Origin of the sequence: Halomonas sp. GFAJ-1 (assembly GCF_000236625.2) — a bacterium.
GTDB lineage: Bacteria > Pseudomonadota > Gammaproteobacteria > Pseudomonadales > Halomonadaceae > Vreelandella.
Genome location: NZ_AHBC01000039.1, coordinates 1 through 57,404, shown reverse-complemented (window position 1 = coordinate 57,404; position 57,404 = coordinate 1). Strand labels below are relative to the sequence as shown.

Here is a 57,404-nt window from a genome sequence, read left to right as displayed (position 1 = left end):
CAGCCGTGGGCAGCCACCATCGCCACCACAGCGCCAAGTTTTAGAATTAACCAGCCGCCTAACAACCCATGCAACAGAAATAGCAGCGTGCCCGAAGCAATCGCTGCAAGCGCTGCTGGCGTCGCTACCGAATTGTAGAAAAACCGCGGCATCGGCGGAGCGCCTTGAGCAAAGCCAGCATCTTTACGAAGCTGAAGTGCCTGGCTAAGCAGCGCCGGCAAATACAGAAGTGAGCCGCACCAGATAACCAGCGCGGCAATGTGGAGCAGTTTTAGCCAGGGCATTGCGGCTTCCTTGCGTTGCATTGGGCAGGGATATTTTTACACCATTAACCTTAGTCAACCCAAGCCACTCTGGCTAGCCGTTTAACGCACCGTAATTTCGTAACCTGTGAATTTCCGTAGATTAATAACGCCTGTATCAAACATCAAATACTGCCCTTTCACCCCCTGTAGCACACCTTCAACCAGAGGCTTCTTATCAAAATTATGCGAGACTACCTTGCGAGGGAAAGTGTCGACGGGGTAATGAAAGTGCAGCGGCTTTTCATCCAACGTGCGAATGGCTCCGGCTCCGTGAATCTCACGCAGCTGGGCTAACCCATCAGCCAGCTGCTGAAAAAGCTGGTCGCGCTCTGCGGCTAAATCTAGCGTTTCCACCTCACCCTTGAGCATCGCGCGCCAATTAGTGCGATCAGCCACCCGCTCTTTAAACAGCATTTCGACAAGGCCAGACTGTTGACGCGTATCCACTTCCAGTATGGGTAGCGCTTGAATGGCTCCCTGATCTAACCAACGGGTGGGCATTTGAGTTTTGCGGGTAATACCCACCTTCAGCCCTGATGAGTTTGCCAAATAGACAATATGCGGCTGGAAGCAGTGCTTTTCACCCCACTCAGGCTCACGGCAAGTGCCTAGGTGATAGTGGCAGGTTTCCGGCTTCATAATGCACGTATCGCACTGCGCCAAGCGTTTAAAGCAGGGGTAACAGTGGCCTTGGGCAAAGCTTTTTTTAGTCGCCCGTCCACAGTGAGTGCAAGCAATCGCGCCGCTCCAGGTAAGGCTGAGCCGCTCCCCAATCAACGTATTGAGCAAAAGACGCTGCTCGCCTGCCCGCAAGTGGTAAACCACTGAATCGTCTGGGCTAGCAGGCAGTGCCGCTGCCATTTTAGTTAAGCAACCCTGGGCAGTGGGTGGTTGAGCATTCAGTGACTGGGAAGAGAACAGACTGTCAGTCACGCGTGGCATCCCGGGCTAGTCCTGCCATTTCAGGGGTAACGCCAGCGCCCGTCGCACCCGCCCCGCAGGTGCGGTGCTCAAGGTAGCCAACACGGTTCTCTTCAGGCACATTATTTTCAACCTCAAAACGCATTACTGCTTCCAGGCAAAGCTCTGTCTGTTCTGGCGTTAGGCGACGGCCATCAGGCCATTTACGCAGCGAAACCGCCTGCTTAAGGCTCTCATAAATTGCGGGGGTCATTTGGTTGATCATACGATCAAAAGTCATATCGCTCATCGCAAGCTCCTCGCTCAGCGTTTTCTTCGTTTGGATGAATAATACCAGCCTGACGCCAGCCCCACGAGCAGTCCACCCAAGTGCGCTTCATTGGCAACATTGCCAAAACCTACGCTTCCCGCGACATCCATCATGGTGAACACCATCCAACCCAGCATAAATACCACAAGCATTTGCGGCACAAAAAAGCCGCTACGTGGCACACGGCGGGACATCAGCCATACATGGGCAAGCAGTGCGTAAACAACGCCAGACATGCCGCCAAACAGAACGGTGCCGGTAACATATTGGGCTAAATTGGCTCCAATACCAGCCACCAGAAGCAGCAGTAACATGGTGCGGCTACCTTGAAGCTGCTCAATTTGGCGGCCGAAGTACCACACCCACATCAGGTTGAATATCAGGTGCATCCAGCCAAAATGCAAAAACGCTGGCGACAACAACCGCCATACCTGCCCAGAAGCAAGCGTGTCGCCAAGTGAGCCGTACACTAGTTGCCCACCCGATACGCCCACCGGCACGATGGTGAGCGCCACGATCAGTAGGTCACCAAAAACGCCGGTTAACGCAAAGATGAGCACGCTTATACCGATCATTAAGGCGGTGACGGGTAACTGGCGGATTATCGCAAAAATATTGCGTGACGCAGGTGGACGGGCTTTGGGGGCATCAACAATTAGCGTTTCTCCCCGCTCCCAACGCGCTACTAGGCTCGTTAACTCCGTGTGCTGGCGTGGGTCAGCGACCCACAGCAGCTGTCCATCGGCTTCATCAGTAATGCGGTGCCCAATGCGGTAGTGCCACAATGCCTTACGCAGCTCGCTGGTATCTGCACCTAGGGGTAAAAGCGTTACTGGATGCATGGCGACTTCCTTATTTGCATTTAGGTATTCCCAGCGTCTGCAATCGGTTTGGCCAGCGTACAAACAAAAAAAAACCGGCGGAGGGGGCCGCCGGGTAAAAAGCAAGGGATCATTCAAGGGAACACTTACTCTGATAGCCGGCAACAGGGTTAGTTCAGCAGTTTTGCAAAAAATATGTAACCGTATGTATACTTTGTTATCTTTACTTAATCAAAATCGATTTCCCACGGCTTAGGTAGCGCCCGCTCCTCTTTAGGCACTTGAATCCAAACGAAATGATCAGCGTTCAACGTTTCTTCACCACTCCAACGATAAGCCACTAATCGTCCGTATTTTACTGCACTATAATCCAGGCAGGCGATATTATTAGTGGGCAGCGCTGGAATTCCCTCGCACCAGTAGTGGCCAATAAACAGTGGCGGCTTTTCAGGCCCGTAGTAGCTTAGCCGCTCACGTTCCTGGGGCGTTAAGCTTCGAGACTCCAAGTTTCCAGGTAGGTTATCGGGTTGAAAAACCACGTCCCCCCACTGCTGAGGGTTAGCTGACCAAAAGTGCGCACGAAAACTCTGCCGTGTAAACCCATCCCCTGAGTGAATGGCCACGCCCGGGGGGAGCGGTATATGGGTGCCGCGGGTCAAGCGATCCAGTATCCGAAATGCTTGGGTGGAGGGGTCGGTGGATTCAACTAAGAAGCGGCTGTCCATTCGGGCATCCGGAGCACGCGCTGTTAGCTGGCTAATTAGCTCGTCATCCCAGCAGGCATGCACAACTCGAATACCGTCTAGCTCTAAAAATAGAGGGATCGTTTTGAACCACGCCAGCGTGTCTTCCCACTCGTTGGTGTAGTCCCTATATTGGGCCAGGGTGTCTTCAATAATTCGGTTATGCCGTGGCGTATGCTCCCGTAGCCAGCGCCGGTTACCCCCCGGAGGAGCCGGATGTGTGTAGGCCAGAGCGTTATATTCGTGATTACCCATCACGATGTGTGCTTCGCCCTCCTCCACCATCCGCCGAGCAATAGTCACCGCTAGGCGAATACGCGGGCCGCGATCAATCAAATCACCCAGGAAAATAACCTTTCTGCGCGGGTGGCGGTATACCCCACCGCGCTGGTGATAGCCTAGTTTTTCCAGCAAGGCCGCCAGGGTGGCGCCACAGCCGTGCACATCACCAATTAAATCGTAACCCTCCATACTCAATCCCCTAACCGATGGCTCCAGCCAAGCTTGCTGCGCAGCACTTCATAAAAGTTGTGTCCAATGGGATGCACCAACTGAACACGCTCTGGCTTACGCTTAATCACCAATACATCATCAGGCTTAGCCACTGCTCGGGTTTGTCCGTCGCAGCTAATATGGGGGTAGGAGTGATTAGTTTCACCAATATGTATGCGTATTTCACTGGCAGCATCAATCACGATGGGGCGGCTTGAAAGCGTATGGGGAAACATGGGCACTAGCGTTACCACATCCAGCTTGGGGTGCATAATCGGCCCACCGCCAGAAAGTGCATAAGCGGTAGAGCCGGTAGGCGTGGCGATAATCAGGCCGTCACTACGCTGGCTATAAACAAACTGACCGTCAATAAACAGCTCAAACTCAATCATGCGCACTGCTTTGCCAGGATGCACCACTACTTCATTAAGCGCATCGCCATTACCTACCGCAACACCGTTACGGTAGAGCACCGCGTCCAACAAGAAGCGCTCTTCAACCTCAAACTCCCCCGCCAGTACTTCTCCTACCCGGGTTTCAAGCTCAGACGGTGAAATATCGGTCAGAAAGCCTAAACGCCCACGGTTCACGCCTAAAATCAGCGTACCGCTGCGGCAGAGGGTACGAGCAGCGCCTAATAAACTGCCGTCTCCACCGACCACAATCACTAAGTCACACAGCTCACCCAGCATGCGGCGGCTGGCTTCTGGCTGACCGTGGTCTGGAACAACCGTGGCGGTACGATCTTCAATCAGCACTTTGTAGCCGTGAGAAACTAAGTAAGTAACCAGGCGCGTTAGCGAGTCAACCACCCCATTACTGCCAAGGCGGCCGATTAAACCAATCGTTTTGAACGGCTTACCCTTTCGCGCAAAATCCACTGGTGCAATATGTATCGACGGAGTATCAGGCATGGGCGGCTCTCGCTAGCATCAGCCGACATTATGTAGAGTCGGGCGGTATCGAGCAAATAAGTCGCCTGCCGGCTTTCTGAAGTAACAGGGTCATTATGCTGCGGCTGGGGTTCTACGCTTTAGCCACCATTGATTGAGCCAAAGCGAAGCCATCATGATCACCGCGCCTAAAATAAGCTTGGCAATATCGGCATCGCGATTCCAGATCACGAGATTGACCACCAAACCTGCTGGCACCAGCGCATTGTTCATCACTGCCAGCGTGCCGGCATCCACCTTAGCAGCTCCTTGGTTCCAAGCGAAATAACCAACGCCTGAGGCTACGAGGCCTAGCCAAGCCAATACCCCCCACTGAACGAACGTCGTTGGTAAGGCAGCGGTATTACCAAACAGCAGGAAGGCAGGCAGGGCAATCACCATAGCACCGACAAAGAACCAGCCAAACACGCTATGCCAAGGCAGCGTGGGCGGAAGGTCGGCGGCCAAGCGCCGATACCCAACCTGCCCAATGGCAAAACAGAGGTTAGCGCCCTGTACTACCAAAAATCCTACCCAAAAACCGCTGTCCACACCGTCGTAGCGGATCACACCAGCACCCAGTACGGCCAGCACGGCGGTAACGAGATAGATAGGAGTGAAGCGGCCAAACATAAGATCATCCAGCAGCGCTATATAGACAGGCGTAAAGATGGTAAATAGCAGTACCTCAGGCACTGATAGCAGCAAAAATGACTGATAAAAGAACACATACATAACACCCAACTGCACAGCGCCTAGGGCCATGAGCGCCAAGCGCTGCTTGCCACGAAGCAAGCTGGGGCGCAAAAAGGGAAGGAACACCAGCATAGCCAGGGTAACCCTTACCAAAACAGCGAAATAACTATCTACCTGGCCCGCCAGGTAAACACCAATTAACGAGAATGAGAACGCCCAAAGCGCCGTCACTCCGACAAGGTAGCCCATCGTAAACCTCTTTGTGTATAAAAGTTGACAGTAATTATACGCCTATCAAACACGCTGCCAATGGGCAAATCTGGCTTAATACCCTTTCAACCCTTCTTTTATCGCTGTTTTAACCAGCCAAGTGCATAAATAACCCCAGGCACCCACGCCAATAGTGTTAATAAAAGTGCCATCGTCACACGCTTTCCCCCTCCCCCGGTCAATCCAACCGCAAGAGGTGGCAGCAGTACCGCCAGCGCACTATAGGCAATCTGCAGCGAGGCAGGTTCTGAGACAGGCTGGGGATTCACTGACGCTTTGGGCTTAACAGCCGCCCTTTGCTGAGAGGTTGGCATTGTCGATGAGGGGGGTGTGGGTGGGATAAAGTGTTCTACGGACGATTGAGCAAGTTCCGCTTGCTCCCTCTCCCGCGCCAGCGCTTTACGGTGGGCTTCCTTATCGATTTTCTGCTCTAAGGTATCAGCCCCTTCTGCCAGGTCATCATGATGGCGCTCCCAATCCTGCCAGTCGTGAGGAGTGCCAGACTTAGGGCGTTGACTCCCCGCCCCACGGGCACGCTCCCAGGCTTTCTCCTCCAAGGTGTTAGGCCGCTCTTGGTCGCGATCAAGACCAACGCCTTGGCGATTAAGATACTCACGTGCGTCCATTTCAGACTCCTTACACCCGTTAAAAAGAACAAAAGCGTTGAAAAACAGCTTAGGAGGAGCAACGCAGAACCCGTTAAATCTCCTACAGTATGAAAAGCGTTGGCCCGTTTTGTTTCCGAAAAGTGATTCACTCTCTTAAACAAACTGGCAGGCGATGCACCTTCCCATCATGGGTTGAATAGCATGTCGTAAGGAGTGCCACCATGAATAAGAAGACCCCCGATACTGTTCGCGATATTATGTCTCGTGACTGCTATCGTGTCTCGCCCGAGACCTCGATTACCACGCTCGCACAGGGATTAGCCCTTCACCGCTTGCCCGGTGCGCCCGTCGTGGACGCCTCTGACCAGTTAATTGGCTTTATCTCAGAGCAAGACGTGCTCGGTCGCGTATTAGACAGTATTTACCATGATGATGAGGCGCCTCTGGTTCGCGAATTAATGCGCCAGGAAGTGCTTACCACGACACCGAATAAGAGTATCACTGATCTAGCCCAGGAAATGATGGGGGCCAAACCAAAGATTTATCCCGTCGTTGAGCAGCGGCGGTTAGTGGGTACGGTCACCCGCCGGGATATTTTAATCGCCTTACTGACGATTCGTCGCCATTGAGCACAACCTGACCTTTTATGACTCAATAAGCGCTTATCAAGTTAAACGTTAACCAAAAAAAACCGCTGCTTAATTTAATAAGCAGCGGAAGCAAGGGATCGAAAACAATAGCCAGAACAACACTATTAGCGACTGCTATCACTATGTTGCCTGTACACTCTCAGACACTTTGCTCAGAAAAAGTTCGCAAAACCGCAAAATTTTCGTCTCTCCAAGTGCAGGCGTATACTAGCCGTCACTATCACCGGAAATTATAGGGAGCTAAACATGGCGCTTTATTTGCTGGTGCTAGGGGTCTGCTTACTGGTTATAGGCTGCGTTTTTCTAGCACTAATATCGGTGGGAACGCCTCGTTACCGCACCGAGCCCAAAGATTTAATAGCACTGTTTGATAAAGCACTAGAGAGCCAAGTCAGTGAAACTGAGTGGAATACCATTATCGGCTACCCCATTAGGCACGATGAGTACCTAGACAGCATACGTCGCCGGGCCATGCATTTAATGGATACCCATGGGCGGCGTTGGCAAATTGCCCAAGGGAAATCGTTGCTTAACCAAGAAGGCCATGCGGAGCTTACCGTGCTGCGCGATCATCTAGCCGCCCATACAGCACTGCGAGAGTCTCAGCAACGTTAAGCGCTGGTTTACGCCATAGCCCGTAATAGTCACGAGGAGATCATTATGCCTGGCAGCACTATTCGGCACATCCCGTTGGAAAGTGCCACTAAGCACCACTCCCATGATTTCCATCAAATCGTGATTACGCTGTGTGGCTCTTCAGAATTTGAAATTGAGGGGCTAGGCGGGCGCGTGAACGCTTTTTCAGGCTGTATCGTGCCTGCTAACCATGAGCACTACTACTCGGGCCATGGCCATAACCGCCAGCTTATTCTCGATTTACCAGAAGATGCCCCCGCACTCACCGGTGAGCATCGTGAACTAGTCGCCCTTTTTGATGCTCCGCGTTTTTTCGCCTTGGATAATCCACTTCGCCACTATTTAGCATTTGTCGAGAGCGAGCTGACCCATGGCTTTGACACGCCATCCACCTCTTTCCAACAAGACCGCCTTGCTGCCACGTTATTAGGCTCATTAAAAGCCCGCCTGGGCTCAACTCCTAGCGCTGCCCAGCGCCGCCTTGATCTTGACCTAATCGATCGTTTTATTCGCCAACATTTGGCCGACGAGCTACGCGTGGCCGATTTAGCCAAACTTGCCTGCTTGAGCGAAGCACATTTTTCAGAACGCTTTCGCGCCCAAACGGGCCTTTCACCCTGGCAGTACGTAAAAAGACAGCGCTTAAATGCCGCTAGGCAACTTATTGTTCAAAGCCGGCTCCCGCTGACCGATATTGCCATTCAAACCGGTTTTGCCAACCAAAGCGCGCTCTCTCACGCGTTTCGGCGCAGCTATGGCTTATCGCCCCGTAAATTGCGCCAGGGGGCTACTACGCCGATTGCCTCTCACCCTTCATCATCATTTTCTACTATTTTGCCTACTCCCTTACAGCCGTGAAGCATAGCCGTTGAAGAGTCGTTGGAAAGCCCTAAGAAACTAAACTAAAGTCTAAACAACATCCATCTTGCCGTGAAATTGACACGTTTTGCCATGAAAACGACATACACCCAAGGACGGGGCGTTCTACATTCGGGCGTTAGCTTGGGCACTATGCCCTGCCATCTACTGATCTAGTGCAGAATCAAGGGGGCCTCAATGCTCAATGCCAAAAAAATGCGTGATCCTGCCATCTGGCAAACCGACCTTGATATGTTGATGCAGCGTGTTAGCGACCACTACATCGTGGATGAAGACGCGTTTGTTGGCGAACTGATCAAGGTACTGGATGCCGATCGCGAAGATTTCGCACGCATTGAGACTAATACCGCAGCGCTGGTGCGCGATGTGCGCAAGATGGATACCGCCGTCGACACGATCGACGAACTATTGCAGCAGTACAGCCTGGATACCCACGAAGGCCTGATGTTGATGTGTCTTGCGGAAGCCATGCTGCGTATTCCTGACAAAGCCACCGCTGATGCGCTGATTGAAGATAAGCTTGGCCCGGCTGATTGGCAGTCGCATGTAGGTAAAAGCGAATCTTGGATGGTCAATGCCTCTACCTGGGGCTTACTAATGACCGGCCGCGTGCTTAAGCTTGACCACCCTAAAGAGGGCCAACCGGCTCACTTTATTAATCGCATGGTCAACCGCCTGGGCGAACCCGTTATTCGTCGGGCTATGTACGAAGCAATGAAAATCATGGGCAAGCAGTTTGTCCTGGGGCGCGACATTAATGAAGCCCTGAAGCGCTCCAAACCTCTGTTTAATAAAGGCTACACCTACTCCTACGATATGCTGGGTGAAGCGGCCCGCACCCGCGATGATGCCAAACGCTATTTTGATGACTACGCGCGCGCTATCGAGCAAGTCGGTAAAACCTGTAAATCATTAAGTGATAAGACCCCAGCGCCATCGGTTTCTATTAAGCTTTCCGCCCTACATCCACGCTATGAGTTTGGCCGTCGCGAGCAGGTGCTGGCAGAGCTGGTTGATACCGTCATCACGCTGGTTACCAAAGCGCGTGAGTTGGATGTTGCGGTCACCATTGATGCCGAAGAAGTGGATCGCCTAGAGCTATCCCTTGAGGTTTTCCGCGCGGTGTATTCAAGCAGTGCTGTAAAAGGCTGGGGCCACTTTGGTCTGGTTGTCCAAGCTTACTCCAAGCGGGCCTTGCCAGTTCTTCACTATATTAATCGCTTAGCGGATGAGCAGGGCGACGAGATCCCACTGCGCTTGGTGAAAGGCGCCTACTGGGATAGCGAAATAAAAGAGTCTCAACAGCTTGGCGTTGACGGTTACCCGGTATTTACCCGTAAAGCATGTACGGACGTGGCTTATCTAGCATGTGCTCAGTTCCTGCTGTCGAGCGACACCCAGGGGCGTATCTTTCCTCAGTTTGCTACACATAACGCCCATACCGTTACGACCATTCTTGAATTAGCGAACCACGACAGCCGTCCATTTGAATTCCAACGCCTGCACGGCATGGGTGAAGCGCTCTATGACGCCGCCCTTGAGCGTGCGCCGAAAGGCACTTACTGCCGCATTTACGCCCCGGTAGGCGCCCATAAAGACCTACTTCCCTACTTAGTACGGCGCCTACTTGAAAACGGCGCGAACTCCTCCTTCGTCCACCAAATTGTGGACCCGGATGTGCCGGTAGAATCGCTTTGCCAGCACCCCATTGAGACACTGCGCCAGCAAAAAACGCTCTACAACAAGCGTATTCCGCTACCTAAGGATATTTTTGGCCCGAAACGCCGAAACTCCCGCGGGATTAACCTCAATATCCGCAGCCATTACTACCCGATTAAGGAGAAAATGGCTGAGTTTATGGACAAACAGTATGCGGCCAAGCCGCTGCTGGCATTCGAAGTCAATGACGACGCTGCTAACACTCACAGCGTGACGGTACCATTTGATCGCAGACAAACCGTAGGTAGCGTGCAATGGACCAGTAAAGAGCAAGCAGCGAAAGCCCTAGACGCAGCTTGGGAAGCCTTCCCCCGCTGGGATGCGACACCGGTTGCTGAGCGTGCTGCGATTCTGCGCCGCTTGGGCGACCTGATGGAAGAGCACATGGCCGAGCTGATGACGCTCTGCTCCCGCGAAGGCGGCAAACTGCTCACTGATGGCGTGGATGAAATTAAAGAAGCTGTTGATTTCTGCCGCTACTATGCGATGCGCGCTGAAGAGTCGTTTGGCGAAACCATTGAACTGCCTGGCCCCACCGGTGAATCCAACCGTCTAATGATGGGGGGTAAAGGGGTATTTGCCGCCATTAGCCCCTGGAACTTCCCAGTCGCCATCTTCTGTGGGCAAATCGTTGCAGCGGCGGTTGCTGGCAATACCGTATTGGCAAAACCCGCAGAGCAAACCTCAATTGTCGCCCACCGGGTGATTGAGCTGCTTTACGAAGCGGGTATGCCACGCGACGTGGTGCAGCTACTGCCTGGCGACGGCCCCACCGTCGGTAGCGTGTTGACCTCCGACCCGCGTATCACCGGCGTAGTATTTACGGGTGGCACCGACACAGCACAAATTATCAATCGCGCCCTCGCTGCACGTGAAAACGCACCACTGCCAACGCTGATTGCTGAAACCGGCGGCATGAATGCCATGATTGTCGATTCCACCGCCCTACCCGAGCAGGTGGTCGTCGACGTGATTCAGTCGGCGTTTCAAAGTGCCGGGCAGCGCTGCTCAGCACTTCGCGTCCTTTACCTGCAGGATGACGTTGCCGACCGCGTTATCGACATCTTAAAAGGCGCCATGAACGAACTGCACATAGGCGACCCTCGCGACTTGGGCACCGACGTGGGGCCAGTGATTGATGAAGATGCCCGTAAAAGCCTGCTTGCCCATATCGAAAAATTAAAAGGTGAGAATCGCTTAGTCGCTGAAACACCCATGGCGGCAGAGCACACCCAACACGGTACCTTTGTCGCGCCGGTTGCGTTTACGATTGACAGCATCAACGCCCTTACCCAGGAACAGTTCGGCCCAGTGCTGCACATTGTGCGGTACAAGGCCAGCGAGCTTAAACGTGTGATTGACGACATTAATGGCCGGGGTTATGGACTAACATTTGGGGTACATAGCCGTAACGAATCATTTGCCGCTGAAATAGCGCAGAAAATTCGTGTAGGTAATGTGTACATCAACCGTAATATCATCGGCGCAGTGGTTGGCGTTCAACCCTTCGGTGGTCAAGGGCTTTCCGGCACCGGCCCAAAAGCCGGTGGCCCGCACTATCTGCAGCGCTTTATTACCGAAAAAACCATTACGAACAACACCGCCGCCCTAGGTGGCAACGCGTCGCTGCTGGCGCTAGGCGATGAGTGATCGGCTCATCAATACTTCTAACCTGAACTCCTGAAAAGGAACCGTCTCATGGTTGAAAATAATAGAGCGATTGCCTTCACATTCACGGCCTACCCAGGCCGTGTACTAGGCACAGGGAACATTGCACACAAGCAAAACCACAACCTTTCTGACCACCTTCTTAGCAGGCGCTCTTCGGGGCCAGTAACGTGAAAGAGATAAAGGGTTAACAAAAAAAGACGGCGTTCTTACCGAGCGATACCCGGTAAACACGCTAAACCTGTCGGAGCTAGGGTTGTACGAAAAGTCGGCTAACGCGGGTATTTTTCGACAAAGCCTAGGTCCGTTCTGACGAACTGGAGAAGTTTCATGGCTACTGGTGTTTGGATTAGCTTATTGGGTTACTTTGCGCTAATGATCGCCATAGGCGTTTACGCTATGCGCAAATCTACGTCTTCCTCTGAAGATTACATGCTGGGTGGCCGAACCCTCAGCCCCCAAGTGGCGGCCCTCTCGGCCGGCGCTTCGGACATGAGTGGCTGGTTGCTCCTAGGCTTACCCGGCGCAATGTTTGTCTCTGGCTTGGGGTCGGCCTGGATTGGTATCGGCCTGCTGGTAGGTGCACTCTTCAACTGGATATTGGTCGCACCACGCCTGCGTGAACAGACGATTCACTACGGTAATGCAATTACCATTCCTGCTTTTCTAGCGAACCGTTTCCCAACGCGCGCGCTGGCTCTGCGCACAGTATCAGCTATTGTTATTGTGATCTTTTTCGCCGTGTATACCGCGTCAGGCCTAGTGGCAGGCGGCAAGCTGTTTGAAAGCGCGTTTTCCGGCATATACAACTTCGGTGATATGAGCAACTACGGTATGGGTGTCATGATTACACTCGGCGTGGTGCTTATTTACACCGTTGTTGGCGGCTTCCTAGCCGTGAGCATGACGGATTTCGTGCAGGGCTGCATCATGATGCTGGCATTGGTGATCATGCCTGCAGTAGTTCTATTTGGCGAAGGTGGCGGCGGTTTCTCTCAAGCGTCAGAAACACTCAATAGCGTAGATCCCACGCTGCTATCTTGGACATCAGGACTGACCTTCATAGGGTGGCTGTCTGCCGTTACCTGGGGGCTTGGCTATTTTGGGCAGCCGCATATCATTGTGCGCTTCATGGCTATTCGCTCGCAAAAAGACGTGCCTGTTGCCCGTAATATTGGTATGGCCTGGATGCTTGTCTCGCTAATTGGTGCCGTTTCTCTGGGTATCTTTGGCCGTGCCTTCGCCATTCGTAATGGGTTAGATGTTCAGGATCCAGAAACAATCTTCATTATTTTGGCGGACTTGCTGTTCCATCCATTGATCACCGGCTTCCTCTATGCTGCTCTGCTGGCTGCCGTGATGAGCACGATCTCTAGCCAACTGCTTGTATCATCGTCATCGCTGACCGAGGACTTCTATCGCTTGTTCCTGCACAAAAAAGCGACTGAGCAGCAGTGTGTGGCTGTCGGCCGTGTTTGCGTGGTTCTTGTGGGCGTGGTTGCCGCTATTATCGCTTCTGACGAAGACTCTCAAGTACTGGGGCTGGTCAGTAACGCCTGGGCAGGCTTTGGCGCGGCGTTTGGGCCTCTGATCATTCTGTCGCTCATGTGGTCACGTACAAACGGTGCAGGCGCCCTTGCAGGCATGGTAGTGGGTGCTGTCACCGTCATGCTCTGGATTACCTTGGGTTGGAACGGTGAGTTCATGGGTGGCCCGGGTGTATACGAGATCATTCCAGGCTTCATCGCGTCCTTCATCGCCATCCTAGTGGTGAGCAACATGACTGACGACGCTGGTGAATATCAGCATATTGATCGCTAGTAACACGCCGTGAGGCGCAGAGCGTAGAGCGCATTCAACGTATCGAGAGGGCTCCCGCGGGAGCCCTCTCGTGTAGCAAGGAGAGACCCTGTATGAACGAAGCCAATCATCACCTGCAGAGCGACGTGAGTGAACTACGCTCCCGCATTCGCAGCAACTACGACGCCAATGAGGCAGATGTGTTGCACGGGCTTATTGAGCGTATCAAGCTGTCGGAGGACGACCGCAAAAAGGTCGCCGCCATTGGTGCCAAGTACGTAGAGCGTGTGCGTAAGGAAAGATCTCCTTCAATGATGGAGGCATTCCTGGCCGAGTACGGACTCTCAACCACCGAGGGCGTCGGCCTGATGTGTCTGGCAGAAGCGCTGCTGCGTGTGCCCGACGCGGAAACCATTGACGACCTGATCCACGACAAGATCGAGCCCTCTGACTGGGGCGCCCACCTAGGCAAGTCCTCCTCCTCAATGGTCAATGCTTCAACCTGGGCACTGCTATTAACCGGCAAGGTGCTGAGTGAAGACCCCAAAGGTCCTACGCGGGCACTACGCGGGCTGGTACGCCGCATGGGCGAACCGGTGGTGCGTAAGGCGGTTGGCCAGTCTATGAAGATTCTTGGCCGCCAGTTCGTGCTCGGCCAGACCATCGAAGAAGGTATGAAGAACGCCCGCGAACTGGAGAAACAGGGCTACACCTACTCCTACGACATGCTAGGTGAAGCAGCGCGTACCGATGAGGACGCCATCCGCTATCACCAGGCCTATGCCAAAGCGATCACCGCCATTGCAGAGCAAGCCAAGGGCGATGTGCGCGGCAGCCCCGGCATCTCGGTAAAGCTCTCTGCGCTGCATCCACGCTACGAATACACCCACCGCGATACGGTAATGGCGGAACTGGTGCCGCGCGCCAAAGAGTTGGTGCAGCAGGCCGCCAAGGCCAATATCGGCTTCAATATCGACGCCGAAGAACAAGACCGTCTGGACCTCTCTCTCGATGTGATTGAGGCACTAATGTCAGACCCAAGCCTAGATGGATGGGATGGCTTCGGCGTCGTGGTGCAGGCCTATGGCCGCCGCGCCGCACCCGTGATTGAAGCACTTTACGAACTGTCCGAACGCTTTAACCGCAAGATTATGGTACGCTTGGTGAAAGGCGCTTACTGGGATACTGAGATTAAGCTGTCCCAAGAGATGGGCGTGAAGACCTTCCCGGTCTTCACGCGCAAGGTCAATACCGACGTCAGCTACATGGCCTGCGCCCAAATGCTGCTCGACCGTCGCGACCGCATCTACCCGCAGTTCGCTACGCACAACGCCCATACCTGTGCCGCTATAGCACAGATGGCAGGCAGCGACAAAGACAGCTACGAGTTTCAGCGCCTGCATGGCATGGGCGAATCGCTGCACCACATCGTTAAAGAGACAGAAGGCACACACTGCCGCATTTACGCCCCGGTCGGCGCGCACCGCGACCTGCTGGCCTACTTGGTACGCCGCCTGCTAGAGAACGGGGCAAACTCCTCGTTCGTTAACCAGGTGGTAGATAGCTCTATTCCGCCCAGTGACGTCTCAAAGGATCCGATTGAAGGGTTTAAGCAGCTCGGCAACGATGTTTCAAGCCCGCTGATTCGCCAGCCCGGCGAGCTGTTCGCGCCGGACCGCAAGAACTCAAAGGGCTATCGTATCAACGAACCCGCCTCGATCCTGCCACTGCTCAACGCCCGCGAAGCGTTTGCAGATACCACCTGGACAGCTGGCCCTATGCTGGTGGGCAATCCCGCCCCTCAAGGCCCGGCGCGAGATGCCCACTCCCCTGCCGACGGCAAGCGTGTGATTGGCAAGGTGCATGAGGCCACCCCAGAAGAGGTCGCCACTGCGCTTGACGCCGCCGAGGAAGGCTTCCGCGAATGGTCGGCGCGCCCCGTGGCCGAGCGTGCGGAGATACTGCGCCGTACCGCCGACCTCTACGAGGAGCACATCGCCGAGCTCACCGTGATCACTACACGAGAAGCTGGCAAAATGATGTTCGACGGCATCGCAGAAGTGCGTGAGGCCGTGGATTTCCTACGCTACTACGCCAACGAAGGCGAGCGCCTGGAAGCAGAAGAGCCCGGCAGCGCCCGTGGTATCTTCGTGTGTATCAGCCCGTGGAACTTCCCGTTGGCAATTACGACTGGCCAGATCGCAGCAGCCTTGGTGGCTGGAAACGCGGTGCTTGCCAAGCCCGCCGAGCAAACGCCGCTAATCGCCGCCCGTGCGGTAGAGCTAATGCGTGAAGCGGGTCTGCCGGAAGCAGCACTGCAGTTGCTGCCAGGCGACGGCCCAACGGTGGGCGGCCCGCTGACCAGCGATCCGCGTATTGCGGGTGTCTGTTTCACCGGCTCGACTCCAGTGGCACAGATCATCCACAAAGCCCTGGCGGAGAATGCAGGCCCCGACGCTGTGTTGATCGCTGAGACCGGTGGCCTCAACTCCATGATTGTGGACTCCACGGCGCTGACCGAGCAGGCGGTGCGCGACATCCTGATCTCCTCCTTCCAGTCGGCCGGTCAGCGCTGTTCGGCGCTACGTATGCTGTATGTTCAGGAAGAGGCCCGCGACCGGTTGCTCAACATGCTCTATGGCGCCATGGACTCACTTACCATTGGCGACCCCTGGAATACTGACACCGACGTATCACCCGTGATCGACGCCGACGCCCAGGCCGAGATAAGCGAATACGTAGCCGCCCACGAGAAAGCGGGCAAGGTGCTGAAGAAGCTCTCCGCGCCAACCACCGGCACCTTCGTTACCCCCGCGGTAATTGAGGTTGGGGGCATCGAAGATCTCGAGCGTGAAATCTTCGGCCCGGTGCTGCACGTAGCTACCTTCAAGGCGCGGGATATCGACAAGGTCGTCGACGATATCAATGCCAAGGGTTACGGGCTGACTTTCGGACTGCACACCCGCATTGATGACCGCGTGCAACAGATCGTCGAGCGTATCCATGTTGGCAACGTCTACGTCAACCGCAATCAGATTGGTGCCATCGTTGGCTCTCAACCGTTTGGCGGCGAAGGCCTTTCCGGCACTGGCCCCAAAGCAGGCGGGCCGCTCTATATCACGCGTTTCCGCCGCACTGCCGCCGCTGAGCACAGCGACGCGCCCCAGGGAGATGCCGTGACGCTTCAAGCGCTGCAGGCCGCCTTCGACGGGTTAGATTCACGCAACTGGGCGGTGCGCCCCAATCGAATTGAGGTACTGCGCAAAGCGCTCGCTGGCAAAGGCGGCGTGATCCGCAAGGCGCTGGCTGAAACGGCAGCGTTGGATATGACGCCGCAGACACTGCCGGGGCCGACGGGGGAAAGCAACCGTTTGGCGATGTATCCAAAGGGAGTGATTCTGTGCCTAGGGCCGACCCTGGATATCGCCATTGCCCAGGCTGCTCAAGCCCTCGGCACAGGCTGTGCAGCCATCGTCGTCGCGCCAGGCGCGGCTCAAGTAGTTCAACCGCTGATTGATGCAGGCGCACCCGTGGCCGGGCTTGATGGGAGTGTCTCCGCCGCAACGCTGAGCGAGATCAAAGGCATTGCGGCGGTCGCTGCCGCTGGCGCCAGCGATTGGCCGCGTGAGCTGCTGGTTGCCCTGGCGAAACGCGAAGGAGCCATCATACCGCTTGAGACCCAGACCATCGCACCGGATCGTTTTGTGGTGGAGCGTCATCTGTGCATCGACACGACCGCAGCGGGCGGCAACGCTAGCCTGCTGGCTACGGCCGAATAGGCCCGTCAGCTTTCATTTTTGCAGCTGAGCTGCGGATGAACATCAACATATTGTTCGCTAATCGAGCGCGGATTCCGCACTTAAATTAGCTAAACGATCGATTGATCCTGAGGCCTTCCCGTCTGTTGCGGGAGGGTCTCATTGATGTCAGTGACGCCCGTTTACTTGTGGCGACCTCTCCAGGCTTTCCAAACATCGACCACCAGCCTAACTAACAGCTTCAGCAAAGACTCCCCACAGGCTATTCAAGCCCGCTCGCAGAACTAATTAGGTAGTTTTTGTAATACTTCTTAGCGCTCATTGCCCTAGGTCAATAACTGCTCTGCTACGAGTCGATAAACTTCTTATTAAGATGTGACCCATTAATGAAGTGACTTAATCCGCTAGGAGCAACGCTATGCGCCACCGTACTGTACCTACCCTACTTGCCGCTGGCCTCGCGGCAGCTACACTGGCTACCAGCAGCCAAGCCTTCGCCTATGGCGCCGGTGATTTCTTTACCCGTGTGGGCGTGGCGCAGGTGACTCCGAAAAGTGATAACGGCTCACTAGCAGGAGGCGCCTTCTCGGTCGACGTCCAGGACAAAACTGATTTTGCTTTTACTCTGGGCTATCGCTTCCACGATAAAATCGGCGTGGAACTTCTCGCGGCACTGCCGTTTAAGCACGACATCGAGCTGAATGGCGACAACCTAGCCTCAACGAAACACTTACCACCCACCTTAACGGTTCAGTACTACCCGTTGGGTGGAACCAATGCACGAGTACAGCCTTATGCGGGTGTTGGTATCAACTATACGCACTTCTCTGATGAGAGCCTTGCGATTGGCGATCTGGATTTAAGCAGCTCCTGGGGGGCCGCAGGCCAGTTGGGCATTGACCTGTTAATCGATGATAACTGGGCGCTCAACGCTGCGGCTTGGTACATCGATATTGATACAGACGCAACAATTAATGGCGAGGCTGCTGGCACCGTAGAGATCGACCCGGTCGTCATCATGGCAGGCATTAGCTACCGTTTTTAACGAGTGCGCCACTAGCGTTTAATACGCTAGTGGTAACATCGTTGACACCTAACTGCTGTAAAAAAAGCCCAGCTCGCGCTAGCGTGAACTGGGTTTTTTTCATTGGGTTCAATAATCAAAGGTCAAGTTAATTTTCAGTGACTAAGCGGTCAACCTTTTCAACCGCACGTACTACCAATATCTGGTCACTGGCACGCACCTTCTCTTGGATTAAATACGCGGCCATCGCCGGCGCTATCTCACATTTAGCCGGCATGGCGGCCTTGGCTTCAATCAGTGCGTTGAGCCGGGCAATGAACACAAAACGAACCCACTGGGGCAACGACATCGTGTCGATACAAAAGGGTTCCTGGCTAGCAAATGCATCTGCTGCAGGAGTAGGCATACGCCATAAGTTGGCGGCCTTCATCGAGGCTTCAAGCTCGAGAAGCGCGGTTTGAAGCTGTTGATGGACGCTCATAAATACCTTAGGAATCATCGTGAACATTGAACACTCTGCTCACTATTATCCCAACTCTGTGAGTAACTTGCCACTCGCTTACCGGTAAAAAGAGTTTATTCACAGACTCACAGAAAACCTGCAAGAGGCTGTGGATAAACTATGGAAAGGTGTCGCAGCCGCTACTCCCATGGGGCTTTAGCAAAGTTGCTCAAACTTTAACCACTTGCGGCAAATCGCGGCGATTTTTCTGTCCTGACGGCTGACACTGCTAGAACAGCAAGGTAGAGTGCACGCTTGCAATGTGGAAGGATGTTATGCAACCAATTCAATCCCTTGATGATTTTTTTACCCGCAGCGGTGCTGACGTTTCGCTATTCCACATGGGACGGCGGGTCACTCCCTGCCCCCGGGAAACGCTTCGCGCTTTCGAAAGCGGTGACCAGGCTTGGCCAGAGCCTTGGCAGCACCAGGCGCGTTTGGGTATCGTTTTTCGTTTAGGCGATATGCCAGAGCCTGCTATTTGGTTTTTAGCTCTACCGTTGGATGAGCAAGGCATGCTCTCGCCAGCGCAGCGAGATGGGTTCATCAACCGTCTGTTGGAAACCTTAGGCCGTAATGTAGCGACTGTTGGCACTAAGGCGTTTGAGCGTAAACAAACGGCAGACGTGGATCATTTAATGAAGGATAATCCTCTCGCTTTTACGCCTGACATAACCTTTCAGGCGATGCTAAACGCTCGTGCAACGTTTGCCTTAGGGTTACCCGCCAGCCAGCACCTGGAACCGGTTGAAGCTTACTTCAGCAATCAGCAGGCTATTGACTGGCAAGCATTAGGACTGCAGGGTGTTGCCGACTATGTGGTGCGCATGGAAACCACCGAGGCTGACGCACTGGCGCTTCGGCTGACCACCCTGCCCACCGGCGTTGTTCATTCGTTATGTTACTGTTTAGAACATCAGACGTTCTCTGAAGCGTTAGTATCGGCGCTTGTTAGCCGCGGTGAAATAGCCGCACAAGAAGGCGATATAGAGACGCTAAGCGCCTGTATACGCGCAGTGGGTAGTGCCAATGAAACACACGCTGGCGAGTGGTACAGCAGCTTATTAGAAGACAAAGCAGCCGGTGGGCCGGATGTATTAGCCGCCATTGCAGGCCGCGGCTGGCAATATCTTGAAGATGGTCAGCGTTTACCGCTTTTTCTACAGCGCTTAGCGGAGGATGAACGCACCGACTTTGCTGCTGTGGTAAGAGACATCGCCTTAATACCTCGTCTACGCTTACCGGTGATGATGGCGCTGCGCGATGCGTCACCGGGATCAGCTATACAACAGCGATTAGCCAACATGTTGCCCCGCACTTAACCCGCGGGCGACGTTTTAATGGATTACCCGCAAGGAGTGAGCCGTGAAGGAATTACCCTATCAGGCCAAGGCAGTCATCGGCCGTCGCGAGATGGTGACGTTACCTGAGCTAGGGCTTCACCTCTGCTGCAAAGCCGACACCGGCGCGCGAACGTCTGCGCTCCATGCCGAAGAGATTGAAACCCACGAAGATGCTGAAGGCCAACTATGGGTGAGCTTTATTACCCACAGTGGAGGCCCGGAAACGCCGGCTCACCGCTATCGCCTTCACTTGCACGACCGGCGCCGGATAACCAGCTCTAATGGCCACAGCGAATGGCGCTATGTTATTCGCACCCCAATGCAGATGGGCGATTTAAATTTCCCTGTTGAACTGACACTGACTGACCGTAGCAATATGCGCCACGCGATGCTGCTAGGTCGCCGCGCCATGCGCCGCCTGCTCGTTGCACCCGGTGCCGCATTTTTACACGGTGAACCGTAACTTTTTATATTCGCCTTTTGCTAGGCTTGGAGCCCCCTTCATGCATATCGCTTTGCTATCACGCAATCGCAATTTGTACTCTACCCGCCGCCTGGTCGAAGCGGCAGAGCAGCGTGGTCATACCGCTCGCGTAGTGGACACACTGCGTTGCTACATGAGCATTACTTCGCATCACCCATCGATTCACTATAAAGGTGAAGAGATCGAGCATTTTGATGCCGTTATTCCCCGCATAGGCGCATCGGTCACGTTTTACGGCTGTGCCCTCCTGCGTCAGTTTGAAATGATGGGCACCTACGTTCTTAATGATAACGTCTCGATTACCCGCTCACGGGATAAGCTGCGCTCGCTGCAGCTACTTTCCCGTAAAGGCTTAGGTCTACCGATTACTGGCTTTGCCCACTCCCCCGACGATATCCCTGATTTGATCACCATGGTAAAAGGCGCACCGCTGGTGATTAAACTGCTAGAAGGTACGCAGGGAATTGGCGTAGTACTGGCGGAGACCAATCAGGCGGCTGAATCGGTGGTTCAAGCCTTTATGGGCATGAAAGCCAACATCATGGTGCAGGAATACATTAAAGAAGCGCGCGGCGCTGACATTCGCTGTTTCGTGATTGGCGATAAGGTTGTCGCTTCGATGAAGCGCCAAGCAGCGGATGGTGAATTCCGTTCTAACCTCCATCGAGGCGGCACCGCTAGCGTGATTCGTATTACCCCCGAAGAGCGCTCAACCGCTATTCGTGCGGCTAAAGCCATGGGACTGCGTGTCGCGGGGGTTGATTTATTGCGCTCTAATCACGGCCCAGTGATTATGGAAGTCAACTCATCCCCCGGCCTACAAGGTATTGAGAGCGCTACCGGCAAGGATATTGCGGGTATGATCATTGAGCACATTGAAAAAAATGCCACTCCTGTGCGTAAAGCACCGCCCAAGCCTAAAGGTTAAGGACAAAACGAAAAAATAATCGCCTTTGGGGGTGGCAAATCAGAGCGCCCACCCCCACAATCTGCGTCACCGAAGGAGGTAGACGCTCATGTTTCTCGACAATCGCCAAGTGGCGATGGATAGCGTGCTGGAAGCGCTGGCCGATAGTATTGATTATTTCCAGGACAATATCGAACGCCTGCGCCCGTCGCTACGTGACGCGCTGAAACCGCACTATACTGAGCGGTTAAAGCAGATGCGGACGCTCCAGGAACTCGCCCGTGCGCATCTGAAAATGCTGCCCAGGGATGCCGACGTGGAGCGCGATGACTTTTTATGGCTCTGGAGCCGTCTTAAAAGCTTCGTTGGTAACGATAGCCAAGTTTTAATCAATGAGCTGTTGGAACAAGAGCGTGTCCTTATGCAAGCCCTTTCAACGCTATTTACCCACCCACTGCCCGATCCCATCGAGCCGATTGTGGAAGAGTGCATGCAGGGCTGCCGCAAATTGATACGCGAGCTGTATAGCTTGCAGAAACGTAAGACGCGTCGTTAATAACGCTAACGACCACCGATGGTAGGCGGGTAATAACGACGAATAAGGTCAGCCGCGGCCTCTGAACGTTCGCTGCTATTGTTTGGCTGAGCATGTTCTGACCGGCTATCCTCGTCTGTATCTGCCCCTGTCTTATCATCTGCAAGATACAGCTCGATAGGCTCTGGCGGGCCAAGAAAGTAAGGCTCTCTGCCCCAGATATAAAGATCCCCAAGGGTGGCCACCCTCGCCACCCATTCGCGCAGGATTAAACGCCACTCCCCCGCCACCCGCTCCTCTTCAGCGACGCACCCTGTGACCTCCATACCCAGCGCGCGGGCAATAAAAATTGCGCGTGGCAAGTGCCAACTCTGGGTCACCAGCAGCGCTTCGTTAAGCTGGAACACATCTCGAGAGCGCACTAAAGTGTCATAGGTACTAAAGCCAGCAAAATCCATTGTCATCTGAGAAGCAGGCACGCCACGCCGGTAAAGCTCGCGCCACATAGCGCGAGGCTCATTATACGCCTGCGTGCGGTTATCCCCCGAGAGCAGTAGATGACTCACCCGCTGCTCTTCGATTAAGCGCGCTGAGGTGCGCATACGGGCATAGAAATGCGGATTTCTTAAGCCGCTTCGCGTCCAGTGCGAGGTGCCAAATACAATCGCGAGATTATTGGGTCGGCACTCTTCGAGGTGACTATCGATGTAACGGGCGGTGCTGGCAACAACCCAGAGATTGCCAGCTATAAATAGCAATGTCGCCAGCAGCAACAAAGCAGCCAGCGACATAAACAAACGCTTGATAAATACTAATAAGGTGCTGTACATCCCGCTCCCCAGCCGGGGTTAGAACATGCCGAGCTCAAGCTTGGCCTCATCGCTCATCATGTCACGGCTCCAGGGAGGACTGAAAACAATCTCAGTGTGCACCTTATTGATTTGCGGTGCGCCTAAAATTTTATTGCGTGCATCAGCGGCTATCACATCCCCCATACCACAGCCTGGGGCGGTCAGCGTCATTCGGATGGTGACCATACGCTCACCGCTGATTAATCGCTCAAGGCGGCAGCCATACACGAGCCCCAGGTCAACAATATTAACCGGTATCTCAGGGTCGAAACAGGTGCGAAGCTGTTCCCATACAAATGCCTCAATTTCGTCGTCACTAGCACTTTCAGGCAGCGTGGGCCGTGGTAACGGCTCTAGTCCCAACGCATCTAAGTTGCGCCCCTCAATCAGGTAGAGCCTACCTTCAAAGCCCACGCTCACCGTACTGCCCTTGGCTTGCATGACGCTCACTATACTGTCTTCAGCCAAGGTATCCGTTTTACCAAACGGAATAGCTATGGCCTCAACATCACGCTGGAGCGGCAATTTCTGGCCTCGTTCGAGACTGGCAACTTGCTCGATATCCATAAATGTCCTTTAGTAACCGCCCTTAACGTACCATGCCAATGACACGATTAAGCGCTGCGACAAATATATCCACCTCTTCGAGGGTATTATACGCAGCAAACGACGCACGACACGTGGCTTCCACGCCAAAATGATGCAAAAGCGGTTGGGCGCAGTGGTGACCAGTGCGAATAGCCACGCCTAACTGATCAATTAGCAGACCTATATCCTGAGAATGGGCACCCTCGACCACAAAGGAGAGCACCCCTGCTTTATGCGGGGCAGTGCCTAAAATACGCAGCCCCTCCACCTGGCCAACTGCTTGGGTGGCATGATCTAACAATACGCCCTCCCAGGCACTAATCGCCGCAACGCCCACGCTTTCCATCCACTCAAGCGCACGGCCTAAGGCAATCACTTCGGCGATGGCGGGCGTGCCTGCTTCAAACTTATGAGGGATCTCAGCGAACGTTGTACCGACATCGAAGGAGACCGTTTTAATCATCTCTCCGCCGCCCTGCCAGGGTGGCATAGCGTCTAAGAGTGCTTTTTTGCCATAGAGCACGCCAACACCGGTGGGGCCGTACACCTTATGACCCGAGAACGCGTAGAAATCAGCATCGATATCTTGCACGTCTACCTGCTGGTGGGGCGTTGCCTGGGCGCCGTCGACCAAGATCAGCGCACCGTGCTGATGGGCAAGCGCTGCCATCTCTTTCACCGGGTTAATCGTACCCAGCGCATTGGAGACGTGATTCACCGCCACCAGCTTGGTGCGCTCGCTAAGCAGCGCGCGGTAAGCCGCCATATCCAAAGCACCCTGGGCATCAACAGGAATCACTTTAATAGTGAAACCCCGCTCAGCCGCTAGAAGTTGCCAGGGTACGATGTTGGAGTGATGCTCTAGCAGCGAAATCAGCACCTCGTCACCTGCGGCCAACGCAGTGCGCCCCCAGCTTTGCGCCACTAGATTGATCGCTTCGGTGGTGCCCCGAGTGAAGATAATTTGACGCGCATCTTCCGCATTGAGAAAAGCCTTCACCCGGTGGCGAGTACCCTCAAACGCCGCCGTGGCTTCATCCGCAAGGGTGTGCAGGCCACGGTGAATATTAGCGTTGTAACGCGAATAGTAGTCGTTAAACACCTCAATAACTTGTCGAGGCGTTTGGCTAGTCGCTGCGTTATCGAAATAAATCAGCGGCTTGCCATGCACTTCCCGGCTCAATATTGGAAAGTCTTCACGCAACGCGGCTACATCAAAGGGGGCGCTTGTACGAGCTAACGGTTTCTCAATCACGGAATAGGGCATCGATAGCTCCTTAATTAATCGTTGAGCGAAACGGCCGCTTCCACCAAGCCTGCTAAGTTAAAGCGCTCTGGCAATTTACCCGCCACAGCCAGTTCAACCCGCTCGGCAATCACGTCAAGCGCTACTTGCTCAAGCACTTCCCCGGCAAACGCTAAGGTCAACAGGCCTCTGGCAGTTGCCTCATCAATACCACGGGTACGCAGCGCATAGATCGCCTCTTCGTCTAGCTGACCTGTGGTAGTGCCGTGGGAGCACTTCACGTCGTCAGCGTAGATTTCAAGCTCGGGCTTGGCGTCGATCCGTGCACGGTCAGAAAGCAGCAGGTTCTGATTGCTCTGGAAACCTTCAATCTTCTGGCTATCGCGCTTCACGTAAACTTTGCCATTAAAGACGCCGTGAGCACGGTCATCGAGAATGCCTTTATAGTTCTCATTGGAGAACGTTAGTGGCGCATTGTGGTTCACCTTGGTGTGATTATCCACATGCTGGCGGCCCTGGCCGAAAAACAGGCCATAAAAATTGGTTTCCGCACCCTGACCGTTCAGATCACTGATAAGGTCATTGCGAACTAATGCACCACCCAGGTTCAGATTGTATGAGCTGTAGCGAGTATCGCGGTTTTGCTCAACATGGATACTTGCCACGTGCATATCACCCAGGGGTGCTTCCTGCAGCTTGTAGTGGTTCAGAATCGCGCCGCGATCAAGCATAAGCTCGGCTACTACGTTGGTGAAATTAGCCGCATCGGCTTCACCGGCGTAGTGCTCAATGATCGTTGCTTCGCTGCGTCCTGCCGCTTCTACCAAAATGCGCGGGTGGCACATAACGGGCGAGCCAGCGCGAGATAGAAACTGGAGCAAGATAGGTTTTTCTACCACGGTGCCCGGGGCAATACGAACCACGGCACCCTCTTCCGTAAACGCCGTGTTAAGCGCTGCGAACGCGGAGAAATCAACCCCAGTCAAACGGCCCAGCGGCCCACCAACAGCTTCGTGGTTCTCGCTCAGCGCTTTGGAAAGTGGCATTACCTGAACGCTACTCGGCAGTGCTTCCAAATCCGATAGTGCCGACGAAAATACGCCATCCACAAAGGTCAGCCGATAGGCATCTAGCGGGAGTGTTAGCGTGGCGGCAGTCGCCTGGGAGAACTCTGCGTTATCTGCTAAGGCAAAGTTACCCTGGGCGATAGTGCGAACGTCGGTATATTTCCACTCTTCATCGCGACGGGTAGGAAAACCCAGGGCTTCAAAGCGCGCGGCACCGGCTTGACGGCGCGCAGCGATCCAAGTGGGCTCCGCGCCGCGCTGTTGGCTACGCACTTTAAGCGTGTCCAAAAACGTTTGCGTATCGCTCATGCCACAGACTCCTCAATACCTTCGTAACCGTTAGATTCCAGCTGCTTGGCAAGCTCAGCGTCACCGGTTTTAACAATGCGCCCATCGACCAGGACATGCACTTTGTCAGGCACGATGTAATCAAGCAGGCGCTGGTAGTGGGTCACCAAAAGAATGGCTCGCTCTGCGCCGCGCAGGCTGTTTACGCCGTCTGCGACAACTTTCATGGCATCGATATCAAGGCCTGAGTCAATCTCGTCCAGCATGGCAAGCTTTGGCTGAAGCACCAGCATTTGCAGAATTTCGTTACGCTTTTTCTCGCCGCCAGAGAAGCCTTCATTCACGGCACGCTGTAGAAAGCTGGCATCCATTTTCATGTAGCCAAGCTTCTCTTTTACCAGCTTCATAAATTCGGGGGCAGGCATTTCGCCTTCGCCGCGGGCCACGCGCTGAGCATTGAGGGCAGACTTCAGTAGGTAGATATTTTTCACCCCTGGGATTTCCACCGGGTACTGAAAGCCAAGTAACAACCCCGCCTGGGCGCGCTCTTCAATTTCCATTTCCAGCACGTCTTTACCGTCAAAGGTAATGGTGCCCTGGGTCACTTCGTAGCCGTCTTTACCGGCAATCACCGCCGACAGCGTGGATTTACCGGCGCCGTTAGGGCCCATAATGGCGTGTACTTCACCTGCATTGATGGTGAGCGTGAGGCCTTTGAGGATTTCTTTACCATCGACGGTGACGTGTAAATCATTAACTTGCAACATAGTAATCGCCTTATAAATTCTTTCGGGTCGCTGTCGCGACGCGCTTAAATAATTTGCATTGAACGGAATCGGTTATCCCACTGCGCCTTCCAGCGTCACACTGAGTAAAGCTTCAGCTTCAACCGCGAATTCCATCGGCAACTCTTGGAATACATCTTTACAGAAACCATTAACAATCATGCTGACCGCATCTTCCTCAGAGATACCGCGACTCTGGCAGTAGAAAAGCTGGTCTTCACCGATTTTTGAAGTGGTCGCTTCGTGCTCGATGGTCGCGGTGCTGTTGGCAATTTCTTGGTAGGGGAAGGTGTGTGCGCCGCATTTGTCGCCGATCAGCAGCGAATCACACTGGGTGAAATTTCGAGCACCCTTGGCACGAGGACCAATTTTAACCAAGCCACGGTAGGACTGATTGCTTCTGCCCGCTGAAATACCTTTGGAAACAATGTAAGAACGGGTGCCTTCACCAATATGAATCATTTTGGTGCCCGTATCCGCCTGCTGGCGACCATTCGTCACCGCGACGGAGTAAAACTCACCAATGCTGTCTTTACCGCGCAGTACGCAGGAGGGGTATTTCCACGTAATCGCCGAACCGGTTTCTACTTGAGTCCAGCTAATACGTGAGCGATCGCCGCGGCAGTCGCCACGCTTGGTCACGAAATTATAGATACCGCCTTTACCGTTTTCATCACCGGGGTACCAGTTCTGAACCGTGGAATACTTGATGTAAGCATCATCCAGCGCCACGAGCTCTACCACTGCGGCGTGGAGTTGGTTTTCATCGCGCATCGGCGCAGTACAGCCTTCCAGGTAAGAGACCTGCGCGCGGCTTTCGCAAATAATCAGCGTGCGCTCAAATTGACCGGTGTTGGCAGCATTGATACGGAAGTAGGTCGATAGCTCCATTGGGCATTTCACGCCTTCAGGCACGAATACAAATGAGCCATCGGTGAATACCGCAGAGTTCAACGCAGCGAAGTAGTTATCAGCCACCGGCACAACCGTACCCAGGTACTGCTTAATCAGCTCAGGGTAATCACGGATCGCTTCTGAAATAGAACAGAAAATAACGCCCGCTTCAGCCAGCTCTTTTTTGAACGTAGTGGTTACTGAAACCGAGTCAAAAACCGCATCAACGGCAACCCCCGCCAGCGCCGCACGCTCATGGAGCGGGATACCCAGCTTCTCATAGGTTTCAAGCAGCTTGGGATCAACCTCGTCCAAACTTTGGGGACGGTCTTCAGGGCGTTTGGGCGCACTGAAATAGGAAATTGACTGGTAGTCGATGGGTGGGTAATCCAGGTGTGCCCAGGAAGGCGACTCCATCTTTAACCACTGACGATACGCGTCTAGGCGCCACTCCAGCATCCACTCCGGTTCACCTTTCTTATTCGAAATAAAGGCGATGGTGTTTTCATCCAGGCCAGGTGGCAGGGTGTCGCTTTCAATATCTGTTACAAAACCATCTTTGTATTCGCGACGAACCAACTGTTCCATTTCTTCGCTTGCCATGGTGATACCCTCCGGGGCAGTTGGGTGGCGAGGCTAGCTCACCGTCAATGAGTAATAAAGTATGCTTGCTGCGCTTACTAAGCAGAAGCAGCTGAAAGATTGATAGTTTGAATAGGTAGCTGAACGGGTAATTTTATGGGCGTAGTGTCCGCCAAGTGCGCCAGTGTTACGCTCTCAAGCAGCGTTCGAATAGCGAGCGATACACGCTGCCAGTTGTCTGCCACCCCGCAGGTAGCCGCTAGCTCGCACTCGCCTTCTGCTTGGCTGCACTCGGTCATCGCCACCGGCCCTTCAATAGCTGAAATGATTTCAGCTGCCGTGATGTGCGATGCCGGGCGTGCTAACCGGTAACCGCCTTGGGCACCTCGCTGGGACTCCAACAAACCGGCTTTCACCAGCATTTTGAGCGTTTTGCTAACCGTTGGGTGAGGAAGCTGCACCGCCTCTGCCAAACCAGCCGCTGTATGCGAGCCATGGGGATAGCGGGCAATTTGCGCCATTACCACCGCTGCATAATCTGTCAGCCGAGAAAGCTTAAGCATGTGAACTCCCGTTCGCCGTCATATTTGGCTTAGCCGTTAATTGAGTACCATTTTAGTCCTGTATAAATTTGATGTGAAGCCCTAGAGCAAAATCGTTATCAATTTGTGCAAAATATCAGCACGTTCGACCCTAATCGCATCAAAAACAACAATCATTATCATTTAAAAAAGCTATTACTGACGTCTTCGGTTTACACCGATGCACAACGCCTGATAGCGTCATGTATGATAAATGTCGTAATTGCGTTGGGCATTGAGAGATGAAGAGGAGGCATTATGGATTCGGCGGTTAACAATATGGTAAGCGCATCAATGGCGTTGCAGCAGGTACAGGTCGCACAGCAGGCTCAGCTCAGCGTTTTTAAAGATGCGCTTGATGGTCAGGCAGCGCATATCACAGCGCTAATGGACACTATTTCGTTGGAGCCGCAGTTAGCAACAAGTGGCAGCGTGGGCACGCTCATTAATACCACTGCTTAAGCAGTTTTTTGGCAGTTGAATCTGGTAGATAAACACAAAATAGCCCCTTGCGTTAAGGGGCTATTTTTATGTACTTACACACTATATTTTCAGGCTCTCAACGTGCCAATCAAATATTTAGTATTAAGCTTTTTTAACAAATTCTGACTTCAGTTTCATTGGGCCTATGCCATCAACTTTACAGTCAATATCGTGATCTCCATCGACTAACCTGATGCTTTTCACCTTAGTACCCACTTTAACGACCAGCGAACTACCCTTCACCTTTAGATCTTTAATCACCGTCACACTGTCACCATCGGCAAGTAAGTTACCGTTGGCATCGCGAACACCAGCATCTATGTCTTCTGCACCCTCTTCTGCCACTTTCGACCACTCGTTGCCACACTCTGGGCAAACGTACTGCAGGCCATCGTCGTAGGTAAACTCTGAGGCACAGGCAGGACAGTTAGGTAAATCACTCATGTAAGGCTCCAGCGCGAAGAAAGCGATGGAGCCTACACGGCTTAAGCAAAATGCTCCAGCCAAGAGCTTCAATCACTCCCTATGAAAAGTACCGACCAAACGATTCATGCCTAGCAGGTTCGGCTCAACTTCTTTAAGCAGTTCAGCCAACGTTAACCCTTCTGGCAAGTTGGTTTGGTGATCCAATGCCAGCACCCAGAAGTAGTACAGGTGCGGGCCATGGCCTTCGGGTGGCATGGGGCCGCCATAACCCTGATTACCAAAATCGTTGGTACCCGCTGTGCCCACCGCCGTTTTCTCAGTTAGCTCAACCAAGTCACCCGGCAAGTTATACAACACCCAATGAACAAAGCCGTAGCTACCCTCTTTAACTAATGGTGCATCTGGGTCATGGCAGATCACCGCAAATCCTTTGGTACCTTCTGGCGCGCCCTGCCAAGCCAGCGCTGGTGAGATATCGTCTCCGGCGCCAGTATATTGAGCGGGAATCGCCTGATGATTCCCAAACGAACTGCTAGTGACCTGCATTGAGGATAGTGCAAATGCCATGTTGCTCTCCTTTATTGCCAATGTCGTGACCGTCGTTAGCGCTATTGAATGTAGCCAAGGTACTAGGGGGAATCCAGTTGGGCGGCGTGCCGCTGCCACCACTGCCGGGCAATCTGAGTATTTTGGGCATTTCCAGCAGGGTCTAAGGTGGTTGTCAATTGGACATAGTCACCCCGAGTCCTGGCCATCAACAGCGTGTCTTGAGTCGCTAACTGAAGTGCATAAAGCGCCAGCATTAGCTCATACTCATCCTGTGTATTGAGTCGTGCAAACAACAAGGGAACGGCTGGCTTGCCAATTTCCCCTAGCCGCTCAGCGGCGATGTACCACGTGCGGGGGTTATCACGATCTCCGTAACTGGATACAAAACGCCTGTCTGCCAATCGGCTAACATAGTAAGCCGCTTCTTCTTCGGGGCTTATAAACAGAGGCGGTACCCAATCTGTGGCTGACGCCGTGCCTGAATGGCTTGGCTGACCCAGCGCAGAGTGTGGTGATTCCGGCGACACGGGTTCGGCTAACGGCTCAGAAGGCTGTTGCCCGGAGGTGGCGGACTGCCCTGCACACCCCGCTAACCCAGCCACCAACATGCATGCCCCCATAAGCCTCATCCATTTAGCCTGTTGCTTCATCGTTCAATTCCCTGTTAAGTCTCTACACTTATTCAGACCAGCGCCCTTCCCGCTTTAAGCGCCGCTGCACCCACCGATCATAATACCAGCGCAGCCCCGCTTTAATCCCAGGCAAACCTATGAGCCAGGCAATGGGGCGAAAAAGGGGAATGCGCGCCATCAGCAGTTGATAGGCCTCTATTCCTTCGATGATACACCCATCGGCTTTTTCAACATGCAACGAACGCAGCGCCGCCTCTGGCGCCACCCCTTTTTCACGTAACGCCTGCTGATGCTCAGTCACATCGCACCACTTGATATCCTTGGCACGCTTGCCTGCCCAGCGCTCAAATCGGGCGCGGTCTTTACGGCAGCCGGGGCAAATACCATCGTAGTAGACGTTGATAAACGCATGATTAGGCATATAGGCTCTCGTTAAGGCTGTGCCTAATAGTGTGGCACTTCCGCCACGCGACGCAACTCAGCAGGTTTGACCATGAAACGTCTATTAATCATTGCCCATGCGCCTTCAGATAACACCCAAAAAATGCATCAAGCTGTTATCAGTGGCGCGTCTGATTCCAGAATAGAAAATGTGGAAGTGGTCTCTCTTAGTCCGCTTGAAACACAGCCAGAGCATATTAACTCAGCCCACGCCATCATACTGGGGACAACCGAAAACCTGGGGTATATGGCAGGCTTGATGAAGGATGTGTTCGATCGATGCTACTACCCATGCTTGGAGAAAAACGAAGGGCTACCGTTCGCCTTTTATGTGCGAGCCGGTCATGATGGCACGGGAACCCGCCGCGCGATTGAGGGTATTACCACGGGAATGCGCTGGCGATTAGTGCAAGACCCTCTTATCTGTAAGGGTGACTTTCAAGCAGCTTTTCTTGACCAGTGTGAAGAGCTAGGAATGTCGATGGCTGCTAGCCTCGAAGCTGGCATTATCTGAGCAAAATGGAAACATACGTCTAAATTTAACGTTTAGTGTCGATAACCACATTGTATAACGCTGATAAGCCTGCCTTACTGTAAAAAAGCATTGCGCGCTCGTTGCAGCAGCAACTGACGATACGTCCAACGCCATTGCTAATATCCAACGCATGTATTTCAGGTAGCTATTATGCATAAAGTCATCGCTTTTTATGACGATCGCGTACTGGCTCACGAGCCTAACATTGACGCAGATTTTTTACCGGAGCGGATTGATAAGCGCATTCGTCACCTCCTGGCAGGACTGCCTATTCCATGGAAATATCCCGAGCACCCTGGCCGCTTAAAGGCCATACAACTGCTACTTGAGAAAGCACCCATTAAGGGCCTGAAAATCGAAGGCGGAAAAGCCGCCACTGCTGAACAATTAGCCCGTGTCCACACTACCTCCTATTTAAGCGACATTTTTAGCTTAAGGGGCAAAAATGCTTGGCTGGATGTGGATACCACGGCGGTGTCACCCGGCAGTGTTGATGCCGCCGAGGTCGCCGCAGGAACCGCGATTGCCGCCGTAGAAGCCGTTATGGAGAAACGCACCCAGAGTGCGTTCGCCCTCATTCGCCCGCCCGGCCATCATGCCGAGCCCGTACGTGCCCGGGGGTTTTGCTTATTTAATAACGTTGCTGTTGCTGCGGCCCATGCACGCAGCGCTTTAGGCTGTGAGAGAGTGCTGATTATTGATTGGGATGCCCATCACGGTAACGGTACACAGGATATCTTTTGGGCCGACCCTGACGTGATGTTTTTCGATATACACCGCGCTGCCCCCTTCTATCCAGGCTCAGGCCACCTGGAAGAGGTCGGTGCTGGTCTAGGGGAAGGCACGACCATCAATGTGCCGCTACCCGCCGGGGCCGGGGATGAAGCTTACCTCAAAGCGTTTCGCGATATTCTGGCGCCAGCGGCTGCGTGGTTTAAACCCGATATTATTTTAGTCTCAGCGGGCTTTGACCCGCACTGGCACGATTTAGCACTGAATGTTTCCTACGAGGGGTTTGGCGCCCTAACGGGGGCCCTACAACAGTTAGCCGACCAGCACTGTGAGGGCCGCTTGGTGTTTGTACTGGAGGGTGGCTATAACCTGGAATCGCTGGCCAACGGCACCCGAGCAGTACTTGCCGTCTTAGCGGGTAATACCGTGCCTGTCCCCGATACCTGCGGTATTGCGGAAGTCCAAGCGGCCGCTGACTTTCATCGTAATGCGTTTCAAACGAAATAACCGAGCGGCAATAAAAAACGGCACCCTTACTTAGGTGCCGTTTTTGTTGGAAAACGCCGTGTTTATTTCAAACGTTCAAACACGGTCGCTACCCCTTGCCCCATACCGATACACATAGTGGCAAGGCCAAGAGTAGTGTCGCGCTGCTGCATAACATTAAGCAGCGTGGTGCAAATGCGCGAGCCAGAACAGCCCAGCGGGTGGCCCAGAGCAATGGCACCACCATGCAGGTTAACTTTTTCGTCCATGGCATCAAGGAAGCCCAGGTCTTTCAGGACCGGTAAGCCTTGAGCCGCAAACGCTTCGTTAAGCTCAACGGTTTGAATATCCGCAGCCGATAACCCTGCCGCTTTCAGCGCTTTCTTAGACGCAGGCACTGGGCCGTAACCCATGATGGAAGCATCACAACCAGCCACACCCGTTGAGAGCACTTTCGCAATCGGCTCAAGCCCCAGGGCTTGGGCACGCTCGTAGCTCATTACGGCCATGGCTGACGCCCCTACCGACAGCGCCGATGACGTGCCAGCGGTAACGGTACCATTGCGCGGGTCAAATACTGGTTTGAGATTTGCCATAGACTCCAGGCTCGCCTCAGGACGAATAACTTCGTCGTTTTTAACCAGTACTTTAAAGCCGCGTTGGTCATGACCTTCGACGCCAATAATTTCGTTATCGAAGTAACCCTTCTCCATCGCTGCCTGGGCACGCTGGTGAGAACGCACGCCAAACTTATCCTGATCTTCACGCGAAATGCCGTGCATCTTACCCAGCAGCTCAGCGGTCAGGCCCATCATCATCGCGGCTTTTGCAGCGTGCTTACTGGCGGCAGGGTTAACATCAACGCCGTGAGCCATGGGCACGTGCTCCATGTGCTCTACCCCACCAATCACGTAAAAGTCGCCCATGCCTGCTTTAATATTGGCAGCGGCGATGTGCAGCGCGGTCATTGAGGAGCCGCACAAACGGTTTACGGTCTGCGCAGGCACCGAACGCGGAATGCCGGTCATAATCGCGGCATTACGAGCGATGTTCATGGACTGCTCAAGGGTCTGGTTAACGCAGCCCCAAATCACATCATCCACTTCGGACGGGTCTAGGTTGGCGTTGCGAGCAAACAGTGCCTGCATCACCGCAGCGGACAGGTTCTCAGCGCGTACATTACGGAACGCGCCGTTTTTAGCTTTCGCCATGGCGGTACGTACACCGTCAACCACCACGATATCTCTTGGGTTCAAACTCATCATCTATCTCCTATGCGTGGTGGTTAGGCCTGGTTGCCAGCGTAAAATTGCTCATTATTTTGAGCCATCTGGCGCAACTTCTCAGTCGGCGCATACAGCGGGCCTAACTCATCCGCAAGGTTTTCAGCCAGCTTCACAAACTCAGCAACGCCCATCGCATCGATGTAGCGTAGCGCGCCGCCGCGGAAGGGAGGGAAACCAATACCGTAGATCAACGCCATATCAGCTTCAGCAGGCGTCTCAACAATGCCATCTTCCAAGCAGCGAACGGTTTCCAGGCAAAGCGGTACCATCATGCGAGCAATGATGTCTTCATCAGTAAACTCTTTCTGCTCTTTGACGACGTCTTTGACCAGCGCGTAGGCCTGCTCGTCGGTGACTTTCTTCGGCTTGCCTTTCTTGTCTTCCTCGTAGGCGTAGAAGCCTTTATCGTTTTTCTGGCCCAGGCGCTTGTTGTCGTACATCACCTGAATAGCAGTTTTGCCATCCCGTGCCATACGATCGGGGAAGCCCTCAGCCATCACTTCGTTAGCGTGAACAGCAGTATCTAAACCTACGACGTCCAGCAGATAAGCGGGGCCCATGGGCCAACCGAACTTCTCCATTACCTTATCAACACGCTGGAAGTCAGCCCCTTGCTCCACCAGGAAGCTGAAACCACCGAAGTAAGGGAACAGTACGCGGTTAACCAGGAAGCCAGGGCAGTCGTTAACTACGATGGGGGTTTTGCCCATGGCACGCGCATAAGCAACCGTTGCCGCCACAGCAGCGTCTGAGGTCTTCTCGCCGCGGATAACTTCAACTAGCGGCATACGGTGTACCGGGTTGAAGAAGTGCATGCCGCAGAAGTTTTCAGGACGCTTAAGGTTTTTCGCCAGACGATTGATGGAAATCGTCGAGGTGTTAGACGTCAGAATGGTATTTTCGCTGACTAGGCCTTCCACTTCGGTCAGTACAGCGTCTTTGACGTTGGGGTTTTCAACCACGGCTTCAACCACTAGGTCGACGCTGTCGAAATCACCGTAAGAGAGCGTAGGACGAATATTGGTCAGCTTCTCGGCCATCTGCTCGACCGTCATCTTTTTACGCTCAACCTGCTTGGAGAACAGTTTACGCGCTTCTTTCAGGCCCAGCTCAATCGCTTCCTCATTGATGTCTTTCATTACAATGGGTGTGCCTTTACTGGCGCTTTGGTAGGCAATACCACCGCCCATAATACCCGCACCAAGCACTGCCGTTTGCTTAACCGGCTGCGACTGTTTCTCGTATTTGCTGCCTTTCTTCTTAACCACTTGGTCGTTAAGGAACAGACCCACCAAGTTAAAGGCAACGCTGCTCAGCGCTAGCTTGGCAAAGGCTTTTGCCTCAATAGCTTGAGCACGGGCACGGGTTTCACCTGCGCCTTTTTGGATAACTTTGATTGACTCTACCGGCGCTGGGTAGTGGGGGCCAGCCTTACCGGCTACAAACCCTTTGGCGGTTTCAAACGCCATCATTTGCTCAATTGCGTTGAGGTTGAGCGGCGCTTTCTTTTCATCACGGCGCGCTTGGTAATCAAGCTCACCGGCATTGGCACGGTCAAGTATGTCTAGCGCGGCTTCTTCGAGAAGCTCGTGGGCCACAACCGCATCCACTGCGCCAACCTTAAGCGCAGCGTTAGCACGGTTTTCCGTACCACCCGCAATCCATTCGATAGCGTTATCAGCACCAATCAGGCGAGGTAAGCGAACACAGCCACCCCAGCCAGGCAAGATGCCAAGTTTGGTCTCAGGCAAGCCAATTTTGGCTTTTTCACTCATTACCCGGAAGTCGGTGGTCAGCAGCACTTCACAACCGCCACCTAACGCTAACCCATTGATCGCCGTGACGGTGGGGAAAGGCAGGTCTTCAATGGCGTTGAAGATATCGTGTACCTTGAGGTTCATCTCAACCAGGTACTCTTCGCCTTTATCAAATAGGCTATGGAACTCAGTAATATCGGCACCGACGATGAACGCCTCTTTGCCACTACTGATGACTAAGCCCTGTAAACCGCTTTCGCCTTGAAGCGCTTTAACGGCTTCCCCCAGCTCGGCGACTACACCGCTAGAAAGTTTATTGACGGACTCACCTTTCAAATCGAAAGTGAGTTTTGCGATGTCATTGCCACCTTGGGTATCACGACGCTCCACCGTGATGGCATTGCCTTGATAGATCATCCGCGCTCTCTCCACAAGTTCGGGCCGGCGCCTTGTTTCGGGCCTGCCTCGCATTTCATACGGTCGTTTGATTGCATAAGCTTGGTTGAGTTACTCAAGAACGTCAAGCCCTGACTTTCGGCTAACATGCTTAGCGGCTATTAACATGGCTAGCGGCTATGACTCAGCGTGGCGTGCGACGTTCAGTAGAAAAGCCTCGCCTTAACGCTAGATAACCTGACACCATGCGATGTTCGCTCTAAACCTAACACCATCATGCTGTTTTACTGTGAGTCACCCTGCTATGAGCGCCCTGCTTACCCCTTCGCGTATAACCTCTCTACAAAATCGCGTTGAGCGCTTGGTCGAGCGCTTTAAACCATGGAGCTGGCTGTGGCCGCCAATGGCTTTTGCGGCAGGCCTGGGCAGTTTTTTCCTTGTTGACCGCCAGCAGTGGCTGGGGGTGGTATTGGCGCTAGGGCTTCTCTTCGCTTGGCTGCTGCTACTTTCAGAAGGCTTAATTAGCCGTTGGCTTGCAAAGCGCGGGCACCCCACGTTGCCCCAGGGCGTCACTACGTTTATCGCCCAAATGATTCACCAAGAAACGCTCTTCTTTACCCTACCGTTCATTTTAATCACTACCGTGTGGAATAGCGGTCAAACGTTATTTGCCGCACTGGTAGTTGGCATGGCGGCGTTATCGATCATTGATCCGCTCTACTACAAGCTAGCGGGTCGCTGGCGTAGCCTCTACTTTATTTTTCATGCCCAGTGCGTCTTTTTGGTCGTCCTAGTGATTTTGCCGATCATGTTTCACCTCACGACCCGCCAAAGCCTGCTATTGGCGCTTGTAATAACCGTACTCGTGGCACTGCCTAGCTTTTGGCATTTACTGAACAAGCGTTCGCTAAAGCACTGGTGCCTATTTTTTGGGCTAACGATGGTGCTAGCGTATGCCGCATGGTTTGGTCGTATTTGGGTGCCGCCTGCAAGCCTATGGATGACCAGTAGCGCGCTGTCACCGGCCTTCAACGTTCAACAGCGCCAGCCGCAAGGCTCTATTGCGCTTACACCACAGGCATTACAAGCCAACGGCCTATATGTTTATACCGCCATACGGGCGCCCCGGGGCTTAAGCGAAACGATCTACCATGCGTGGCACCACAACGGAACGCTTATCGATCTGGTGGAGCTTTCAATTAATGGGGGGCGTGAACAGGGCTACCGGGCCTGGAGCCATAAACTCAATTTCCCCGCAGACCCCTCGGGTAACTGGCGCATCGACATCATGACCGATGGCGGGCAGCGGTTAGGCTTACTTCGCTTTAACGTATCAGATGCCCCGGGTGAGGCCTCTATTGCCGACGGCCATATTAACCCCAGCGGTTTAAGCGGCCTCAATTTACGCCGTTTTATTCCTGGAAGAAGTAGCGACGTCGAGTCGTCAAGCGGGAACTGAATAACAGAACACCTTGCATTCAGCGGTTCAGCTAATGACAATTCCTCTACTTACACTTACTGGTAGCCAATTGCTATGCCGTCATCCATTGGTTTTCGTCTCGCCCGCTTGCCGCACTTGTGGCGCTCTATCATCGACCGCAGGCTAGCCCCACTGGGGCTAACACAAACCCGCTGGGTCACGCTTTACCATCTTTGGAAACTTGGGGAAGGCAACCCTCAGTGCGATCTTGCCCGTGCGATTGGGGTTGAAGCCCCTTCATTAGTGCGCACCCTTGGCCAGTTGGAAGAGCAAGGCTTGGTAGAGCGCCGCGCCTGCGATAATGATCGCCGCAGTAAACGCATCTACCTGACCCCGGCGGCCATGCCGCTGCTTGAGCAAATAGACAGCGTCGTTCAAGAAGCACGCAAAGAGATGCTGGCAGGGCTGGGTGAAAATGAGCTGGAAAAACTAGATGGGTGGCTTGGGCTAATTGAGTCTAACGGGCTTGCCATACAAGCACGGGACCAAGGCCCCCCCAGCGAATAAACGATGAATAGCGCCGCGACTAGCCGCTACGTACTAAAAGCGGCGCTCTGGGTGTTGAGTGCCTAATGGCTTACTAACGGGTTTGTCAGATAGCCCGCCGAGTGCATTTTTCAGCTGGTTAAAGTCATCTAAGTAGGTGCTAAATCGCTCGGCGTTTTGAGACTCCCACCACCATAGGGTAAGCGAGCGCGGAGTAGATTCGATAACTAGCGCATCTTGGGGCAAGCGCTCCAACAGTGCCTTGAAGGGTTCGGTGGCGTTATCGGGTAGCGTTCGTAACGGCGCGATGCGCCACCGCCACCCAGCGTGATAAAGCTCAAGTGCTTCGCTGGCACTTCCCTCCCTTAGCAAAACAAATGTCGGCCCAGGCGCATCCTGCGGATAGTACCAGCGGTATGCAGGCATGGTGCCGCGAAAATGATGCAACGGGGGCTTATCCATTTTAATGGTCACCCCTTGTTTTCTGGCGCTATCACGCAGGGCCATCTGGCGCTTCTGCTTAGGGCTTGGCTTAAGCCACATTACCGGCGCGATCACGAACATCAATATCAAAACGATGATTAACCATTCCATTCTAACCCCACCCTTTTCGGACAAAATGCGTTAGCTATCTGAAAAAACCATGATACAGGTCGTTGTTAAGAGAGCCTTTGAAGCCTAAAGTAAAGAGCATCTAACAAAGTTTCTTCTTTGTTACTTATCGCTAAAGGAGAACAGCCATGAGCTATCGCCACATTCTAGTAGCCGTTGATTTAACCAAAGACTCGCACAAGATTTTAGAGCGTGCTGTGGCTATCGCCGAGCGTAACCAAGACGCTAAAATTTCCATCATGCATACGCTTGAGCCCCTGGGCTTCGCTTACGGCGGCGATATCCCCATGGACCTTACCAGCATTCAAGACCAGTTAGACGAGCACGCTAAAAAACGCCTTGCTGAAATTGCATCGCCGCATATTTCTCAAGCCAATCAACATGTCGTGGTCGGCATGCCAGACACTGAAATCCACCGCTTTGCCGAAGAGCACGATGTTGATTTAATCGTGGTAGGTTCACACGGTCGGCATGGGTTTGCCCTGCTACTTGGCTCCACATCCACTGGCGTTCTGCACGGTGCTCAGTGCGATGTACTTGCGGTGCGTGTGGGTAAAAAAGGCGAAAAGAGCGACGAATAAACTGTTAGCGCTCAAAAGTCAGTTACAAGGCGCCCATTATGGGCGCCTTGTTTGTTGTTCGACACTATTCGCCGTTAGCCATGGCCTCTAGCTCCATCCAGCGCTCCATAGCCACTTCCAGCGCTTGCTGCACGCCTTCCAGCTGTTGCAGCTTGGCGGTCACGCTACTGGCGTCCTGCTGGTAAAAATCAGGATTGCCTATTTCTTGCTCTAATGCCTCAACCTCACTTTCCAGCCGCTCTATTTCACCAGGCAACGTATCTAGTTCCCGCTGCAGTTTGTAGGAGAGTTTAACGGCTTTCTTAGCAGGCTCGACAATCGGCGGCTCAGGCGTTTTTTCCACCGCTTTGCTGGTCGGTTCGGTATTCTGGCGCGCTGCGCCATCCCAGGGTGCAGGTGGCAACTTGCCCCCTTGGCGAATCCAATCCGTGTAGCCACCGACGTACTCCCGCACACAACCCTCACCCTCGAAGGCCAACATGCTGGTGACAACGTTATCCATAAACGTCCGGTCGTGGGAAACCAACAGCAGCGTGCCGTCAAAGTCCAGCAGCAGCTCTTCAAGCAGCTCCAATGTTTCCATATCCAAGTCGTTGGTCGGCTCATCCAGCACCAGCACATTGGCAGGCTGCGTAAACAACTTGGCCAGTAGGAGCCGATTGGATTCACCGCCGGAAAGTGCTTTCACCGGTTGGCGCACACGGTCCGGTGTGAACAGGAAGTCCTGAAGGTAGCTCATCACGTGGCGATCTTTCCCGCCAACGCTGACCCGATCGCTGCCTTGGGCAACGTTATCGTAAACGGTTTTTTCCAGCTCCAGGCCAGCACGCAGCTGATCGAAGTAGGCCACCTGCAAATTGGTGCCCAACTGGACGCTACCCTCGGTTGGCGCAAGCTCGCCTAGCAAAATTTTCAGCAGCGTGGTTTTACCAGCGCCGTTGCGGCCTAAGAAGCCAATGCGGTCGCCGCGCATTGCTTCAAGGTTTACATCACGCAGGATAACCTCGTTTCCAAACCGTTGCGTGACACCTTTCAGTTCGACTACCCGCTTACCGGTGCGCTCGCCGCTATCCACCGTGAGATTGGCCGTACCTTGGCGTTCGCGGCGCTGGCTACGTTCCAATCGCATTTGTTCCAGCTCACGCACTCGGCCTTCGTTACGGGTACGACGCGCCTTGACGCCCTGACGGATCCAAACCTCTTCCTGAGCCAGCTTCTTATCAAACAGCGCGTTTTCTCGGGCTTCTACTTCCAGCTCGTGCTGCTTACGCTCTTGATATCCAGCGTAGGTACCCGGGTAACGACCCAACTTTCCTCGGTCTAGCTCAAGGATATTGGTCGCCAATTTAGATAAAAAAGCCCGGTCGTGGGTAATCAGCAATACCGCGCCGTTAAAGGCTAACAGTTGCTCTTCCAGCCACGCGATGGTGTCTAGGTCCAGGTGGTTGGTAGGCTCATCCAGCAGCAACAGGTCAGGCTCTGAAACCAGCGCACGCGCCAACGCAACGCGGCGCCGCCAACCGCCGGAAAGCGCGCTCATTTCAGCTTCAGGCGGCAGCCCTAAGCGGGTGAGAACGACATCGATACTCTGATGAAATGACCAGCCGTCAATAGCCTCAATGCGGGTTTGCAGCTTGGCCATGCGATTCATATCAGGGTCGGGCTCATTGATTAAGTGCTGATATTCAGACAGCAGCTCCCCGGCCTCGGGCAACCCTTGGGCGACCATATCAAAAATAGTCATACCGGAGGATTCTGGTAGCTCCTGGGCCAGCACGCCGATTTTCAAACCCGGAGCGCGCCAAATCGAGCCATCATCGGCTTGAATATCACCTGCCACCAATTTCAACAACGTTGACTTACCGGTGCCGTTGCGCCCGACCAGCGCTAGCCGCTCGCCTTTTTCAACCGTTAGGTCGGCGCGGTTAAGTAGTACTTGGGTGCCATAGGCGAGTTGCAGCTGTTCGAGTCGTAACAAGGTCACGCAGTATCCTCCTTCGTCGTGAGGCGCACAGTGTAACGCATGCACTGCATAAGAGGGGCAACCTTGTAGAGGCGAAGATCACATCGTGCTAACGTCGTGTCAATATTCGATAATCATTACGTAGCGTCTGGGACGTTATGAGGGCAGGTGTGCAGTGACAGTGACTGTTTCGATGCACTTCGTGAACGAGCTGCTTTATGGCTTACCGGGCAGCGTGCAGTCTCAAAACCGCTATTTAGAACAGGCGGGAATTTCTCCTTTTTTATTAAGCGCGCCCAACGGGCGGGTCACTGTTGAACAATTTGCTGAGCTTTATCGGCTTATCGCCCTTGAGTTAGACGATGAGACACCGCGTTTTTTTTCACGCCCGCTGCGCTGCGGCACCCTGAAGCTACTCTGTTTAAGCTTGTTAGATGCCCCCACGCTGCACGTCGCCTTGCACCGCTATACACAGTTTTTCAGAATTATGCTGGACGATTTCAGTTACGCTTTTTCTGTTAACAATGGCGTGGCACGCATGGCGTTAGTTGAACATGCTGCTCTACCGGGTAGCCGCATTCTAGTTCATGAGCTAATGCTGAAACTGTTCCACGGCATTGCTTCGTGGATGATCGCCCGCAAGATTCCCCCTGTCTTAATGGAGTGTAATTACGCGCCGCCCTCCTATAACGCCGACTACCTCTATTTCTATCCTGGTAAGGTGCGCTTTAATCAACCCCAAACCGCCATGTCGTTTGATCAATCGCTATTAAATCACCCTATCCGCCAAACCAAACAGCACTTAGGCGCGTTTTTACAGCGCGCCCCGGCCGACTGGTTTTATGTCTCGTTTGAAGAGCAGCTGTTAACTCACCGGGTGCGCGAACATCTAAGGCGACATTTACCTGCGGCGGCCAACGTTGCCCATGTTGCCGACGCGCTGCATATGTCGGTGCGCACGTTGTCACGCCGACTAAAATTGGAAGGCACGCATTTCCAAGCGGTAAAAGATGAATTTCGCCGCGATTATGCGGTTCAGGCTTTAACCCGCAGTGCTCAGCCGCTTACCTCTATTGCCGATACGCTCGGGTTTGAAGACTTAGCCTGCTTTAGCCGCGCATTTAAACAGTGGACCGGTAATTCGCCCGCCGCCTATCGAAAAGCGCGTGCGGCGAGCGTCAAACAGTAATTCCTTATATTTTTCCCTTATATTTCTGTTCGAATGCGCTTTTTATCCAGTTTGCCGACGCTGGTTTTAGGGATTTCATCAACCATACGGATAAGCGATGGAATGCCCCAGCGGTTGATAGCGCCCTGCTCGACGAACTGCTCCATAAAGGCTTGCACCTCCTCTGCCGTGGGCGGGTTCTTCAGATCGCTGGGCACCACTAACGCAGCCGGGCGCTCACCCCATTTATCATCGGCAACGCCAATCACAGCCACCTCAGCAACGCCTGGGCACTGGCTGATATAGCTTTCCAGCTCAAGCGATGAGAGCCACTCCCCGCCGGTCTTAATAACATCTTTAATGCGGTCACTAATGGCTAAGAAGCCGTGCTCGTCAATGGAGCCCACATCGCCTGTATGTAGCCAACCATCACGCCATAACTCTTCGCTGCGCTTTTCTTCTTTGTAGTAGGCCTGAGTGAGCCAGGGTGCTTGGGCACGTACTTCGCCGACACTTTCACCATCATGGGGTAGCGGTTTGCCGTCGGTATCAACCACTTGTAACTTAACCAAGGGCACTGGTAGGCCAGCCTTGCAGCGCCAAGGAAGCTGGGTATCGAAGTCCGCCTCACCCACCTCACGGGGCAGAATATCCGCTGTAAGCAGCGGGCATGTTTCCGACATGCCGTAGGCGCTGCGCGTATCAATACCCAGCGACCAAGCGCGACTGGCCAACGCCTGGGTTAGCGCGCTGCCCCCTACCAGCACTTTCCAGCCACTTAGGTCTACTTTTTTCGACGCAATCGCATCCGCACTGACCACCATATTCAGCAGCGTGGGAACGCAGTGAGAAAAATCGACCTTTTCACTAACCAGCAGCTTGACCAGCATCTCGGGCTCGTATTTGCCCGGGTACACCTGGGTGGCCCCCATCAGTGTGGCGGTATAGGGCACGCCCCATGCATGCACATGGAACATTGGCGTGATGGGCATGTAGACCTTGTCACGATTGAGCAGCTCAAAGCCCGGTGCCTGGAAGGTACTGGCTTCACCCAGGGTATGCAGCACTAACTGTCGATGCGTAAAAAACACCCCTTTGGGATTACCGGTAGTGCCTGTGGTGTAAAACAGCGTGGCCACGGCATTTTCATCAAAGATAGGGAAATCGTAATGACTGGGTTGCTCACTTAATAACGCCTCAAACTCCCCCACCAGAGGTAACGACGTGTTGACGTCTCTCGCCTCCTCCTGGCACAGCATGTAACCGTGAATATTGGGTAACTTATCCGCTAGAGGCTCAAGCAGTGGCACAAAGTCTTCGTGCACCAGTACGAACACATCTTCGGCGTGCTCCATGGTGTACAGAATCTGCTCGGGCGCTAAGCGCACGTTCACCGTGTGTAGCACAGCGCCAATCATGGGAATGGCGAAGAAGCATTCAAGGTAACGGTGGCTGTCCCAATCCAGAACGGCCACCACATCCCCTGCTTTTACGCCCTTTGCCGTTAGCGTATGGGCAAGCTGATGCACCCGTTCACGAAAACGTCGGTAATCGTGGCGGCACTGGTCGCGATAAACAATTTGATTGTTACCCGCCATACGCACGCCTGACTCAAGCAAGTCGCCGATTAACAGTGGAGAATTAGTCGCGGAAGGCGTTGGAGGAATAATCTTGGGCGTTATCGTCGACATAAATACTCACCTTTTTGATTGTGTTGGCAAAATTAACCTATGCGTTCAAGAAGTAACCTTTACGCCTGAGCCCAGAATCACCAGCGCTCAATCAACAGTGCAATGCCCTGCCCACCGCCGATACACAGCGTCACTAGACCAAAACGGCCCCCGGTACGCTCTAATTCATGCAAGGCTTTTAAGATTAAGATAGCGCCTGTGGCACCTACCGGATGACCCAGCGCCACCGCACCGCCGTTAGGATTCAATTTTTCTAGTGGGAAACCCAGGGTGCCGGCAACGGCCATTGCTTGAGCCGCAAAGGCTTCATTGGACTCAATGACATCGATATCGTTGATGTGCAGCCCCGCTTGCTGAAGGCAGCACTTAACGGCGGGTATTGGCCCCAGCCCCATCAGCGAAGGCTCTACACCGGCCGTTGTAGCCACCCGCAGCCGTGCACGCGGGGTTAAGCCACGCGCCTTGGCTTCCTCTGCGTGGGCCAGCACTAACGACGCCGCACCATCATTAATACCGGAGGCGTTACCCGCCGTCACGATCCCATCTTTCTTGAACGCCGGCTTTAGACGAGCTAAATCGCTAAGTTCGACGCCTTCACGCACATGCTCGTCGCGTTTAAAGGAGATCGTCTGTTTGCCTTGGGCAACCTCAACGGCCACGATTTGCTCATCAAAGCGCCCTTCGGCAATCGCTCGGGCCGCCTTGTGGTGGCTATCGACGGCAAACTGATCCAGCTGCTCGCGGGTTAAGCCATACTGCTTAGCGATATTTTCTGCTGTCATCCCCATGTGCCCACTGCCAAACGGGTCGCTGAGAATGCCTAGGGTAAGATCCTGAATATTGGCATCCCCCATGCGTATTCCATTACGCGCCTGGGGTGGCAGCACATAGGCACCTCGTGACATGGACTCTGCCCCACCCGCTAGCGCCAGACGACTATCGCCCAGTGCAATTTGCTGGGCAGCCGACACCACGGCTTGCACACCGGAACCACACAGCCGGTTCACGTTAAAGGCGCCCGCTTCTTTGGGAGCACCGGCATTCAATGCAATGTGCCGCGCAAGATAGGCATCCTGGGGGCCGGTGGTAATAATGTGCCCATACACCGAGTGGTCAATATCCTCGCCCGCAACGCCCGCTCGACGAAGCGCTTCCTGAGCAGTAATCGTCCCTAGTTCAAAAGGCGCCAGCGATGAGAGTGTCCCCCCAAATCCTCCAATGGCAGTGCGGGCACCGCCCAAAATGACAACGCTATCCAGTTGCATGTGAACTCCTTAATCATGGCGCCCGGCTGAGGGATTATGCGACTTTTCCCAGCAGCGAACGCGCGACAACTTCTTTCATAATTTCCGAACTGCCTGCATAAATAGTTTGTACGCGGGCGTCCAAGTAAAAGCGTGAAATGGGGTATTCATGGGTATAGCCATAACCACCAAACAGCTGAAGACAACGATCAACAGCACGGCACTGGAGCTCGCTAAGCTGTAGTTTTAGGATAGCTGCATCCGTGCTGGTCATCGTGCCATGGCGGTACTTATCGACACATTGGTCAAAATACGCCCGCGCCATGTCTAGCTGCGCTTTTATTTCAGCCAGCGTAAAGCGGGTATTTTGGAAATCAGCCACCCGCTGGCCGAAAGCGTGGCGCTGGGTTACGTAATCAAGCGTCAACGCGAGCGCCCCTTCAACGGCACCCAACGCTTGGGCGCCAACCCCTAACCGCTCCCGGGGCAGCTCTTGCATCAAGTAACGAAAACCCGCGCCTTCTTCGCCCAATAAGGCGCTGTGTGGCAACAACAATTGGTCAAACGCCAGTTCTGCCGTGTCGCTGGCATGCTGGCCAATTTTCTTGATCGGCTTACCCCGCGAAAAACCAGGTAACGTCGTGTCTACCAAAAATAGTGATACCCCTTTCGCCCCTGCACTGGGGTCGGTTTTCGCACAAACGATCACTAGGTCGGCTACTTGGCCATTGGTAATGAACAGTTTGCTGCCGTTAAGCACCCAGCCATCAACGGTTTTATTAGCGCGCGTTTTCATCGCCGCTAAGTCGCTTCCGGCGTGGGGCTCGCTCATGGCGATAGCCCCCAGACATTCCCCTAGGGCCATGGCGGGCAACCACGCCTCACGCTGCTCGTTGGTGCCTAGGTTTTGAAGATAGGGCATCACAATGTTGGCGTGGATATTGTAAGCACTGGCTAACCCGCCAAAACCTTGGCGGGATATTTCCTCAAGTGCCAGCTGGGTAATGGCAATATCAGCGCCAGCGCCACCCCAGGTGTCATCAAGATCAATCCCTAATAACCCGGCAGCCCCTAGCGCTCTCCAGAGTGAACGGGGTATTTCTCCAGCCTCCTCCCACTGCTGGTAAAAAGGGGCGACTTCTTGCGCCAAACAGCGCGAAATCATGGCATGAAACAGCTCGTTGGTCTGGGCGTCCATGCTTAATCCTTAAGGTCTTGACGAAGGTGACGTTTGAGGATTTTACCTGCCGTGCTTTTGGGCAGTGTGTCGGCAAACACCACGCGCTTAGGCACTTTATAGGGGGCTATTAAGCTTTTCGCATGGTGAATCAGCTCATCTTCGCTAACCTTTTGACCCTCTTTCACCACAACGACCGCGGTAATTGCCTCTATCCATTTCTCATCGGGTAGGCCAACCACCGCCACCTCAGATATAGCCGTATGCTTGAAAAGGGCTTCTTCCACTTCGCGGCTCGCTACCAGTACGCCGCCGGTATTGATAACGTCTTTAATCCGATCAACCACATACAGGTAGCCTGCTTCGTCGAAATAGCCCACGTCGCCGGAGTGGAACCAATCGCTCTGAAAGGCCTCGGCGGTCATATCAGGCTTATCCCAGTAACCTGTCATTAACTGAGGCGAGCGGTGAACAATCTCCCCATGTTCGCCAGGCGCCACATCGTTCATATCTAAATCGACGATGCGAGTTTCCACGGTGAGGATAGGCCGCCCTGCTGAGGCTGGGCGTTCGGCATGCTCTTCTGGACGCAACACCGTGGCTAAAGGGGCAATCTCGCTCTGCCCATAGCAGTTATAAAGCCCTACCCCATGAAAGCGCTGCTGCATCTCTTCCAACACGGGCACCGGCATAATGGAGGCCCCGTAATACGCTTTTTTAAGGCTGGTTAAATCAAACTGATCAAATGTCGCGTGACGCAGCAGGCTGATCCAGACGGTTGGCGGTGCAAAAAACGAGGCGATGTTATGCTCTGAAATCGCAGCGAGACAGCTCTCTGGAAGCGGTGCTTCAAGTAGATAAACGGGGGCACCCAGCAGCAGGGCGGGCATTAAAAAAACATGCATCTGCGCCGAATGGTAAAGCGGCAAAGCAGCCAACATCGCGTCGTCACTGTTTATATCCAGCTCAACCATGCAGGCCATGTATTCAGCCATTAATGCCTGATGACTCATCATCGCGGCTTTGGGTGCTGCGGTGGTTCCCGAGGTGTAAAGCAGTTGGGCTAAGCTACTTCCTTCTAGCGCCACATCGGGCTCATGGGATGCTTGAGAAGTTCGTGCACAGGTCAGCACGTCAAAGTCTGTTGGGCCGCCTTCGTCAGCGGCGTACAGGGTTCCCGCTAGAGTTAAACCCAAACCTTGTGTCGCTTCAGCGACTTTATCGGCTAGCACAGTATCGCTGAGCAGCCCTTTCGCCCCCGACTGCTCCAGGATATAGCGCAGTTCTTCGCTGCTAAGCGCAAAGTTAATGGGGACATGCACAAGCCCGGCCTTGGTGGCGGCCAGCCAAGCAATCACGTAGGCGTCTGAGTTCTTGCCGTATACCGCCAACCGGTCCCCTGGCGAAAGCCCTGCCTCCAGCAGGCCATTGGCGACTTGGTTAGCAGCGTTATTGAGCGCTTGATAATTCCATGCCCGCTCACCAAAGGTAAGCGCTGGCCGCTGTGCGTACTTGCGAGCGCTGCGATTTAACGCAGCGCCGATGGTATTGCGGTGGATTAAATGCGTGTTCGACATGCCAAGTCCTTATTAGTGTTGTGCTTGATTGGCAGGGCGTTAGCTATTAACGAGCGGGCAAACGCTTTCAGATAGCGGCCGAAACGCTTCTTCGGCGGGAATAGTGCGCACCACTCGGAAAAGGTCATTTTCGTCTGCAGACTCATCCGGCGATTTCACCTCAACTAGATACATGTCGTGCACCATCCGGCCATCTTCACGGATGTAGCCGTTGGTGGCGAAAATATCGTTAATCGGGGTGTCGGCCATCTGTTGGCGAACTGTTTGGGTATCGTCTGTACCCGTGGCTTCAATCGCTTCTAAATAATGAAGGGTACTAGAGTAGAGGCCCGCGTGAACCATCGTTGGCATACTGCCAGTACGCTCGCGGAAGCGCTCTGCCCAGGCACGCGTTTCTTCGTTTAAATCGTAGTACCAGGCTTTTGTGAACTGCAGCCCCTGGGCATTTTCCAGACCGATACTGCGTATGTCAGTGCTGAACAGCACCATGCCCGCTAAAATTTGGCCCGCTTGCGTAATACCAAACTCCCCAGCTGTTTGAACGGCATTAATGGTATCGCCGCCGGCATTATTTAAGGCAATGACGTCAGCGCCAGACGCTTGGGCCTGAAGCATAAAAGAGGAGAAATCATTATTGGGGAATGGGTGTCGCGCGCGTCCTACTACGGTGCCACCATTTTCGGTAACCACACGCTCCACATCGGCCTCAAGGGCGTGGCCAAACGAGTAGTCGGCGCTTAACAGATACCAGTTCTTGTAGCCTTCATCGGTAATCGCTTTTGCCGTACCGTTGGACATAGCCCAGGTATCATAGACCCAGTGGATATGGTTAGGGGAGCAGTGCTCGTTAGTCACCCCAGAAGATACCGCGCCATTCACCAGGCCCAATTTATCCGCGTCTTCTAAAAGCCTAACAGCCGCCAATGTGACCGATGATGCCACTAAGCCTGTGACCATATCGACATTGCGCTCATCAATCCATTCGCGCACAACGCTTGATCCTACATCCGGGCTATTACGATCATCGGCACTGAAAACCACAATGTTGGCGCCGTGCACGCTGCCACCCACATCTTCAATCGCCATCTCAATGGCATCTTGCCCTAGAGGGCCAATGGGATCTCGATAAACACCTGACATATCAGCTAGGTAGCCAATTCGAATTTCATTATCCGAAATACCATTACTGGCAAAAGCGCTTGGGGCAACGCTAGCAGCAAGCAGGGCAGCCGATAGCGTAGACAGCGTGAAAGTTCGTGATAGTCGCATAGTTATTAACCTGTCTATTGTTGTTATTGGGTAGGCCTTAATGGCGCTTTAGGCCGTGGCTCTTATTCATAGTAAGAGTAAAAATCGCTTATCTGTTTACCTATCAAGCCAGTTTTTTTGCAATTCGTGCCATTCGTAGCCGCAATCGACTGTCATGCTCCATTAGTCGATACCGCTTACCAGCGTTACAATAGGGTTTTGCCGTTGAGTAGGAGCAAGGTGTGGGCACACCCTATACGGATGAATTTTTACCCGACGCGCTGCAATTTCGTCCCGATACGCCGCTGGTGGATATTGGCGCAAACCTGACCCACGAGAGCTTTCAGCGTGACCTTGGTGATGTCATTGCCAGAGCGAAAGCAGCCAATGTGACTGCGCTGATTGTTACCGGCACGGATATCGAACATGCCGAACAAGCAGTTGCTATGGCGCAACAGTTTAAAGGCGTATACGCAACCGCAGGGGTTCACCCTCATGACGCCAAAGGCTGGAACAGCGATGTAGCGAACCAACTGAAAGCGCTTCACGGGCAGCCTGAAGTTGTCGCTGTTGGTGAGTGCGGGCTAGACTTTAACCGCAACTTTTCGACACCTCAGGCGCAAGAGCGAGCCTTTGAAGCTCAGTTAGGTTTAGCCGTTGAAAGCGGTTTGCCACTTTTCTTGCATGAGCGCGATGCGGGCCAACGCATGAAAGAGATGCTGCGCAGCTGGCGCGATGATATCAGCCAAGCAGTTATTCACTGCTTTACCGCTGACCGCGCAACGCTACATGGCTACCTTGACCTTGACCTTCACATTGGTTTAACCGGCTGGATTTGCGACGAACGTCGAGGCCACTCCCTTCGCTCGCTGGTTAACGATATTCCCCTTGAGCGTTTGATGGTGGAAACCGACTGCCCTTATCTGCTGCCCCGCAACCTTCCTGCAAAATTGAAAGGGCGCCGACACGAGCCAGCCCTGCTACCCTGGATTGTAAAAGAAATTGCCCTTTGGCATAACGTAAGCGAAACAGAGCTAGGCGAGGCAACCACCCGCACGGCTCAGCGTTTTTTCCGCATTGACGCAGCATCTTAATAGGAGTGATAGCGTGGCTGATTATCCAGGATTTATTGCCATTGAGACGGGCGACGAAGATGGCTTGCCACTGGTTATTGCCTGGTCACTGCCCGATGGTCGTATCAAGCAAACGCTGATTCAACCTGATGACAGCTGGATCACAGAAGATACCAATGTAATGGGCGCATATAGTATTGAAGAGCTTGAGAGCTTGGGTGTCAGCCCATTGGATGTGATTCGTGAACTAGAAACCGACTACTTCTCGCAGACGTTGTATACCAGCGACAACGGTGACGATGAAGCAGCCATAGCCCGGCTATTTGATACATACGGCCTTGACCCCTTTGTCGAGCTTGCCCCCGCTAAAGTGCTTTATGACTCGATCAGTGCTAATGAGTGGCATCGGCTACGCAATGAAACATTTAATGATCTAGGCCTTGAGCCCATGCGACCAGAAGATGAAATAGCCGTCATGCTTTCCTTACATCAGCGGCTTACTGAGCAAGATTAAACCGGGCAGGCCGCGTTAGTACTTAATGCTTTTCGCCCCTGCTCAACAGCCATGCTGAGCGTGTCTGAACATTGATAGTAGCGCGTCAACGCAACATAAAAGGCGTTGGCGCGGGTGGGAAGCCCCTCGTCCTGATAGCGCCGAGCCCGAGCAGCTACCTTATGTGAAAACTGCTCACGGTCCACGGCTACCTCCCCCCCGAGATTATCGACGCTGACATGAAACGTGCGGCCGCAGGCATGGGTAAACAGCCGCTCAAGCGCTTGGGGCGCAATTTCGGCTTGCTCGAATGCCTGCTGCTGCTCGGCATTTCGCCCATCAGGTAAATACCAGTAGCCGTAATCTTCCAATTGCCGCCGCCGATTGCCTGCAATACACCAATGGCTTATTTCATGCAGAGCACTGGCAAAATAGCCGCGGGCAAAAATAACCTGGTGGAATGGCGTATCAGGCGTTGCTGGCAGGTAAAGCGGCTCGTCACCGCCTTTTACAAGCCGTGTCATATAGCTCTCTGCAAAAACGCCATCAAATAGCGCCACTATATCGTTCAGCGTCCAACGCCCTTCGTTATGAGTTGTCATGGTGTCACTTTAGCTATCGATTTTGAGCAGTATATCCCAGCGTAACCCGCACACTAAAGTAGTGTGCTGACCCAAGTGAAGACGGAAAAGATTAGCAACTCCTGCTAATCTATCGGCTTTTCCTGGGCCACTTAACTTACTAGGAGCCTGACCTTGGGCGGCTTTGCTAAACAGATCAAATCAACCTATTGGCCAGAAACCCGCATGCTGGTAGCGCTAGCGCTACCCATTTGCGGCGCCCAGCTAGCCCAAGCGGGCATGAGCGTGGTCGATGTGATGATGACTGGGCGTTACAACGCCACTTCCCTGGCGGCAGTATCAGTAGGTTCAAGCCTATGGATGCCACTCATGCTATTTATGACCGGCACGCTGATGGGGCTAACACCGATTGTGGCGCATCTTTTAGGTGGCCAGCGCAATGACGACATTCGCCCTGCCGTGCATCAAGCGCTCTGGGTGGCGCTCGTATTAGGCATCATTGCCGCTCTGTTACTCTGGTTTTCGGTAATGCCCATTTTCGAAGCGATGGATGTACCTAGCGCAGTGGCTAGAGAATCCGCTGCGTATCTTTCTGCGGTGGCCTTTGGCATGCCTGGCATTGCGCTCTTCCAAGCACTTAGGGCCTTCTCAGACGGCATGAACCATACCCGGCCAGCCCTATGGATCAGCTTGGTAGGGCTTACGGTTAATATTCCCAGTAACTACGTATTGATCTATGGCGGCGATGGCCTAACAAATCTCTTAGGTGATTGGCTTCCTAGCACCGTTCAGCAATTACCAGCCCTCGGCGCTTTTGGCTGTGGCATCGCCACAGCCCTTTCGATGTGGACAATGGCGCTCGCGATGGCCTATTACACGCGCCGTGGCCGCACCTACCGCAGTGTCTCATTATGGAAGCAGTTAACGCCGCCTAACCTGGCAGGTATTCGTGAGCTGGTCGTTGTGGGCGTGCCCATTGGGGTCGCTATTTTTGTCGAAGTAACGCTTTTCACTCTTATCGCGCTCTTCATTGCCAGTTTTGGCGAAGTCACCGTGGGAGCCCACCAAATCGCCCTGAGCTATACCACCATTCTCTTTATGCTCCCGATGTCACTCAGCATGGCTCTCACAGTTCGCGTAGGTAATACACTTGGTCGGCAGCGCTTAGCACTAGCCCGTAAAGTCGCCTGGAACGGCATCGTAATCAGCGTAATCGTAGCGATTATCAACAGCTCCCTGATATGGATTACGGCGGAACCGGTAATTTCACTCTACACCTCAAATCCTGACGTTAAGGCACTGGCCCTTACCATCATCGCACTAGCGGTCATTTTCCAACTGTCAGATTCACTACAGGTTAACTTAGCAGGCGCGCTTAGGGGCTATAAAGATACTCGGATCGTGATGATTATTACGGTACTTTCCTACTGGATTGTCGGCCTAGGGGGCGGCCACTGGCTTGGAACTCACGGTATGGGGGGAGTGTCTGAACCACTGGGTGTACATGGTTACTGGATAGGCTTAATCGCAGGGCTCAGCACTGCCGCTGTTTTACTTGGGTGGCGATTAAAGTGGATCAGCCAAAAGGAGTAACCCCTATGACGCCCTTTGGTGCTAAAAACTTTCTAGCCGCACTATCGGTAACCTCCCTGCTAGCAGGGTGCGGCAACAATGATGCCGAGCAACCCTGGGTTGCTTACCATGAGAAGTTGGCCACTGATCTCAACATTTCATCTATTGAGCGCTCCTCTCCACGTAACATTGGTGCCTTTCCTGATCGCCAAAATAGGCAAATCGATGTGCCTGAAATGCGTGAAAGCATGCTTAATATCTATGCCCTAAGGGAGTGTCAAATCACCTCGCTCGTTGCCGCACGCAATAATCAATTAGGACGAGTTGCGCCCCCAAGCCAGCAGTGGCTTTACGAACGTACCCTCTGGCAGCGCCTTAGCGGTTGCTGGAAAACTGAGGCAGTTAGTGAGTTAAGCGATGAAAACCGAGCACGCCTGGAAACGCTCACTTTACAGAAAACCGCTCAGCTACCTGCGGTGAGCTGGAATGCCATCTTCGAATCCTCCGAATGGGAAAAGAGCTTTTCAAGAGCCAGCCACCCCTTAAGTTCAGGAGGTGTAGCAGACCTTTCTCAATACCTAGCTTCCATTGAGTACTTGCACCAAATGGTAGTGAATCAGTTTAGTCTTGAGTGGCAACAGGACTCCTCCACCCTCGAACACCACCTTAAAACACTTCAAGAACGCCCCTTAACGGGAGAGCTATTACGTACACTGCTTCTCGCTGAGCAGCGTTTGAGTGAGGCTAATATCGTGCTTTCAGAACAAGCGCTATCTACTGATACCTGTTTAAGCTCCTGGGAGGCCACTTGGCTTACCACCCTTGAGCAACAGGCTGAGCAGTGGCTTATAGCTGTCAATCAACTGATTGATACTCATGACGTCTCCCCACCTGAGGCCGTTGTGGAGTATCAAAATACGTGGCTTTCATTGAGCAACCCCAGCGCACCCTGGCAGCAATTTCAAACCGCAAAAACTACCCATAATCAGCTCAGAAGCCGCTTTCCAGTATGCAGTATCACGTAAAAAACACGCTACCCTCTTAACCTTATGGTAAACCTGTGCTATTGGTGAACTACGTGGTGAGCAAAAAACTCACCAATGTCGAGACCACGCAGCACAAGGAGGGACACCATGGGCGCATCCCAGTCACCCCACTCTGCCCAGGTCATCGACCTGGATACCGTGCGTCAGCATCATCAGGCGCAAAAATGTTTGATTCGTCTAGCACCTGAGCTAGATGGGTTAGAGATGGTTTACCAGCTCGCTGCGAGTCCCGACACCTACTATGGCCTGCCGATATTGGCATGGGGCCTCCGCAAAGACGGTAGCGTGGTTGGACTAGTGCCCTGGATGGAATCACTGGCGGCTTGCCACGATTTAGACAGCCATGAAAGTGGCCTATTTATCGGTTATCGTGATCCCGAAACCGAAGAGATATTCGAACTCCCTCCCGACCATAAATATGACGAACTAACGGCGGCGGCAAGCTATTTTGAATACGAAGCTTCAGAAGAGGTTTCACTTATTCAGCAACTCCCTGACACCTTAGGCACCCATGCTTTATGCATGAACCACTCTAATGCCCCTTGGCACATGAAAGCCGTTTACGGATGGCGCCTCTACAGCGATGGCAGCGTAGAAGCTTTACTGGCCGATGAGCAGAAGGCCACCATGACGCCAATCTTACTTGGCGATAGGTGCCTGTATGAAGCGCATTTGCGCCATCAAAAGGTGTACTTCTTTCAGCGGCATATCGCCAACCAAATTATGGAAGAGGATCCCGCCACACTAGATGCATTAGCCATGATGGTTGTTCCTCACGGGGAAGCCGATTAAATCAACGGCTTGGCGAGGCTATCCACCATTAGTCGGCACTGGCCTCGCTAAACTCCACAGACTTAAGCTAAACGGATAAAGTAGAAATAGTGGCCAGTTTCCTCGCGCTGCGATAACAGCTCGTGCCCTAGAAACTGACAAAATTTAGGGACATCTCGAGTTGTAGCGGGGTCGGTTGCTATCACTTTAAGCACTTGTCCTGACGCCATGTCGCGCACTTGGTTATGCATCAGCATAATAGGCTCAGGGCAGTAAAGCCCGGTGGTATCCAGCGATGTGTCAAACGCTTGCGTGTCGTCGGTATTAACAGTCATTTATATTCTCGGTTAGGAATCCACAGTATGATAAAAGTAATCATTGAAAGGCGTATTATGCCCGGCCTGGAAGAAGAATTTGAGCAAGCTGCACGCGAAGCCATGCGCGTTTCCCTTGGGGTAAGAGGGTTTGTCGGTGGAGAAACACTGGTAGAGCTTGGCCATACTGATCGGCGCCTAATGATTACCAAATGGCGTGATCTACGCGCTTGGAAAGAGTGGCATGCAAGCGAAGCCCGCGCAGACGCCATGCAGCGTATTTTACCGCTATTAACCGAAGATGAAACCATTCGGGTATACGAGCCGGGCTACTAAAGTCCTCGGCTCGCTTGACCAGTCATTAATTAATTAACCTTACGTGAACCGTCACCTCTTCCCGATCATGGTAGAGGTGACGACAGGAAATGTTAGCCCGCACCCCCGCTTCCGCCAACGTCTCTTCCAACGATGTTAAGCAGCGAGTCACCTCATCCCAGCGCTTTTTCATGGGTAACTTAAGATTAAAAATCGCCTCGCGACACCACTTACGCGTTAGCCACCGCTCCACCATTGCCAGCACGCGTACAGGTTTATCAACAATATCGCATACCAGCCAATCAAGCCGCTGAGGGGGCTCCCAGCTAAAGCCATCCTCTTTAAGATGATCAATCTGCCCAGTCGCCATTAGCGATTTATCCATCGGCCCATTATCGATGGCGTAAACATACATACCCCGCTGAACCAGCTGCCAGGTCCAACCACCTGGGGCTGCCCCTAAATCTGCTGCCTGCATATGTGCCGAGAGCCGGTCATCCCACTGCTCACGAGGAATAAACTCATGCCACGCCTCTTCTAGCTTAAGCGTTGAGCGGCTAGGCGCTCGAGAAGGGAAGCGCAAGCGACGGATGCCGTTAATCAGTTCACTCCGATTATCGGGGAAGCTCATGCCCAGTTGAACGCGATCGCCATCGGTCCAAAAAATATGCAACCGACGCCCCCCGGCTTTACCGCGCAGAGCACCACGTTTTTTTAGCATGCTTTGCAACGGCTTAGTCAGCGCTTTAATCAAGCCTGCCAATGCTTTTCCATCATTGGTATCGGGAGTTTCATGCCAAATTTCTTCAAAGCTCCACCGACTTGCCTTCACTTGATCCAGAATAGCGGTCAAGCGATCTTCCCTAGAGAGTGTTAGCGCTGGCAGCGCAGCTAGGCTTTGGCGTGCAAAAATAAGCCGCTTAAATGCAGCCTGGCGGTGCACGTCATTGATCGGCTCTCCATCTAAACGTGTCAAACTCACCCACCCCTCCCCCTGCGCAGGCTCACAGGAGACACCTTGCTGTTTAGCGTGGTGCTGCATTTCTGACAGCGCATCGCCTTCAAAACCTGGTCGGCAGTAAACCAGCCACGACGTGGGTACCGTTTCACTCACCTATTCACCTCAATGTTTACCTAATAAAATTGAAATAGTTATCTAACTGATTATTAAAGCGCATCATAGCACTTATCTAGCAGGGGTTATTTTGTTTAGCGCATAGCAAAAAGCCCCGAACACAGTGTGCTCGGGGCTTTTCTTAATAAGTGCCTGACGATGACCTACTCTCGCATGGGGAGACCCCACACTACCATCGGCGCTAAGCGGTTTCACTGCTGAGTTCGGCAAGGGATCAGGTGGTTCACGCTCGCTATGGTCGTCAGGCGTAACTGGCGATGTATATCATG

General features: G+C 53.5%; 56 protein-coding genes and 1 rRNA gene (1 of these 57 running past the window's edge). 24 read left to right on the top strand and 33 right to left on the bottom strand.

What is annotated here, in order from left to right; translation table 11 throughout:
- The 8 genes from MOY_RS10895 to MOY_RS10860 all read right to left on the bottom strand — a co-directional run.
- Positions 1-284, bottom strand: the 5' portion of a protein-coding gene (locus MOY_RS10895) for a CopD family protein (protein ID WP_009099595.1). It extends 142 nt beyond the left edge of the window; only the first 284 of its 426 coding nucleotides appear in the window; the start codon lies at positions 282-284; the stop codon falls past the left edge of the window.
- An 81-nt stretch (positions 285-365) separates the two neighbouring features.
- A complete protein-coding gene (locus MOY_RS10890) occupies positions 366-1,247 on the bottom strand; it encodes a DUF2797 domain-containing protein (protein WP_009099594.1) in 882 nt (293 codons plus the stop codon).
- The gene (locus MOY_RS10885) at positions 1,231-1,515 is read right to left on the bottom strand and encodes a YeaC family protein (protein WP_009099593.1); all 285 of its coding nucleotides are present in this window, start codon (positions 1,513-1,515) and stop codon (positions 1,231-1,233) included. The genes MOY_RS10890 and MOY_RS10885 overlap by 17 nt, the downstream gene beginning before the upstream one ends.
- Positions 1,516-1,529: 14 nt before the next feature.
- Positions 1,530-2,378, bottom strand: coding sequence for a rhomboid family intramembrane serine protease (locus MOY_RS10880; protein ID WP_009099592.1), 849 nt, complete (start codon positions 2,376-2,378; stop codon positions 1,530-1,532).
- A 206-nt stretch (positions 2,379-2,584) separates the two neighbouring features.
- On the bottom strand, positions 2,585-3,571 hold the full coding sequence (locus MOY_RS10875; protein ID WP_009099591.1) for a metallophosphoesterase: 987 nt from the start codon (positions 3,569-3,571) through the stop codon (positions 2,585-2,587).
- Between the two features lie 2 nt (positions 3,572-3,573).
- Entirely contained in the window at positions 3,574-4,506 is a 933-nt protein-coding gene (locus tag MOY_RS10870; RefSeq protein WP_009099590.1) for an NAD(+) kinase, read from the bottom strand.
- 93 nt (positions 4,507-4,599) lie between these two features.
- Positions 4,600-5,469, bottom strand: a complete 870-nt coding sequence (locus MOY_RS10865) for a carboxylate/amino acid/amine transporter (protein WP_009099589.1) — start codon at positions 5,467-5,469, stop codon at positions 4,600-4,602.
- A gap of 98 nt (positions 5,470-5,567) precedes the next feature.
- Positions 5,568-6,116 (bottom strand): YqaE/Pmp3 family membrane protein, encoded by a 549-nt coding sequence (locus MOY_RS10860; RefSeq protein ID WP_009099588.1) that lies wholly within the window; start codon positions 6,114-6,116, stop codon positions 5,568-5,570.
- 203 nt (positions 6,117-6,319) lie between these two features.
- Between MOY_RS10860 and MOY_RS10855 the strand changes: the two genes are divergently transcribed.
- The 7 genes from MOY_RS10855 to MOY_RS10825 all read left to right on the top strand — a co-directional run bounded on the left by MOY_RS10855 (position 6,320) and on the right by MOY_RS10825 (position 18,253).
- On the top strand, positions 6,320-6,727 hold the full coding sequence (locus MOY_RS10855) for a CBS domain-containing protein (RefSeq protein ID WP_009099587.1): 408 nt from the start codon (positions 6,320-6,322) through the stop codon (positions 6,725-6,727).
- A 267-nt stretch (positions 6,728-6,994) separates the two neighbouring features.
- Positions 6,995-7,363 (top strand): hypothetical protein, encoded by a 369-nt coding sequence (locus MOY_RS10850; protein ID WP_009099586.1) that lies wholly within the window; start codon positions 6,995-6,997, stop codon positions 7,361-7,363.
- Between the two features lie 45 nt (positions 7,364-7,408).
- Positions 7,409-8,242, top strand: a complete 834-nt coding sequence (locus tag MOY_RS10845; protein WP_009099584.1) for an AraC family transcriptional regulator — start codon at positions 7,409-7,411, stop codon at positions 8,240-8,242.
- Between the two features lie 198 nt (positions 8,243-8,440).
- Complete coding sequence (gene putA, locus MOY_RS10840; RefSeq protein WP_009099583.1) at positions 8,441-11,632, top strand: bifunctional proline dehydrogenase/L-glutamate gamma-semialdehyde dehydrogenase PutA; 3,192 nt, start codon at positions 8,441-8,443, stop codon at positions 11,630-11,632.
- Between the two features lie 348 nt (positions 11,633-11,980).
- A complete protein-coding gene (putP, locus tag MOY_RS10835; RefSeq protein WP_009099582.1) occupies positions 11,981-13,471 on the top strand; it encodes a sodium/proline symporter PutP in 1,491 nt (496 codons plus the stop codon).
- 92 nt (positions 13,472-13,563) lie between these two features.
- Complete coding sequence (putA, locus tag MOY_RS10830; protein WP_009099581.1) at positions 13,564-17,229, top strand: bifunctional proline dehydrogenase/L-glutamate gamma-semialdehyde dehydrogenase PutA; 3,666 nt, start codon at positions 13,564-13,566, stop codon at positions 17,227-17,229.
- 397 nt (positions 17,230-17,626) lie between these two features.
- Positions 17,627-18,253, top strand: coding sequence for an OmpW/AlkL family protein (locus MOY_RS10825; protein ID WP_009099580.1), 627 nt, complete (start codon positions 17,627-17,629; stop codon positions 18,251-18,253).
- Positions 18,254-18,380: 127 nt separating this feature from the next.
- On the opposite strand, the gene MOY_RS10820 is transcribed toward MOY_RS10825, so the two are convergent.
- Positions 18,381-18,713, bottom strand: a complete 333-nt coding sequence (locus tag MOY_RS10820) for a YqcC family protein (RefSeq protein WP_035540609.1) — start codon at positions 18,711-18,713, stop codon at positions 18,381-18,383.
- Between the two features lie 296 nt (positions 18,714-19,009).
- Here MOY_RS10820 and MOY_RS10815 point away from each other — a divergent pair, with 296 nt between their 5' ends.
- From MOY_RS10815 to MOY_RS10800, 4 genes are all read left to right on the top strand, one after another.
- Positions 19,010-20,056 carry a DUF3549 family protein gene (locus tag MOY_RS10815; protein ID WP_009099577.1) on the top strand — a complete coding sequence of 349 codons (1,047 nt, stop codon included), beginning with the start codon at positions 19,010-19,012 and terminating at the stop codon, positions 20,054-20,056.
- 43 nt (positions 20,057-20,099) lie between these two features.
- Positions 20,100-20,540, top strand: a complete 441-nt coding sequence (locus tag MOY_RS10810; protein ID WP_009099576.1) for an ATP-dependent zinc protease family protein — start codon at positions 20,100-20,102, stop codon at positions 20,538-20,540.
- Between the two features lie 40 nt (positions 20,541-20,580).
- A complete protein-coding gene (gene rimK, locus MOY_RS10805; protein ID WP_009099574.1) occupies positions 20,581-21,489 on the top strand; it encodes a 30S ribosomal protein S6--L-glutamate ligase in 909 nt (302 codons plus the stop codon).
- 88 nt (positions 21,490-21,577) lie between these two features.
- Positions 21,578-22,024, top strand: coding sequence for a hypothetical protein (locus MOY_RS10800; protein WP_009099572.1), 447 nt, complete (start codon positions 21,578-21,580; stop codon positions 22,022-22,024).
- Positions 22,025-22,029: 5 nt separating this feature from the next.
- On the opposite strand, the gene MOY_RS10795 is transcribed toward MOY_RS10800, so the two are convergent.
- The 7 genes from MOY_RS10795 to MOY_RS10765 all read right to left on the bottom strand — a co-directional run bounded on the left by MOY_RS10795 (position 22,030) and on the right by MOY_RS10765 (position 28,867).
- The gene (locus MOY_RS10795; protein ID WP_009099570.1) at positions 22,030-22,833 is read right to left on the bottom strand and encodes a SanA/YdcF family protein; all 804 of its coding nucleotides are present in this window, start codon (positions 22,831-22,833) and stop codon (positions 22,030-22,032) included.
- A gap of 18 nt (positions 22,834-22,851) precedes the next feature.
- Entirely contained in the window at positions 22,852-23,421 is a 570-nt protein-coding gene (gene sufT, locus MOY_RS10790) for a putative Fe-S cluster assembly protein SufT (protein ID WP_009099569.1), read from the bottom strand.
- 22 nt (positions 23,422-23,443) lie between these two features.
- Positions 23,444-24,709 (bottom strand): aminotransferase class V-fold PLP-dependent enzyme, encoded by a 1,266-nt coding sequence (locus MOY_RS10785; protein WP_009099568.1) that lies wholly within the window; start codon positions 24,707-24,709, stop codon positions 23,444-23,446.
- A 14-nt stretch (positions 24,710-24,723) separates the two neighbouring features.
- The gene (gene sufD / locus MOY_RS10780; protein WP_009099567.1) at positions 24,724-26,064 is read right to left on the bottom strand and encodes a Fe-S cluster assembly protein SufD; all 1,341 of its coding nucleotides are present in this window, start codon (positions 26,062-26,064) and stop codon (positions 24,724-24,726) included.
- On the bottom strand, positions 26,061-26,810 hold the full coding sequence (gene sufC / locus MOY_RS10775; RefSeq protein ID WP_009099566.1) for a Fe-S cluster assembly ATPase SufC: 750 nt from the start codon (positions 26,808-26,810) through the stop codon (positions 26,061-26,063). Before sufC ends, sufD begins: the two co-directional genes overlap by 4 nt.
- Positions 26,811-26,882: 72 nt before the next feature.
- Positions 26,883-28,325, bottom strand: a complete 1,443-nt coding sequence (gene sufB / locus MOY_RS10770; RefSeq protein WP_009099565.1) for a Fe-S cluster assembly protein SufB — start codon at positions 28,323-28,325, stop codon at positions 26,883-26,885.
- Between the two features lie 77 nt (positions 28,326-28,402).
- Complete coding sequence (locus MOY_RS10765) at positions 28,403-28,867, bottom strand: SUF system Fe-S cluster assembly regulator (RefSeq protein WP_009099564.1); 465 nt, start codon at positions 28,865-28,867, stop codon at positions 28,403-28,405.
- 276 nt (positions 28,868-29,143) lie between these two features.
- On the opposite strand from MOY_RS10765, the gene MOY_RS10760 reads away from it, so the two are divergent.
- A complete protein-coding gene (locus MOY_RS10760) occupies positions 29,144-29,347 on the top strand; it encodes a putative motility protein (RefSeq protein WP_009099562.1) in 204 nt (67 codons plus the stop codon).
- Between the two features lie 123 nt (positions 29,348-29,470).
- Here the strand turns inward: MOY_RS10760 and MOY_RS10755 are convergent, their stop codons facing one another.
- The 4 genes from MOY_RS10755 to MOY_RS10740 form a co-directional block, all read right to left on the bottom strand.
- The gene (locus MOY_RS10755) at positions 29,471-29,812 is read right to left on the bottom strand and encodes a zinc ribbon domain-containing protein YjdM (protein WP_009099560.1); all 342 of its coding nucleotides are present in this window, start codon (positions 29,810-29,812) and stop codon (positions 29,471-29,473) included.
- 72 nt (positions 29,813-29,884) lie between these two features.
- Positions 29,885-30,361, bottom strand: a complete 477-nt coding sequence (locus MOY_RS10750; protein WP_009099558.1) for a YbhB/YbcL family Raf kinase inhibitor-like protein — start codon at positions 30,359-30,361, stop codon at positions 29,885-29,887.
- A gap of 62 nt (positions 30,362-30,423) precedes the next feature.
- The gene (locus MOY_RS10745; protein WP_235803693.1) at positions 30,424-30,963 is read right to left on the bottom strand and encodes a hypothetical protein; all 540 of its coding nucleotides are present in this window, start codon (positions 30,961-30,963) and stop codon (positions 30,424-30,426) included.
- Between the two features lie 58 nt (positions 30,964-31,021).
- Positions 31,022-31,396 carry a thiol-disulfide oxidoreductase DCC family protein gene (locus tag MOY_RS10740; RefSeq protein ID WP_009099553.1) on the bottom strand — a complete coding sequence of 125 codons (375 nt, stop codon included), beginning with the start codon at positions 31,394-31,396 and terminating at the stop codon, positions 31,022-31,024.
- Between the two features lie 72 nt (positions 31,397-31,468).
- Between MOY_RS10740 and MOY_RS10735 the strand changes: the two genes are divergently transcribed.
- Positions 31,469-31,930, top strand: a complete 462-nt coding sequence (locus tag MOY_RS10735; RefSeq protein ID WP_009099551.1) for a flavodoxin family protein — start codon at positions 31,469-31,471, stop codon at positions 31,928-31,930.
- Between the two features lie 171 nt (positions 31,931-32,101).
- Positions 32,102-33,190, top strand: coding sequence for a histone deacetylase family protein (locus tag MOY_RS10730; protein ID WP_009099549.1), 1,089 nt, complete (start codon positions 32,102-32,104; stop codon positions 33,188-33,190).
- Positions 33,191-33,252: 62 nt separating this feature from the next.
- On the opposite strand, the gene fadA is transcribed toward MOY_RS10730, so the two are convergent.
- Positions 33,253-34,431, bottom strand: a complete 1,179-nt coding sequence (fadA, locus tag MOY_RS10725; RefSeq protein ID WP_009099547.1) for an acetyl-CoA C-acyltransferase FadA — start codon at positions 34,429-34,431, stop codon at positions 33,253-33,255.
- Between the two features lie 23 nt (positions 34,432-34,454).
- On the bottom strand, positions 34,455-36,629 hold the full coding sequence (gene fadB / locus MOY_RS10720) for a fatty acid oxidation complex subunit alpha FadB (RefSeq protein ID WP_009099546.1): 2,175 nt from the start codon (positions 36,627-36,629) through the stop codon (positions 34,455-34,457).
- A 283-nt stretch (positions 36,630-36,912) separates the two neighbouring features.
- Between fadB and MOY_RS10715 the strand changes: the two genes are divergently transcribed.
- Positions 36,913-38,067: a DUF5924 family protein gene (locus MOY_RS10715; RefSeq protein WP_009099544.1), complete on the top strand. Its 1,155-nt coding sequence runs from the start codon at positions 36,913-36,915 to the stop codon at positions 38,065-38,067.
- Positions 38,068-38,142: 75 nt separating this feature from the next.
- On the top strand, positions 38,143-38,595 hold the full coding sequence (gene slyA / locus MOY_RS10710) for a transcriptional regulator SlyA (protein WP_009099542.1): 453 nt from the start codon (positions 38,143-38,145) through the stop codon (positions 38,593-38,595).
- Positions 38,596-38,628: 33 nt separating this feature from the next.
- Here slyA and MOY_RS10705 read toward each other — a convergent pair whose 3' ends face one another.
- Positions 38,629-39,168: a hypothetical protein gene (locus tag MOY_RS10705; protein WP_009099540.1), complete on the bottom strand. Its 540-nt coding sequence runs from the start codon at positions 39,166-39,168 to the stop codon at positions 38,629-38,631.
- A gap of 146 nt (positions 39,169-39,314) precedes the next feature.
- On the opposite strand from MOY_RS10705, the gene MOY_RS10700 reads away from it, so the two are divergent.
- Positions 39,315-39,767 (top strand): universal stress protein, encoded by a 453-nt coding sequence (locus MOY_RS10700; protein ID WP_009099538.1) that lies wholly within the window; start codon positions 39,315-39,317, stop codon positions 39,765-39,767.
- A 64-nt stretch (positions 39,768-39,831) separates the two neighbouring features.
- On the opposite strand, the gene MOY_RS10695 is transcribed toward MOY_RS10700, so the two are convergent.
- On the bottom strand, positions 39,832-41,751 hold the full coding sequence (locus tag MOY_RS10695; RefSeq protein ID WP_009099536.1) for an ATP-binding cassette domain-containing protein: 1,920 nt from the start codon (positions 41,749-41,751) through the stop codon (positions 39,832-39,834).
- Positions 41,752-41,905: 154 nt separating this feature from the next.
- Between MOY_RS10695 and MOY_RS10690 the strand changes: the two genes are divergently transcribed.
- Positions 41,906-42,919: an AraC family transcriptional regulator gene (locus MOY_RS10690; RefSeq protein WP_105208888.1), complete on the top strand. Its 1,014-nt coding sequence runs from the start codon at positions 41,906-41,908 to the stop codon at positions 42,917-42,919.
- Between the two features lie 17 nt (positions 42,920-42,936).
- On the opposite strand, the gene MOY_RS10685 is transcribed toward MOY_RS10690, so the two are convergent.
- The 5 genes from MOY_RS10685 to MOY_RS10665 all read right to left on the bottom strand — a co-directional run bounded on the left by MOY_RS10685 (position 42,937) and on the right by MOY_RS10665 (position 49,856).
- The gene (locus MOY_RS10685) at positions 42,937-44,589 is read right to left on the bottom strand and encodes a fatty acid--CoA ligase (protein WP_009099532.1); all 1,653 of its coding nucleotides are present in this window, start codon (positions 44,587-44,589) and stop codon (positions 42,937-42,939) included.
- A gap of 77 nt (positions 44,590-44,666) precedes the next feature.
- Positions 44,667-45,854, bottom strand: a complete 1,188-nt coding sequence (bktB, locus tag MOY_RS10680; protein ID WP_009099529.1) for a beta-ketothiolase BktB — start codon at positions 45,852-45,854, stop codon at positions 44,667-44,669.
- Positions 45,855-45,888: 34 nt separating this feature from the next.
- Entirely contained in the window at positions 45,889-47,031 is a 1,143-nt protein-coding gene (locus MOY_RS10675) for an acyl-CoA dehydrogenase family protein (RefSeq protein ID WP_009099528.1), read from the bottom strand.
- 2 nt (positions 47,032-47,033) lie between these two features.
- Positions 47,034-48,587 carry a fatty acyl-CoA synthetase gene (locus MOY_RS10670; protein WP_009099525.1) on the bottom strand — a complete coding sequence of 518 codons (1,554 nt, stop codon included), beginning with the start codon at positions 48,585-48,587 and terminating at the stop codon, positions 47,034-47,036.
- 39 nt (positions 48,588-48,626) lie between these two features.
- Positions 48,627-49,856, bottom strand: coding sequence for an ABC transporter substrate-binding protein (locus MOY_RS10665; RefSeq protein ID WP_009099522.1), 1,230 nt, complete (start codon positions 49,854-49,856; stop codon positions 48,627-48,629).
- A gap of 221 nt (positions 49,857-50,077) precedes the next feature.
- On the opposite strand from MOY_RS10665, the gene MOY_RS10660 reads away from it, so the two are divergent.
- Positions 50,078-50,929: a TatD family hydrolase gene (locus MOY_RS10660; protein ID WP_009099521.1), complete on the top strand. Its 852-nt coding sequence runs from the start codon at positions 50,078-50,080 to the stop codon at positions 50,927-50,929.
- Between the two features lie 13 nt (positions 50,930-50,942).
- Entirely contained in the window at positions 50,943-51,422 is a 480-nt protein-coding gene (locus MOY_RS10655; protein ID WP_009099520.1) for a hypothetical protein, read from the top strand.
- On the opposite strand, the gene MOY_RS10650 is transcribed toward MOY_RS10655, so the two are convergent.
- A complete protein-coding gene (locus MOY_RS10650) occupies positions 51,419-52,003 on the bottom strand; it encodes an elongation factor P hydroxylase (protein WP_009099519.1) in 585 nt (194 codons plus the stop codon). The two genes, MOY_RS10655 and MOY_RS10650, sit on opposite strands and share 4 nt — an antisense overlap.
- Before the next feature lie 153 nt (positions 52,004-52,156).
- On the opposite strand from MOY_RS10650, the gene MOY_RS10645 reads away from it, so the two are divergent.
- From MOY_RS10645 to MOY_RS10635, 3 genes are all read left to right on the top strand, one after another.
- Positions 52,157-53,575, top strand: a complete 1,419-nt coding sequence (locus MOY_RS10645) for an MATE family efflux transporter (RefSeq protein ID WP_009099518.1) — start codon at positions 52,157-52,159, stop codon at positions 53,573-53,575.
- Between the two features lie 5 nt (positions 53,576-53,580).
- Positions 53,581-54,579 carry a DUF3080 family protein gene (locus MOY_RS10640; protein WP_009099517.1) on the top strand — a complete coding sequence of 333 codons (999 nt, stop codon included), beginning with the start codon at positions 53,581-53,583 and terminating at the stop codon, positions 54,577-54,579.
- A 108-nt stretch (positions 54,580-54,687) separates the two neighbouring features.
- Positions 54,688-55,392 carry a hypothetical protein gene (locus MOY_RS10635; protein WP_009099516.1) on the top strand — a complete coding sequence of 235 codons (705 nt, stop codon included), beginning with the start codon at positions 54,688-54,690 and terminating at the stop codon, positions 55,390-55,392.
- Positions 55,393-55,454: 62 nt separating this feature from the next.
- Here the strand turns inward: MOY_RS10635 and tusA are convergent, their stop codons facing one another.
- A complete protein-coding gene (gene tusA, locus MOY_RS10630) occupies positions 55,455-55,706 on the bottom strand; it encodes a sulfurtransferase TusA (protein WP_009099515.1) in 252 nt (83 codons plus the stop codon).
- Positions 55,707-55,733: 27 nt separating this feature from the next.
- Here tusA and MOY_RS10625 point away from each other — a divergent pair, with 27 nt between their 5' ends.
- Entirely contained in the window at positions 55,734-56,021 is a 288-nt protein-coding gene (locus MOY_RS10625; RefSeq protein ID WP_009099513.1) for an antibiotic biosynthesis monooxygenase family protein, read from the top strand.
- Between the two features lie 25 nt (positions 56,022-56,046).
- Here the strand turns inward: MOY_RS10625 and rlmM are convergent, their stop codons facing one another.
- Positions 56,047-57,114 carry a 23S rRNA (cytidine(2498)-2'-O)-methyltransferase RlmM gene (rlmM, locus tag MOY_RS10620; protein WP_009099511.1) on the bottom strand — a complete coding sequence of 356 codons (1,068 nt, stop codon included), beginning with the start codon at positions 57,112-57,114 and terminating at the stop codon, positions 56,047-56,049.
- A 151-nt stretch (positions 57,115-57,265) separates the two neighbouring features.
- Positions 57,266-57,381: ribosomal RNA gene (gene rrf, locus MOY_RS10615) — 5S ribosomal RNA — on the bottom strand.
- Positions 57,382-57,404 lie beyond the last annotated feature (23 nt).

Coding starts and splice junctions, on each gene's coding strand:
- MOY_RS10890 (WP_009099594.1), bottom strand. CDS start 1,247: ATGCCACGCGTGACTGACAGTCTGTTCTCTTCCCAGTCACTGAATGCT.
- MOY_RS10885 (WP_009099593.1), bottom strand. CDS start 1,515: ATGAGCGATATGACTTTTGATCGTATGATCAACCAAATGACCCCCGCA.
- MOY_RS10880 (WP_009099592.1), bottom strand. CDS start 2,378: ATGCATCCAGTAACGCTTTTACCCCTAGGTGCAGATACCAGCGAGCTG.
- MOY_RS10875 (WP_009099591.1), bottom strand. CDS start 3,571: ATGGAGGGTTACGATTTAATTGGTGATGTGCACGGCTGTGGCGCCACC.
- MOY_RS10870 (WP_009099590.1), bottom strand. CDS start 4,506: ATGCCTGATACTCCGTCGATACATATTGCACCAGTGGATTTTGCGCGA.
- MOY_RS10865 (WP_009099589.1), bottom strand. CDS start 5,469: ATGGGCTACCTTGTCGGAGTGACGGCGCTTTGGGCGTTCTCATTCTCG.
- MOY_RS10860 (WP_009099588.1), bottom strand. CDS start 6,116: ATGGACGCACGTGAGTATCTTAATCGCCAAGGCGTTGGTCTTGATCGC.
- MOY_RS10855 (WP_009099587.1), top strand. CDS start 6,320: ATGAATAAGAAGACCCCCGATACTGTTCGCGATATTATGTCTCGTGAC.
- MOY_RS10850 (WP_009099586.1), top strand. CDS start 6,995: ATGGCGCTTTATTTGCTGGTGCTAGGGGTCTGCTTACTGGTTATAGGC.
- MOY_RS10845 (WP_009099584.1), top strand. CDS start 7,409: ATGCCTGGCAGCACTATTCGGCACATCCCGTTGGAAAGTGCCACTAAG.
- putA (WP_009099583.1), top strand. CDS start 8,441: ATGCTCAATGCCAAAAAAATGCGTGATCCTGCCATCTGGCAAACCGAC.
- putP (WP_009099582.1), top strand. CDS start 11,981: ATGGCTACTGGTGTTTGGATTAGCTTATTGGGTTACTTTGCGCTAATG.
- putA (WP_009099581.1), top strand. CDS start 13,564: ATGAACGAAGCCAATCATCACCTGCAGAGCGACGTGAGTGAACTACGC.
- MOY_RS10825 (WP_009099580.1), top strand. CDS start 17,627: ATGCGCCACCGTACTGTACCTACCCTACTTGCCGCTGGCCTCGCGGCA.
- MOY_RS10820 (WP_035540609.1), bottom strand. CDS start 18,713: ATGAGCGTCCATCAACAGCTTCAAACCGCGCTTCTCGAGCTTGAAGCC.
- MOY_RS10815 (WP_009099577.1), top strand. CDS start 19,010: ATGCAACCAATTCAATCCCTTGATGATTTTTTTACCCGCAGCGGTGCT.
- rimK (WP_009099574.1), top strand. CDS start 20,581: ATGCATATCGCTTTGCTATCACGCAATCGCAATTTGTACTCTACCCGC.
- MOY_RS10800 (WP_009099572.1), top strand. CDS start 21,578: ATGTTTCTCGACAATCGCCAAGTGGCGATGGATAGCGTGCTGGAAGCG.
- MOY_RS10795 (WP_009099570.1), bottom strand. CDS start 22,833: ATGTACAGCACCTTATTAGTATTTATCAAGCGTTTGTTTATGTCGCTG.
- sufT (WP_009099569.1), bottom strand. CDS start 23,421: ATGGATATCGAGCAAGTTGCCAGTCTCGAACGAGGCCAGAAATTGCCG.
- MOY_RS10785 (WP_009099568.1), bottom strand. CDS start 24,709: ATGCCCTATTCCGTGATTGAGAAACCGTTAGCTCGTACAAGCGCCCCC.
- sufD (WP_009099567.1), bottom strand. CDS start 26,064: ATGAGCGATACGCAAACGTTTTTGGACACGCTTAAAGTGCGTAGCCAA.
- sufC (WP_009099566.1), bottom strand. CDS start 26,810: ATGTTGCAAGTTAATGATTTACACGTCACCGTCGATGGTAAAGAAATC.
- sufB (WP_009099565.1), bottom strand. CDS start 28,325: ATGGCAAGCGAAGAAATGGAACAGTTGGTTCGTCGCGAATACAAAGAT.
- MOY_RS10765 (WP_009099564.1), bottom strand. CDS start 28,867: ATGCTTAAGCTTTCTCGGCTGACAGATTATGCAGCGGTGGTAATGGCG.
- MOY_RS10760 (WP_009099562.1), top strand. CDS start 29,144: ATGGATTCGGCGGTTAACAATATGGTAAGCGCATCAATGGCGTTGCAG.
- MOY_RS10755 (WP_009099560.1), bottom strand. CDS start 29,812: ATGAGTGATTTACCTAACTGTCCTGCCTGTGCCTCAGAGTTTACCTAC.
- MOY_RS10750 (WP_009099558.1), bottom strand. CDS start 30,361: ATGGCATTTGCACTATCCTCAATGCAGGTCACTAGCAGTTCGTTTGGG.
- MOY_RS10745 (WP_235803693.1), bottom strand. CDS start 30,963: ATGGGGGCATGCATGTTGGTGGCTGGGTTAGCGGGGTGTGCAGGGCAG.
- MOY_RS10740 (WP_009099553.1), bottom strand. CDS start 31,396: ATGCCTAATCATGCGTTTATCAACGTCTACTACGATGGTATTTGCCCC.
- MOY_RS10735 (WP_009099551.1), top strand. CDS start 31,469: ATGAAACGTCTATTAATCATTGCCCATGCGCCTTCAGATAACACCCAA.
- MOY_RS10730 (WP_009099549.1), top strand. CDS start 32,102: ATGCATAAAGTCATCGCTTTTTATGACGATCGCGTACTGGCTCACGAG.
- fadA (WP_009099547.1), bottom strand. CDS start 34,431: ATGAGTTTGAACCCAAGAGATATCGTGGTGGTTGACGGTGTACGTACC.
- fadB (WP_009099546.1), bottom strand. CDS start 36,629: ATGATCTATCAAGGCAATGCCATCACGGTGGAGCGTCGTGATACCCAA.
- MOY_RS10715 (WP_009099544.1), top strand. CDS start 36,913: ATGAGCGCCCTGCTTACCCCTTCGCGTATAACCTCTCTACAAAATCGC.
- slyA (WP_009099542.1), top strand. CDS start 38,143: ATGCCGTCATCCATTGGTTTTCGTCTCGCCCGCTTGCCGCACTTGTGG.
- MOY_RS10705 (WP_009099540.1), bottom strand. CDS start 39,168: ATGGAATGGTTAATCATCGTTTTGATATTGATGTTCGTGATCGCGCCG.
- MOY_RS10700 (WP_009099538.1), top strand. CDS start 39,315: ATGAGCTATCGCCACATTCTAGTAGCCGTTGATTTAACCAAAGACTCG.
- MOY_RS10685 (WP_009099532.1), bottom strand. CDS start 44,589: ATGTCGACGATAACGCCCAAGATTATTCCTCCAACGCCTTCCGCGACT.
- bktB (WP_009099529.1), bottom strand. CDS start 45,854: ATGCAACTGGATAGCGTTGTCATTTTGGGCGGTGCCCGCACTGCCATT.
- MOY_RS10675 (WP_009099528.1), bottom strand. CDS start 47,031: ATGGACGCCCAGACCAACGAGCTGTTTCATGCCATGATTTCGCGCTGT.
- MOY_RS10670 (WP_009099525.1), bottom strand. CDS start 48,587: ATGTCGAACACGCATTTAATCCACCGCAATACCATCGGCGCTGCGTTA.
- MOY_RS10665 (WP_009099522.1), bottom strand. CDS start 49,856: ATGCGACTATCACGAACTTTCACGCTGTCTACGCTATCGGCTGCCCTG.
- MOY_RS10650 (WP_009099519.1), bottom strand. CDS start 52,003: ATGACAACTCATAACGAAGGGCGTTGGACGCTGAACGATATAGTGGCG.
- MOY_RS10640 (WP_009099517.1), top strand. CDS start 53,581: ATGACGCCCTTTGGTGCTAAAAACTTTCTAGCCGCACTATCGGTAACC.
- MOY_RS10635 (WP_009099516.1), top strand. CDS start 54,688: ATGGGCGCATCCCAGTCACCCCACTCTGCCCAGGTCATCGACCTGGAT.
- tusA (WP_009099515.1), bottom strand. CDS start 55,706: ATGACTGTTAATACCGACGACACGCAAGCGTTTGACACATCGCTGGAT.
- MOY_RS10625 (WP_009099513.1), top strand. CDS start 55,734: ATGATAAAAGTAATCATTGAAAGGCGTATTATGCCCGGCCTGGAAGAA.